Below are 48,770 nucleotides of genomic sequence, written 5' to 3' on the forward strand. Positions count from 1 at the left end.
GCAGAAAGACGCGAAGCATCGCGTCAACTTGAACGAAAAATGGGCTTGAACGGCTCATCGGTCGCCCATTTGGCGCGCCAACCTCGCCAGAAAACCGAATTGATCAGCGCTTCCCTAACGCCGCCGATGCTCTTTAGACGCATAGTAGAGTTCCATTCAGGAGGTCTATCATGGAATATCAAGCACAATTTTTGGGTCAACCTACACCATGGAACAAAGGCAAATTAGTCGGGCAAAAAGCGCCGCTGCGCGTAAGCGAAATCTGGGCAATTCGCGTCCGCCTAGAAATCTACCGGAGAGTGCGTGACTTGGCGCTCTTCAACTTAGCCATCGATAGCAAATTGCGTGGCTGCGACTTGGTCCAGTTGCGTGTCAACGATGTATGTCAGGGAGGGCATATAGCAGCGAGGGCCATTGTGATGCAGCAGAAAACGAAGCGACCTGTCCAATTCGAACTTACCGCAGGAACCAGGAAGAGCCTTGGGGAGTGGATTTCGGCCGCAGGTTTACGGCACGGCGACTTTCTATTCCCCAGTCGGATTTCCGAATCGCCGCATATTTCAACCAGGCAGTACGCGCGCATAGTTCACCAATGGTTCGACGAAATCGGATTGGACCCGACGGCATACAGTACACACACGATGCGTCGGACGAAGCCAACCCTCATCTACCGTCGCACAAAAAATTTGCGGGCGGTGCAGCTATTGCTGGGCCACACGCGCTTGGAAAGTACGGTGCGCTATCTTGGCATTGAGGTTGACGATGCGCTAGAAATGGCCGAGCAAACCGATGCTTGAGAACAAGGGCGACGCCAGCAGTCGCCCCGAAGCAGACGTAACCGACATGTCCAAGATTAACTTAAGTCAGTCGTATTTGACGCGTTTTTAACTGATCGATTTGGCGAGCTTTCGACTCTTCGGAGTAAGGCTCTGAGGATGAATCGAAGGGCTTGTAAACTCCAAAATCGTACATTTCATAATACTTTGTCATTGCTTCTGTCCAGGAAGATGCTTCAAACGTTGCAATAAATCGAGCATCAGCCGTCATAAATTCCGGCCGACTCCCGTTAGCAATACAAACCGTTATTCCATCTTCCTCCTCCCAAACCTCATGTAGTAAAGATGCCATTTCTACCTCTAGATGATTGAGTAGCCAGGTCAAAAAATGAATGTTGCTATACGACCGCTTCTGGCCGATAGCGGCGGCAGAGTATAGCGGATTGCCACGCAGAAATTCTCACACATTGTCACTTTGCTCTAAATGGCTGCTTCTGGCCGGACTCGGCCATACGCAACTAGCCCTTTCTTTTGGATTTTTCGTGTTGCAAAATCGACCTGCACTCGTCTGCGGTTGGCACGTTTTTCGCAGTCAGTATGGTATGCCAGCCACCGCAATCAGGGTCAGGGCAACCACACACCGTTGTTCGCACCGGGTGCTGGGTTAATCCATCGCGTTTCTGAATAGCATTAGTTCGTTCCTGACTCTTGATAAGGTGGACTACTGCGCCTCGACTCAAAAATTTCCCTGCCATGATTTTCCACTAGGTACCCTGAACCGCTCAAGACGTTAACGTTTTTAATGTCTGCTGTTGGCCAGTTGTAGCCACCTCAAATTCCATAATTGTTTTGAACAGCGGCCTTCAGTTCAGCCTGCGACAAGCCTCCTTGCTGCCAAAAATAAAAAAAATACTCCAATGTTTCGGCAGGAGCGCCAATATCCATAGGATGCAAGACGCATATGGCAGTTCTTATTTTCAAAACGTCTGGCTCGTCCGATTGGTCTCGCCCTTCAATTGCTCGCCAGAGGCGTACACGCTCCCTGATGACTTCCTCAGCCGTCGCCGCACCGGCGATGTATCGATGCGCCACAGCTGCTGCTGACTTGGCAACCTCAGGGTAAGCGTCTGTCCACCACCGTCTTACCTTAAACACCGCCCATCGTCATGATTGAATCTGGGGCACAAATTGATTGTGCCCACAAATTTAATTATGGACACAATAATTCAACCAGTCACAACCAGGGCGAAACGAGGCCCGTATCGCCGCCACAGCGATGAGTTCAAGCGCGCCGCCGTGGCGCGGACCGAAGTCGACGGCACATCCGTATCACTGATCGCCCGCGAGCTAAACATCAACACCAATCAGCTGTTCAGTTGGCGCAAACGTTTCGGTGGCGAGGCGCTGGCCGATGGTAACGCACCGAGTCAGTTGGTGGCAGTCACTGTGCTCGACACGCCGCCCGTAACCGCGCCGGTCGCAGGCAGCGCGCCCGGTGTCATTGTACTGAGTGTGGGCCAGGCGCAGCTGCGCCTGGAAGGCACGGTCGATACGGCCATGCTGACGCTGCTGCTGGCTAGGCTGCTGCCATGATCGGCTTGCCTACTGGGACCAAGATCTGGCTGGCTGCCGGCGTAACCGACATGCGCTCTGGCATGAACGGTTTGGCGGCGAAGGCGCAGACGGCGCTGGCTGAAGATCCGTTCAGCGGTCACGTGTTCCTGTTTCGTGGCCGGCGCGGTGACATGATCAAGGTGCTGTGGTGGAGCGGCGATGGTTTGTGCCTGCTGGCTAAGCGCCTTGAACGTGGCCGCTTCGTCTGGCCGCAGGCCGCCAGCGGCAGCGTGGCGTTGACGCAGGCGCAGCTCTCGATGCTGCTTGAGGGCATCGATTGGCGCCGGCCGGAACGCACATGGCGGCCCACATCGGCCTTGTAAACGTCACGCAGCTCGCGTAAACTCGGCGCATGCTTAGCTCAATCGACCTGCCCAACGACATCGACGCCTTGAAGGCGCTGTTGCTGGCCAGCGAGCGCCTGGTGCGCGAACGCGACGCGACCATCGCCACCCAGGGCGACGCGCTGCTGAACATGCAAGCGCAGTTGACGACACGTGCCGCCGAGATCGAGCACCTGAAGCTACAGATCGCCAAGCTGCGGCGCATGCAATTCGGCCGCAAGTCCGAGAAGCTGGACCACCAGATCGAACAGCTTGAACTCCAACTGGAAGACCTGCAGGCCGATGACGCAGAGGCTGAGCGGGAAATGCCTGCGGCGGATCCGGCACCGCGTCGGCGCGCGCCACGCAAGCCCTTGCCCGATCATCTGCCGCGCGACGAGAAAGTGTACTTGCCACCGGTCGACGCCTGTCCGGCATGCGGTGGCACTTTGAGCCCACTTGGCGAGGATGTGGCCGAACAGCTCGAGTTCACGCCGGCCAGCTTCCGCGTGATCCGCCATGTGCGACCAAAACTGGCCTGTGGCTGCTGCGACGCCATCGTGCAAGCACCGGCACCGAGCCGGCCGATAGAGCGCGGCATCGCAGGTCCGGGCCTGCTGGCCCATGTGCTGGTGGCCAAGTTCGCCGACCACTTGCCGCTGTATCGCCAGTCCGTGATCTATGCACGCGAGGGTGTTGACCTGGACCGCGCACTGCTGGCGAGCTGGGTGGGGGCCGCTAGCGCGCTGTTGCGCCCGTTGGTCGACGCGATCCGGCAACATGTGCTCGCGGCCACCAAACTGCACGCCGATGACACGCCAGTGCCGGTGCTCGCACCAGGCAATGGCAAAACCAAAACCGGCCGGCTATGGACCTATGTTCGCGATGACCGGCCCGCTGGCGACACAGCACCGCCGGCGGTCTGGTTCGCCTACTCGGCGGACCGCAAAGGCATTCATCCGCAGACACACTTGGCCTCGTTTACCGGCGTGCTGCAGGCCGATGCCTATGCCGGGTTTAACCTTCTCTACGACAGTGATGCGATCAAGGAAGCAGCCTGCTGGGCGCATGCCCGCCGTAAATTCCACGACCTGCACGTGCTCCGGCCGTCGCCACTGACAACCGAGGCGCTACGGCGCATTGCCGAGCTCTATGTGATCGAAGCTGGGATCCGTGGCAAGCCGCCCGACGAACGCAAAGCCGTTCGGCAGGAACGCTCACGGCCACTGCTCGACGACCTCGGACGGTGGTTGCGCACCGCGCTCGACAAACTCTCGCGAAAATCGGACACGGCTGGGGCGATTCAGTACGCTCTGAATCAGTGGCCGGCGCTGCTGCGTTACTGCGACGACGGCGCCATCGAGATCGACAACTCGGCTGCCGAACGGGCGCTGCGCGGCATCGCCATCGGGCGCCGCAATTACCTGTTTGCCGGCGCCGACAGCGGGGGCGAGCGCGCAGCCGCCATTTACTCGCTGATCGGCACGGCCAAGCTGAACGGAGTCGACCCCGAAGCCTGGTTGCGCCATGTGCTGACGCATATCGCCGATCACCCCGTCAACCGCGTTGACGACTTCCTGCCTTGGAACTGCAACGTTCCTGCTGCCACGGTCTGAAAAACACGCCGCTTCCCAGCGGTGTGATGCCATCATCGGTCAAAAAGACGCTGCGCTCAAGACGGCTCTGAACAGACGCTTACACCTCAGGCAATTGGGAAGTCACTCGTTCAATAGCCTCAAGCATGAATCGCTGAGCTAAAAGTTGTTCTGCAGGGTCATCCAGGTCCACCGCAGATGCAATGGCATCAAAAAGTCTACTATTCAACATTTGCATTAAGTTTCGGTGATTGCTCGATGCCTCCAGCGTGGGCGCTTCTGGCAAATAGCGGAACACCGCAATGCCTGATCGTACGATGTGATGCAATCAGCATTAGACGGCGCTTGTGTATGTCGCCTACCTATGCGGCGGCGTCAGCACGCTGGCGATGGCTTTCGGTAAGGTTTCCGGATAATCGCGGCTGAAGTGCAAGCCACGGCTTTCCCGGCGCGACAGGGCGCTGTTGACGATCATCGAGGCCACGTCGACCAGATTGCGCAATTCCAGTAAGTCGTGCGTGATGCGGAAGTTGCGGTAGTACTCGTCGATTTCCTCTTTCAGCAGGGCGATGCGGTGCTGGGCCCGCTCCAGGCGCTTGGTCGTGCGCACGATGCCCACGTAATTCCACATGAAACGGCGCAGCTCGTCCCAGTTGTGGGAAATCACCACTTCTTCATCCGCATCTGTGACGCGGCTTTCATCCCAGTCGGGCAAATACGGCGTGCCCAGCTTTTCCTTGCTTTCGATGTCCTGTGCGCAGGCGCGGCCGATGACGATGCATTCGAGCAAGGAGTTCGACGCCAGGCGGTTTGCGCCATGCAAGCCCGTACAGGCCGTCTCGCCCACGGCATACAGGCCCGGCAAGTCGGCGCGACCGGACAGGTCCGTGACGACGCCGCCGCAGGTGTAGTGGGCGGCGGGCACGATAGGGATAGGCTGCTTGGTGATGTCGATGCCCAGTTCCAAACAGCGCGCGTAGATGGTGGGGAAGTGTTCGATGAGGAATGCGGCCGGCTTGTGGCTGATGTCTAGGTGCACGTAGTCGAGGCCCCGTTTCTTGATCTCGAAGTCGATGGCGCGCGCCACCACGTCGCGCGGCGCCAGTTCGGCCCGCTCATCGTGGGCCAGCATGAAGCGCTGGCCGGCTGCTGCGCCCGCTTCAGGCGGCAGTTTCAGCAAGCCGCCTTCGCCACGGATGGCTTCGGTGATAAGGAAGGATTTCGCGTAAGGGTGGTACAGGCATGTCGGGTGGAACTGGATGAATTCCATGTTCGACACGCGGCAGCCGGCGCGCCAGGCCATGGCGATGCCGTCGCCGCTGGCCGTGTCCGGGTTGGTGGTATATAAATACACCTTGCCGGCGCCGCCCGTGGCCAGCACGGTGTGCTCGGCGGCAAAGGTGTGCACCTTGCCCGTTTGTTCATCTTGCACGTACAGGCCGTGGCAATGCGGCTGGGCGTTGCGTTGCGTGGGCTTCATGCCCAGCTTGTCGGAGGTGATCAGGTCGATGGCGCAATGGTGTTCGAACAGGCTGATGTTCGGGTGGGCGCGCACTTTTTCTTCCAAGGTCACTTGCACGGCGTGCCCGGTGGCGTCGGCAGCATGGATGATGCGGCGCTGGCTGTGTCCGCCTTCACGGGTCAGGTGGAAACCCAGCTCGGCCGTGGCGTCGCGTGTAAACGGCACGCCTTGCTCGATCAGCCATTCGATGGCTTCGCGGCCGTGCTCGACGATGTAGCGCGTGGCGCTCTCGTCGCACAGGCCGCCGCCCGCGATCAGGGTGTCTTCGATGTGCTGCTGGTGGCTGTCGCCCGAGTCCAGCACGGCCGCGATGCCGCCTTGCGCCCAGTTGCTGGCGCCATCGAGCAGCGCGCGTTTGGAAATGATCGCGACGGTGCGCGTCTCAGCTAAATGCAGTGCAACCGATAAACCCGCCAGGCCACTGCCGACAATCGCTACATCAAATTTCATGACATTTATCTCTTTTAGGGGAAGCATACTATATGCCATTTCCCCTCATTCGGTAATGTGTTGAGATAAATTCTGCCAGTGAAAGATAGCTGGGGCCGTAGCTTGTGGCGCATCAATGTCCCGCTGGAACAGTTGGTCATGATGGCAAGACGGGTAACAGGCCGCCTTATGCGCGGCGTGCTGCCTTTGCCGCAGGAGGCCCCATGATCCGCATCTTCAGCCATTACGTCTCGAAAACAGCGTTTATCTTGCTGTTGCTGGAAATTATGATCCTGCTGCTGTCGGCCACCCTGACCTCGATGCTGTGGCTGACCGATGGCAGCCGCCTGGTGCGAGCGGGCGAGGTGTATTTGTCGTCCTCGATCTTTGCCCTGGTCATCGTTTTCAGCATGAGCGCGCTGGGCATGTACCAGCACCGTTCGCGCGAAGACATCCGCAATACGCTATTGCGCATCCTGCCGTCGTTCGCGCTGGGTTTTGCCGTGCTCAGCGTATTGATCCGTTTTATCCCTTCCTTGCATTTCGGGCGCGGCAGCGTGCTGATCTTCGGCCTGGGCGCCATCGGCGTGCTGCTGGCGCGCCTGGTGGTGTTCAAGTCCTCGCAATCGGCGCTGATGGAAGGCCGGTTGATCCTGGTGGGCGGCGGGGCGCTGGCGCGCGAATGCATGGAGCTGGCGGCCAGCAAGATCGGTTTCCACCAGTTTACGGTCGTGGGCTGCATCGATGTTGCGGGTGAGCAGCGCTGCGTGCCGGCCTCGGCCTTGCTGCCGGCCGAACCGTCGCTGCTGGCCATGGCCCAGCGTCATGCGGCGCATGAAATCGTTGTCTCCGTCAGCGACCGCCGCAATGGCGCATTTCCCGTCAAGCAATTGCTGGAATGCGCGCTGGGCGGCGTGAAAGTGATCGATGCGGCCACGTTTTTCGAGCGCGAAGCATGCCAGATCCGCATCGATTCCTTGCAACCGAGCTATCTGATCTATGGCGGCGGTTTTGACCAGAGTTTTTTCCGCGCCGCCTCGAAGCGTTTGTTCGACCTGGCCGCAAGCAGCGTCATCTGCCTGGCGGCGCTGCCCGTGATGCTGGTGACGGCCCTGTGCATCCGCCTGGAAGACGGCGGCCCCGTGTTCTACCAGCAAGAGCGGGTGGGGCGCGATGGCTTGCCCTTCAAAGTGTTGAAATTTCGCAGCATGCGCTGCGACGCCGAGCGCGATGGCAAGCCCATCTGGGCGCTGGACAACGATGCGCGCATCACGCGCGTGGGCAAGCTGATCCGCAAGCTGCGCATCGACGAGTTGCCGCAGATGCTCAATGTGTTTCGCGGCGAGATGAGTTTCGTGGGCCCCCGTCCCGAGCGCGCGTATTTTGTCGAGCAATTGAAGCAGCAGGTGCCGTACTACAACATTCGTCATAGCATCAAGCCAGGCATCACGGGCCTGGCGCAGGTGCGCTATCAATATGGCGCCTCCGTCGACGATGCCGTGAAAAAACTGCAATACGATTTGTATTACGTGAAAAACAATAGCCTCTTCCTCGACTTGCTGATCTTGCTCGACACGGTGCAAGTGGTGCTGTTTGGCAAGGGCAGCCGATGATGCGGGCGCAGTCGGACTGGCTGGCGGCGGCGGACGCGGCGGCCCTCAGTCATGGCATGGCGTCGCTGGCCTTTTTCGTGCTGGCGCTGCTACTCATCAGCAACTGGCGCGCGCGGCAAAACGTGCGCGCCTTGCTAGTGGCTTGCCTGGCGACGGGCGGCTGGGCCACGGGCACGGTGGTGCTGGTGCTGCTGGGACAGCGCATGGCGCTGGCCGGCGATGCGCTGGAACTGCTGCGCACCCTGGCCTGGCTGGTGTTTTTGCTGCTGCTGATCGAACCGTCGCGGCCCCGTTTGCGCCTCGTGCTGGCCGGCATCGTCCTCACGGCGCTGGCGCCCTGCTTGTGCTCCATGGCCTCATCCTGGCTGGCGTTGCCTTTGCCGGCGCGCATCATTGCCAGTGTCTGCCGTTTGCTGCTGGCCGTGCTGGGCATGTTGCTGGTGGAGCAGTGGTACCGCAACACGCCACCGTTGAAACGCTGGGGCATCAAGTTTGCCTGTCTGGGCGTGGGTGGCCTGTTCGCCTACGATTTCTATCTGTACAGCGACGCCTTGCTGTTTCGCGCTATCAACGACGACATCTGGGCCGCGCGCGGCATCGTCGACGCCCTGTGCGCGCCGCTGCTGGCCGTCTCGGCCGCGCGCAACCCGGGCTGGGCACTGGGCCTGTCCGTCTCGCGCCAGATGCTGTACCGCTCGGCCGCCTTGCTGGGATCGGCCATCTACCTGCTGGCCATGGCGGCCAGTGCATACTATTTGCGCTATGTCGGCGGCACCTGGGGTTCATTGATGCAGATGGCTTACCTGGGCGGTGCGGCCCTGCTGCTGGCGGGTGTGCTGTTTTCCGGCAGCCTGCGCGCCAAGCTCAAGGTGTATATCAATAAGCATTTTTACAATGCCATCTTCGATTACCGCGAGGAATGGCTCAGGTTTACACGCGCGCTGTCCGAAGACGGGCCGGCGCTGGGCGAACGCACGATACAGGCCATGGCGCAGCTGGTAGAAAGCCGCGCCGGCGCGCTGTGGATACTGCGCGAGCCTGGCCTGTTTGCGCCTGCCGCCAGCTGGAACTGGCCGCCCTGCACGTGGAGCGAGCCGGCGTCCGGTGCCCTGTGCCAGTTCCTGGAAGCACGACTCTGGGTGATCGACGTGCCCGACTGTCAGCACAAGCCGCGCCAGTACGGCGGCTTGCGCTTGCCCCCCGCGCTGCTGGCGCTGCCTGACGTGTGGCTGCTGGTGCCCTTGATGCTGCATGGCCAGCTATTCGCCTTTGTCGCGCTGGCGCGACCCCGCACGCGTATCGGCCTGAACTGGGAAATCCTCGACGTGCTGAAAATTGCCGGCAGCCAGGCCGCCAGTTACCTGGCGCACCGTGAATCGCTCGATACCCTGACGGTGGCGCGTCAGTTCGACTCGTTCAACCGCATGTCCACCTTCATCGTGCACGACTTGAAAAACCTCGTGTTCCAGCTGTCCCTGCTATTGAGCAATGCGGAAAAGCACCGCGCCAATCCCGCTTTCCAGGAAGACATGCTGGGCACGCTCGACCATTCCGTGCAGAAAATGAAGACCTTGCTGCAAAAGCTGGCGCGCGGTGAGGCGCCGGAAGCGCCCGCGCCGTTGCAGCTCGACGGCTTGCTGCGCCAGGCCGTGGCGGCCAAGGCCAGCCTGGCGCCGGCGCCCCGGCTGGAAATCGTCGATGGCGAACTGACGGTGCTGGCCAACCGCGCGCGCCTGGAGCGGGTGCTGGGGCATTTGATCCAGAACGCCATCGAGGCGACGGCCAGCGATGGCAAGGTGGCCGTGCGGCTGCGGCGCGAGCAGCACACGGCCGTCGTCGAGCTCGACGATACGGGGCAGGGCATGAGCGAACAGTTCATCCGCGAGCGCCTATTCAAGCCGTTCGACACGACCAAGACGGCGGGCATGGGCATCGGCGTGTTCGAAAGCCGCGAATACCTGCGCGAAGTGGGCGGCAGCCTGGAAGTGCGCAGCGAGCCGCAAGTGGGTACGACGTTCCGCGTGATCCTGCCGCTGCATGCGGCCATGGGGTCTGACCCGCCGGGTCATACCCCAGATTTCCGCTGTTCTACCCGCTGACTGGAGTGCATACGTATGGCGAAACAAAAACTGCTGGTCATCGAAGACGATCCCGGCCTGCAAAAGCAGCTGCACTGGAGTTTTGACGGTTACGAGGTCTTGCTGGCGGCAGAGCGCGAGGCGGCGCTGGCGCTGGTGCGGCGCCACCAGCCGGCCGTGGTGACGATGGACCTGGGCTTGCCGCCTGACCCGGACGGCGCCACGGAAGGCCTGGCCACCTTGCAGCACATCCTCGCGCTGGCGCCGGACACGAAAGTCATCATCCTCTCGGGCAACCAGGAACGGGCACATGCCTTAAAAGCCATCGCGCTGGGCGCCTACGATTTCCACCAGAAGCCGTTCGAGGCCGACATGCTGGGCCTGGTCATCGCGCGCGCTTTCTATTTACATGCGATGCAGCAGGAAAACCGCCGCATGCTGCAGACGCAGGCGGACTCGCCCCTGGCTGGCATCGTCAGCCGCGATCCGGGCATGCTGAAACTGTGCCGCAGCGTGGAAAAAGTGGCGCCCTCGTCGGCCAGCGTGATGTTGCTGGGCGATTCGGGCAGCGGCAAGGAACTGATCGCGCGGGGCTTGCATGCGCTGTCCAGCCGCCATGCCCAGCGTTTTGTTGCCATCAATTGCGCGGCCATCCCCGAAAACTTGCTGGAAAGCGAGTTGTTCGGCTATGAGCGGGGAGCGTTTACGGGCGCGGCGCGGCAAACCCTGGGCAAGATCGAACTGGCCCACGGCGGCACCTTCTTTCTCGATGAAATCGGCGACATGCCGATGGCGCTGCAGGCGAAATTGCTGCGTTTCCTGCAGGAAAGAGTCATTGAAAGGGTGGGCGGGCGCGCCGAGATCGCCGTCAACGTGCGCATCGTCTGCGCCACGCACCAGGATTTGAAAGTGCTGGCGGAACAGGGACGTTTCCGCGAAGACCTGTTTTACCGGCTCAGCGAAATCGTTTTGCGCATTCCTCCCCTGCGCGAGCGGGCCGGCGATGCTGCCTTGCTGGCGCACCATTTCAAGAACAAGTTCTGCGCCAGCGAAGGCCGCAGCCACCTGCATTTCAGCGCCGGCGCGCTGCAACTGATCGAAAGCTATGGCTGGCCCGGCAATGTGCGGGAAGTGGAAAACTGCATCAGGCGCGCCGTCATCATGTGCGACGGGCCGCAGATCGCCGCCGATGACCTGGGCTTACCCGCCAGCGCCCAGGCAGCGCCCCAGGATGAACCGCTGAACCTGCGCCAGGCCCGCGAAGGGGCCGAATACAAGGTGATGGTGCGCGCGCTGGCGCGGGCCGACGGCAATATCGCCCGCGCGGCCGAGCTGTTGGGCGTGAGCCGGCCTACCCTGTACGACCTGATGGGGCATCACGGCATCAAGTAGGCGCCCAAGCAAGCAAGTGTATTAAAAATCAAGATTGTGTAAGGCGTCGCACATACGCTGGTGCCGCCATGGCGCATCCTTATCTTATCCACAACAAGGAGGCGCCATGAATGCGATCAGTTTATTAGTGCAGGACCACAAGGCCGTGAAAGCCTTGTTTGCCCAATATGAAGGCTTGAGCGACCGCTCATTTGCCACCAAGAAAAAGCTGGCCGACCAGATTTGTCAGGAATTGACGGTGCACACGCAGTTGGAAGAAGAAATCTTCTATCCGGCCGTGCGCCGTCCCATCCACGATGGCGACCTGATGGATGAAGCCGTCGTCGAGCACGCCAGCGCCAAGGAACTCATCGCGCAAATTACCGCGATGGATCCCGCCGACGACCTGTACGACGCCAAGGTCAAGGTGCTTTCCGAGCAGATCGAACACCACGTCAAGGAAGAAGAGGGCGACATGTTTCCCAAAGTGCGCCATACGGCCGTTGACCTCGATGCGCTGGGCCGGGAAATGGCCGCGCGCAAGCAACAGCTGACGGGCGTGGCCGCCTGAACGGTTTAAAAATCCAACAAGCAAGGGAGTATTTTATGCAAGCTACACAATTGTCCGTATCGGACTTGAACAATCCAGGCGTCTCCTGGGGCGCCGTGCTGGCCGGCGCTGCCGCTGCGGCCGCCTTGTCTTTCATTTTGCTGATCCTCGGCGTGGGCCTGGGTTTGTCGTCCGTGTCGCCGTGGTCGTTCAACGCCACGGCCATCGGTGTATCGACCATCGCCTGGCTGGCCTTCATGCAACTGGCCGCGTCCGGCATCGGCGGCTACATGGCGGGCCGCCTGCGCGTGAAATGGAGTTCCATCCACACGGATGAGGTGCATTTCCGCGATACGGCGCACGGCTTGCTGGCCTGGGCCGTGGCCACCCTGATTACCGTGGCCGTGCTGGCTGGCGGCACGCGCGCCGTGCTGAGCGGTGCCATCGATGCGGGTAGCGGCGTGGCGGCAGCGCTTGCACCCGCAGCGGCGGCAGGCGCCAAACAAGGCGAGGGTAGCGGTGCCAATGCGCTCGACTATTTCTCGGACATGCTGCTGCGCGCCGCGCCAGCGGCCGAGGCGGGTGGCACGCTCGCCGACCAGCGCATGGAAATCGGCAAGATCTTCGCAACAAGCCTGTCCACGGGCAGCCTGGCCGCCGACGACCGCGCCTACCTTGGCCAGGTCGTGGCCAGCCGCACGGGCTTGACGCAGGCTGAAGCGGAAGCGCGCGTCGACGCCGTCTACGCCCGCGCCGCCAAGGCCGCCGCCGATGCCAAGGCGGCCGCCCAGCAAGCGGCCGACACTGCCCGCAAGGCTGGTGCGCACACGGCGCTGTGGATGTTTGTCGCCTTGCTGCTTGGCGCTTTCGTCGCCAGCCTGGCGGCAACGTTTGGCGGCCGCCAGCGCGACCATGAGCGCGTGCTGCGCCACGTGACCATTTAATCCACCATTCAATCTAGGAGATTGCCATGCGTTCCATCCTCTTGCTGCTGCTGGGCATTCCATTGCCCATCGTCATATTGATCGCCCTGTTCGTGCATTAATAAGACGTTGACGTAAACAACGGCGCCCGCCGCAAGCCGGGCGCCGTTTGTCTTGAAGCGGGTGCATGTGTAAGATGGCGCCATCTTTCCACCGAGACTATCCATGAATGTGACCGCCATCCGCCCCTTGCTGAAAACCGCCGCCATCGCTGCCTTTGCCTGCACGGTGCTGGCTTCGTGTTCCACCCTGATCGGCCCGCGCGACGTGAATGTGTCGCTGAGCAAGATGCAGCAAGGCCTGGAGCGCCGCTTTCCCATCGATAAACGGGTGCTGTCCGTGCTGGACGTCAAGCTGACCCACCCGCAACTGTCGCTGCAGCCCGAGCGCGAAAGAGTCGCCCTCAGCGTGGACGCCAGTGTCTTGCCGCCCTTCATCCGCCAGAGCTGGCGCGGCAGCCTGGCCATGTCGGGCCGTCTGGTGCTCGACGCCCAGCGCAATGCCGTCTACCTGAGCGAAGCGAGCGTGGACAAGGTGAGCATCGACGGCATGGATGAAGCCCAGCAGCGCCAGTTCGCCAAGGTGGCCAGCCTGGTGGCCGACCAGCTCATGCATGAAACGCCGATCTATACGTTCAAGCCCGACGAATTGCGCTACGCGGGCGTGCAATTCGTGCCGACGCAGATCAGGACCACCGGCAATGGGCTGACGGTGACGTTCGAGCCGGTGAAGTAGCGGTGAAGTAGCTTAGGCCTCGCACGCGGGCGTGGTGATTTGCGTGGCCGTGTTATTGCGCTGCGTCGCCTCTTCATGAAACAGGTCAGCCAGGTATTCGCACAGCGCATCGGCTTGAATATCGTCCGGAATAATGAAATCGGCAGGTCGGCGCTTGCCTTCCGTGCCGAGATAGAAGGCGCGCCAGGCGCCCTGACTCCCACGGACGGCAATCAGCGTGCCGAAAATATTGAATCTGCATTCCTGCATCAAACTTCTCCAGTCAAAGCGCCAGGCAAAAAGATGTGGCGAGCGTCGGGTATGGTTGTTGCTCGATGGTAACATTTTCTGCTCATCGGCGCGGGCTTGAGGCATGCTTCAGCGCCCATCGGATCACTGGACTTGTTCAACGGACATTGTTTCTCCGCAGACAGGCCGACTATAATCCTGCCTCCCATGCCTGGACACAGCATGTTCCCCAACATGAAGTTAAAACAATTAAAGGAATCTTCGTGAAACGTTCACTCATCAGCGCCGCCTGCTGCGCCTTGCTCGCCTTATCTTCGCCATCGCTGTACGCCCAAGCTACCAATGCTACCGCGCCCGTATCGGGCATCGACCTGAAAACCCTGGACCCGGCAGTGAGCCCCAGGGATGATTTCTACGGCTACGTCAACGGCGTATGGACCCGCAATACGGACATCCCTGCCGACAAATCCGTCTGGGGCACGTATATCGAATTGCGTGAAATCGCCCAAGGCCAGTTGCGCGGCCTGATCGATGCCAGCGTCAAGAATCCTGGCAAGCCCGGCAGCGAAGCGCACAAGATCGCCGACCTGTACACGAGCTTCATGAACGACAAGGCGCGCAATGCAGCCGGCTTCAAGCCACTGCGCGCCGAACTGGCCCGCGTCGCCGCCGTCAAAGACAAGAAAGACTTGCCGGCGCTGCTGGCCTACCTGCAAGGCAATGGCATCGCCACGCCGTTTTCCGCCTATGTGGCGCCCGATGCGCAAGACCCCGAGCGCTACACGGTCAACATCAGCCAGTCCGGCCTGGGCTTGCCTGACCGCGATTACTACCTGAAGCAGGACGACGCCAAGCTGCAAGCCGTGCGCGCCAAATACCTCAAGCATATCGAAACCATGCTGGCCATGAGCGGCGACCAGGCCGCTGCCGCACACGCGGCGCAAATTCTCGACCTCGAAACGCGTTTGGCGGCCGTGCAGTGGACGCGCGTGCAGATGCGCGACCCCGTCAAGTCGTACAACCGCGTCGATTTCGACCAATTCGCGGCACTGGCGCCGGCCTTCGACTGGAACGCCTACTTTGCCGCCGCCGGCCTGGCGCCGAAAGCCTCCTCGGCCGTGGTACGCCAGCCCAGCTTCATGACAGGCTTTTCCGAGACCATGGCCGCCGTGCCGCTGGAATCGTGGAAGAGCTATCTGAACTGGCGCATCATCGAAAGCTATGCTTCCTACCTGGACAGCGCCAGCGTCAAGGAACGTTTCGCCTTCGACGGCACGGTGCTGCGCGGCGTGCCGCAAAGCGAACCGCAGTGGCAGCTGGCGCTGCGCTTTACGGATGGCGCCATCAGTGATGCCATCGGCAAGCGCTACGTGGAAATGTATTTGCCGCCGGAAACCCGGCCCCGCGTGATGGCCATGTTCGACAACTTCGTCGCCTCGTTCAAGGATGGCATCGAGCAGCTCGACTGGATGGGCCCGGAAACCAAGAAGGAAGCCCAACTCAAGCTGGCCGCCCTGAAGCCGAAGGTCGCGTATCCCGATACCTGGCGCGACTACAGCAGCATGCAGACGCGGCCGAACGACCTGATCGCCAACGTGCGCGCCTCGCGCGTGTGGAGCCGCCAGCAAAACCTGGCCAAGCTGGGCAAACCGGTCGACCGCGACGAATGGTCGATGACGCCGCAAACCGTCAACGCCAGCTACAGCCCGGCGCTGAACGCCATCACGATCCCGGCCGCCATTTTGCAACCGCCATTCTTTAACGTGAAAGCGGAAGATGCCGTCAATTACGGCTTGCTGGGCATCACCTTTGGCCATGAAATCAGCCATGCCTTCGACGATTCCGGCAGCCAGTACGACGCCAAGGGCCGCTTGCGCAACTGGTGGACGGCAGAGGACCGCGCGGCCTTCAAGGCGCTGGCCGCCGGGCTCGTCAAGCAGTATGGCGCCTACAGCCCCGTGCCTGGCTACCACATCAATGGCGAGCTGACCCTGGGTGAAAACATCGGCGACAATTCCGGCCTGTCGATCACCTACAAGGCGTATCAGCGTTCCTTGCACGGCAAGCCGTCGCCCGTGCTCGATGGCTTGACGGGCGAACAGCGCCTGTATATTGGCTTTGCGCAGAAGTGGCGCGCGAAATTGCGTCCCGAAGCGGCCATCGCGCAGATCAAGAGCGACCCGCATTCGCCGGGCGAATTCCGCGCCAAGGGCACGGTGAAGAACCAGCCCGGCTTTTACGAGGCATTCGGCATCAAGCCGGGCGACCCGATGTATTTGGCGCCCGAGCAGCGCGTGATCATGTGGTAAATCATGTGGTAAGCCCGTAGGGCAGTCGCGCACCGCGCCGGGGACTATTCCTTGGCGTGGTTGAGCGTGTACCTGGGCAGCTCGACGGTCAGGTCTTCGAGGCTCACTCTTGCCTGGCACGACAGGCGCGAGTGGGGCTGCAAGCCCCAGGCCTGGTCGAGCATGTCTTCTTCATTGTCGCCCAGTGCATTGAGCGTATCGAAACCTTGCACCACGACCACGTGGCAGGTGGAACAGGCGCCGACCTGGCCGCAAGCGTGTTCCATGTCTATCTGATTGAGCAGCAAGGCGTCGCAAATGCTCATGTTTTGCGGTGCGTCAAACACGGCGCCTTCGGGCGCCAGTTCGGGATGGGGTAACACGGTGATGGTTGGCATACGATAATCTCCTTGAATACCGCTACCTTGAACCTTCCCGCCTGGATAAGGTCAAGCGCAATGTTGCGCCTGACGGGGATTTCCTGCCTTTACAGCTGCGATGCCGGATGTTCCGCCAGCGGAACAAATTGGCCGGTGGATTCGTCCAGCGCGTCGAGCGAACCGTTTTCGATGTCATACACCCAGCCATGCAGGGTCAGGCGTTTTTGCGTGATGCCCAGCGCCACCGAAGGGTGAGTGCGGATGTTGTTGAGTTGCGCCACGACATTGGCGCGCACCATGCCATCAATGCGCTCCTGCTCCGTAGCGTGCTCGACCGATTCATTGATCATGCGCGCCGCATCCGCGTGGCGCAGCCAGTTCTTGACTGCCGGCATGTGATCGAGGCAAGTGCAGGTGGCGATGGCTTTCATGGCGCCGCAATCGGAATGGCCGCAAATGACGATGTCCGTCACATTCAGGGCCGCCACGGCAAATTCGACGGACGCGCTCACGCCCCCGGGTTCCGGGCCAAACGAGGGCACGATGTTGCCCGCGTTGCGGATCACGAACAATTCGCCAGGTTCGCGCTGCGTCACCAGTTCCGGCACCATGCGGCTGTCGGAGCAGGAAATGAACAAGGCCTTGGGCGTCTGTCCCGTGGCCAGTGTCTTGAATAACTCTCGGCGTTCAGGAAAGACTTCCTTTTGGAAACGTAGAAATCCGGCAATGATGTCGCGCATAAATAAAAGAAGAGAGTGGTGTGAGCCGGTATTATCGCCGATGTCAGCGCGGCTGGCTTGCCGGCTGGTCCTTTTGAGGGCCGGCAAGGCAGCGCTCGAGATGCTGCAGCAATTGCAGGAACACGCGTTTATCGGCCACATGATTCATCGTCTCGCTCGTGAAGACGTCGCTGGCGGCCGCTGTCACGGCACTGCGGGCTTGCGCGCAGGCGGCATGCAGTTGCGCGCGGTCAAGCTCAAGCAGGGCCGTATCGATGGCTGCAGGCGTGAAATCGAAGGCATCCATGCCGCAGCAGCCGGCGACGCAATGGGTTTCCAGGCGGCAGATCAACGGCCATAGCCCGTCCAGCAGGGCATCGATGTCGATCGCCTGCTCATAGCGGCCATCGAGGCTGATGAACTCTATCCATGTCTCAGCGCCGATCTGGATATCATGCTGGCGGTCGCGTTCGGTCATTTTTCAGGTTTTCCTGCTGAGTGGCATCGCATGATGAAAAAACCGCCCGAAGGCGGTTTTTGTCAAACAGGCAACGTCAGTCTCTAGATAAAGTAGATCAGCGCGATCACACCAACGACGAGGGCCACGCGGGTGACCTGGTAGGCCGTCTTGTTCCACGCCTTGAAGCGGCGGCGGTACTGGCCCATGGTCCAGGAAATCTGAAACAGCTTGCTGACGCCACCCACCTGGTCGCCCAGTTCGTTGGGCGAGGCGGCGGCCGTCATCAAGGTGCGGCCCAGCCAGCGGTTCAAGCCTTGCGCCCAGCGGTAGCGCATCGGGCGCTCGATGTCGCAGAACAGGATGATGCGGTCGCTGTCGGCATCGTTGCGGGCCCAGTGGATATACGTTTCATCGAACATCACGGCCTGGCCATCGCGCCAGCTGTGGCGTTCGCCATCGACGTCGATGAAGCAGCGGTCGTCGTTTGGCGTCTGCAAGCCCAGGTGGTAGCGCAGGGAGCCGGCGAACGGGTCGCGGTGCGGGTTGAGCTTGCCACCTTGCGGCAGTTCCGCGAACATGGCCGCCTTGATCGAGGGAATCGATTGCAGCAGCGCATAGGTTTGCGGGCACATCTGCTGTGCCGACGGGTGGTTGGCGTCATACCATTTCAGGTAGAAACGCTTCCAGCCATACTTGAAGAAGGAATTGAAGCCCACGTCATTGTTCTTTTCAGCGGCCTTGATCTTTTTCATTTCCTGCATGCGCAGCGCTTCATCGCGGATGATTTGCCAGTTCTGCTGCAGCGGCGCCAGTTCCGGAAATTGATCGACGGACAGATAGGGTGTGGCCGGCACCTTGGAAAAGGTGTGCATGAACAGGTTCAGCGGCGCCATGAACGAGGAATGATCGAAGATCTGGCGGCGGAACGGCAGGCGCACCTTGCCCCGAAAATGAATATGTAAAACAGAAAACACAAAAATGCCCAGCAAGGCCCACTTCATACACAACCTCGTTTTTTAAGAATGGGCAATTATAACCAGTTAATGCCCTCGCCACCCCGGGCCACGGTGAAGGAAAGACGAAGCGGCGCGCGCAGGCGCTCTGGCCTACAATGGCTCTACTCCACACTTATCCGAGGTAACAATGGAAATCTGGCACGCACCGCTCGACCTGGCCTCGCTCAACGCCGCCAGTGCAGGCACGGCCATGCGCCACCTGGGCATCGCATTCACGGCCTTCGGCCCCGACTGGATCGAAGCGACCATGCCCGTCGACCACCGCACCATGCAGCCGTTCAAGCTGCTGCATGGCGGCGCTTCCGTGCTGCTGGCCGAAACCCTGGGCAGCATGGCCGCGAATGCCTGTCTCGATTCCCGCCGGCATGTGAGCGTGGGCCAGGAAATCAATGCCAACCACCTGCGCGGCGTGCGTGGCGGCCAGGTGACGGGGCGCGCCACGCCGATCCACCGGGGCCGCAGCAGCCAGGTCTGGGAAATCCGCATTGTCGACGACGCTGGCAAGCTGTGCTGCATTTCGCGCATCACCATGGCCGTCATTGACGCCCCGGGCGCAGGCTGATACGGCACCTCTTGAGTTGCATCAAGGCATTAGAAGTGTGAGCGTGGAAACATTAATAACGCTGTTCGCTTATAATGCAATGTGCTGTTGTATGGCGCAGGGCATGTCCCGTGCGCTTGCATTGCCCGCAATTAGAAGCTGACTGCCCAAAAAACGCCAGTTAGAGACCCATCCTGCGCCATGCAGGAAGGGCAACATGACGGCGAGCAGATCGCTGGTTTTTAGATAGCCAGCAATAATCAACTTTATTACAGGGCAATAACAACAATGATGTCATTCAATCGTTTGACGATAGGCGCGCGCCTGAGCGCAGGCTTCGGGCTACTGGTTTTACTCATGCTGGTGCTGGCGGCTTTCGCGCTGCTGCGCATCGCCGCCATCTCCGGCGCCATGGACGCGCAGGACAAGGTACAGCAGGAAAAACTCGACCCACTGTACGTGGCGCGCGAAGCGCTGGACCAGACGGGCCTGGCCGCCCGCAACGCGTATATCTTCCATGACCAGGCCGCCGCCGAAAAAGAGCTGGCCATCCTCGACAGCCAGAAGGCGCTGTACCTGGAAGCGCTGGCCCGGCTGGCGCCGAAATTCGCCGGTGACGCGCAATTCGAGAAAGTCAGCACGGGCTTGAAAGCCATGGCGCAGGAATTGCAGCGTCCGCGCCAGTTCCGCGCCTCGGGGCAGATGGAACAGTACAGCACCTTCCTCGTCGAGGAGTGCAGCCCCCTGCGGCGCCAGATCGTCGCCGACATCGATACGGTGCTGAAAAACGTGCAGCGCGAATCGGAGCAAGCCAGCGTGGCCGCGCGCGCCATCTACGGCCAGTCGCTGCGCTGGATCGGCGTGCTGGCCGCGCTCAGCGTGCTCATTTGCATTGCGGTCGCCACCGTCATCACGCGGGGATTGCTGCGCCAGCTGGGCGGCGAACCGGCGTATGCGGCCACGATTGCCGGGCGCATCGCGATGGGCGAACTGGCCATCGATGTGCACACGCGCCTCGGCGACGACAGCAGCTTGCTGTTTGCGATCAAGACCATGCGCGACAACCTGGCCGCCATCGTCGGCAAGGTGCGCCACGGTACGGAAAGCATCGCCGTGGCCTCGACCGAGATCGCCTCGGGCAACCGCGATTTGTCGCAGCGCACGGAGCAGCAAGCCGGCTCACTTGAAGAAGTGGCGTCGTCGATGGAAGAACTGATTTCCACCGTGCGCCAGAATGCGGACAACGCCCAGCAGGCGAACCGTTTGGCGCGCGAAGCGTCGAAGGTGTCGGAGCAGGGCGGCAAGGCGGTGGCCGAAGTGGTGCACACCATGGGCCTGATCAATGCCTCGTCGAACAAGATCGTCGATATCATCGGCGTGATCGACAGCATCGCCTTCCAGACGAATATTTTGGCCTTGAACGCGGCCGTCGAAGCGGCCCGCGCCGGCGAGCAGGGACGCGGTTTTGCCGTCGTCGCCACCGAGGTGCGCAGCCTGGCGCAACGGTCCAGCGCCGCCGCGCGCGAAATCAAGGTGCTGATCGACGATTCCGTCAGCAAGGTGGGCACGGGTACCTTGCTCGTCGAGCAGGCCGGCGCCACCATGCATGACGTGGTGGCCGGCATCGGCAGGGTGACGGGCATCATGGCCGAGATCAGCCACGCCACGCAGGAGCAGGGCGCCGGCATCGAGCAAGTCAACCGCGCCATCGTCGACATGGACCACGTGACACAGCAAAACGCGGCCCTGGTCGAGCAGGCGGCGGCCGCCGCGCACGAACTGCAGCAGCAGGCGGCGCAGCTGGAACAGGAAGTGGGCATCTTCAAACTGGCCGCGCCGGGCAACGGACCGCTGCGCCTGGTGGCCTGACGCGGTACGCGCTGCACACGGCGCGCCACCAGGCATGCGCCAATAGTCATATTCCGCGCTACAATGCAAGCTGAATCACCGCCAGGATTACTCATGCAAGTGCGCAGCAGCCATGATCTATCCAGCCCGGATGGCGACAAACCGGCGCCGCCCGGGCTGCAGCTGGCCCTAGCCGGCCTGGGCTGGGGTTTACTCACTTGCATGCTGTGCTTTGCCATCCTGCTCCTCACCAAATGGCTGCTGCCGCCCGAATACTGGGGCGCGCACACGGGCCTGTCCAAGTTCAAGCGCGAAATGTCGCTGCCCCTGCTGGTGTTCTGGGTCGTCATCTATTCACCCATTCTGGAAACTTTCCTGGGACAGCTGCTGCCGCTGGAAATCCTCAGGCGCCTGGGCGCCAGCCGCCACGTGAGCATATTTATCGGCGCCATCCTGTGGGCCATCGTGCATTTCATCAGCGGTGGCTTGCTGCACGCTATCGTCGCGTTGGGGTCGGGCGCCATGTTCAGCTTTGTCTACCTGCGCTACCGCGCCCCCAGTGTGGCCGTTGCCTACGCGACAACGGCGTTTGCGCGCGCCTGCAACAATATCGCCATCCTGGTAGCCGTGTTCTACGGCCTCGACGCCTGAGCCCCATCGTTCCTGAGCAAATACGGCACCAGCGCCGCCAGCGCCATGGCCAACACCGCCAGGCCCAGCAGTAGCTGCCGGAAGGCGGCGTCATAGCTGGCGCGCAGCAGCGCTTCCTGGCCGCCCAGCAGCTGTGTCGCTTGTTGGATATCACCGAGCGCGGCGCGGCTGGCGGCGGCCAGCACGGGCAGCTCGGCGGGCAGTTGCCGCGCCAGGCCTGTGCCGATCAGGCCGGCCAGCACGGCGCCCGCCAGGGCCAGCGCCACCCCATCAGCGCTGACGCGCACGGTATTGAAAATGCCCGTCGCCATGCCAGCCCGCTGCGTTTCCACCACGCTCAGGGCCATGCCATCCATCAAGCCCCACGGCAAACCGATGCCGGCGCCGATCAGCAGCAGGGGGCCGGCCAAGGTGGCAGCGTCACCGCCGCCCAGCACCTGTGCCAGCCAGGCCAGGCCGGCCGCGGCCAGCAGCAGCCCCGTCGCGCACAGGGCGCCGGTATTGACCCAGCGCGACAGCAGCGCCGCCAGCATGGGTACGAGCAGCAGCGGCGCGGCCAGGGCGATCATCAGGCGGCCCGCCGCCAGCGCTGACATGTTGTCGATGCCGATGAAGCGCCCCGGCAGCATGACGATGAGCACGATGAACAGGAATGCGGGCGAGGCGGCCAGCACTTGCACGGCGACAAAGCTGCGCTGGCGGAACAGCGATAAATCCAGCATGGGCTGCGCCGTCCTGCGCTCGATCACGCCAAAGGCGAGGAACAGCAGCACGGATGAGGCGACGGGCAGCAGCACGGCGTTGCTGCGCCAGCCGTGCTCGGGCGCCAGCAGCATGCCCAGCGTCAACAGACCCAGCGCGGCGCTGAAGCTGATGGCGCCAGGCCAGTCCAGCCGGGCCTTGCCGCGCGCCGGATCGGCCGGCACGCTGCCCCAGACCAGCAGCATGCCGATGGCGCCCAGCGCGGCCGTGGCATAAAAGATGGCGGGCCAGCGGGCCAGTGCCAGCATGGCGCCAGCCGCCAGCGGACCGAAGGCCAGGCCCAGGCCGAAGGTCGTGCCCAGCACGCTCATCACCCGGTTGCGGGCAGCGCCGTGGAACAGGGGCGCCAGCGACGACATGGCGGCGGCGAACGCGGCCGCGCCGCCGAGGCCCTGCACGAAGCGCAGCGCGGCAATCCATGCCACCGAGGGCGCGTGGGCAATGGCCAGGGTCGCTGCGCAAAACAGCGCCAGCCCCGCCAGCCAGACGCGGCGCCGTCCCAGCAGGTCCGTCAGGCTGCCGGCCACCATCATGGCGCTGCCATAGCTGAGGATATATGCATTGATGACCCAGTTCAGGGCGGCGGCGCTGCCGTGCAGTTCGGCGCCGAGGGCGGGCAGCGCCACGGCCGGGCCCGTGAAACACAGGGGGATCAGCAAGCCCGTCAGGCAAGCGGCCAGCACTTGCAGGGGGAGTGAAAGACGTGAGGGTGAGGGCATGGGTGTCGGATATGAAAGAAAGAGGGGCGAGTATGGCGCGCCCATCATTGAAGAAAAAGGGGCTAAACTGATCAACATATCGGACAAAAATGTCGTGAATGGAGCACGGATGGATAGTTTGGGTGGTATCGCCATGTTCGTGCAGGTGGCCGACAGCGGCAGTTTTTCGGCCACGGGCCGGCTGCTGGGCCTGTCATCGTCGGCCGTCGGCAAGAGCGTGGCGCGCATGGAAGCACGGCTGGGCGCGCGCCTGTTCCAGCGCAGCACGCGGCATCTGGCGCTGACGGCGGAGGGGGAAAAATTCCTGCAGCGCTGCAAGCGCATCCTGGCCGAGGTGGAAGCGGCCGAGCGGGAGCTGGGCGAATCGGGCGGCGCGCCGAGCGGCCGGCTGCGCATCAGCCTGCCACGCTACAGCGGCCTGTTCGAGCCGGCCATCGGCGCCTTCATGCAAGCGTATCCCGCCATCGACCTCGATTTTTCCGACGCCATGGTCAATATCGTCAGCGACGGCTTTGACGCGGCCGTGCGCACTGGCGAATTGGCCGACTCGGGCTTGATGCGGCGCAAACTATGCACATTCCGCCGCCTACTGGTGGCGTCGCCCGCCTACCTGGCGCGCCATGGCCGGCCGGTCGATGGCGCCGCTCTGCTGCGGCACGCGCGCCTGGATTACCGTTTTCCCGCCACGGGCCGGCTGGAACAGTGGCCGCTGATGGACGATTCTGTCCAGCCGGCGCCCGGCATGGTCTGCAACAGCCTGGAAATGCGCGTCTTCCTGGCCGTGCAGGGGCAGGGCATCGCCTACCTGCCCGCATTTGCCGTGCAGCGCGAGCTGGCGGCAGGGCAACTGGTCTCGCTGCTGGACGAGCATACGCAGGCGCGCACGGCATTCTGGCTGCTGTGGCCCGCCAGCCGCCACCTGCCGCCGCGCCTGCGCGTGTTCATTGATTTCCTGCTGGAACAATTGCATGATCAAACGTTTGGAGCGCAGCCCTGACGGCCCGTTCTGGTCTGGCTGCATTGATAGACATGAAAAAGATCGACATCGACGAGATCAGGCGGGCGTATGCGGGCTAGTGCGGCCCGCCGGGCGGGGAAAAGCGGCCGCACGCCAGCGGTGCGCCCTGTCCAAGAGGGCCGGCATTTGCTATAGTCCCAGCCATCTTTCCAACGCCACCTGACCCTGCCATGACCTCAAGCACCATCACGCCCCGCACCTTCGGCACGCCCCTGTCTTCCACCGCCATCAAAGTCATGCTGCTGGGTTCCGGCGAACTGGGCAAGGAAGTGATTATTTCGCTGCAGCGCCTGGGCGTGGAAGTGATTGCCGTTGACCGCTATCCGAACGCGCCAGGCCATCCGGTGGCGCACCGCTCGCACGTGATCGACATGAGCGACGGCGTGGCGCTGGCCGCCCTGATAGCCCTGGAAAAGCCGGATTTGATCGTGCCGGAAATCGAAGCCATCGCCACCGACACCCTGGCGGCGCTGGAAGCGGCCGGGCAAATCACGTGTATTCCGAACGCGCGCGCGGCCGTGCTGACGATGAACCGCGAAGGCATCCGCACCCTGGCGGCCGAAACGCTCGGCGTGGCGACGTCGCCATACCGCTTCGCCAGCAGCTTGCAGGAGTTGCAGGCCGCTTGCCAGGAAATCGGCTTTCCATGCGTGGTGAAACCCGTGATGTCGTCGTCGGGCAAGGGCCAGTCCAAACTGGATGGCGCCGCTGATGTGGACACGGCGTGGGCATATGCAGCCAGCGGCAGCCGGGTCGACACGGGCCGGGTCATCGTCGAGGGGTTCATCGACTTCGATTATGAAATCACGCTGCTGACGGTGCGTGCCGTTGGCGCGTCGGGACAGATCGAGACGCAGTTTTGCGAGCCAATCGGCCACTTGCAGGTGCAGGGTGACTACGTGGAATCGTGGCAGCCGGCCCGCATGGCGCCGCTGGCCCTGGAACGTTCGCGCGAGATCGCCCGCAAGGTGACGGACAACCTGGGCGGCCTGGGCCTGTTCGGCGTGGAGCTGTTCGTCAAGGACGACATGGTGTGGTTCTCGGAAGTGAGCCCCCGTCCGCACGACACGGGCATGGTCACCATGGCCAGCCAGGTGCAGAGCGAATTCGAGCTGCACGCGAAAGCCATCCTCGGCCTGCCCGTCAACGTGGCGTTGCGCTCGCCCGGCGCCTCGGCCGTCATCTATGGCCAGTTGGAAGCGAAAGGCATCGCCTTCGAAGGCGTGGCCGACGCCCTGAGCGTGCCGGGCGCGGACTTGCGCCTGTTCGGCAAGCCGGAATCGTTCGCCCGCCGCCGCATGGGCGTGGCGATGGCCACGGCCGACGATATCGACACGGCCCGCGCGCGCGCCGTGCTGGCCGCGTCGAAAGTCAAGCCGGTGGCGAGGTAATGGCTGGCCTGCCGCAGGCCGACGCCGGCGGCGACGACATCAAGCGCAAGCTGCGCGGCCACATCGCGCGGCGCAACCTGGCCGGCGCCGCCAACGACTGCAAGTGGAACGAACTGCTGGCCTTCATGCGCGGGCAGACTGAATGGCGGCCGTCGTACCGCTACGGCTCCGTCAGCGGCTATGTCTCGCGCTGGGATACGGAATGGGATTACCACTTGCCGTTCCCGTTCATCGGCGTGGAATGGTTCGACATCGGCCTGACCTCGGAAGAACACGTGGCCATGCTGCTGCCGAAAAAAATCATCGACCACGGCGTGTGGATCGTGCCGCAGCTGGAACGCATCGGCTTCGATTTCGAGGTGCGCGACCGGGTGGCGCGCATCTGGGGCTATTTGCCCCGTTCCTACGACGACTTTCCTCCCGCCGACTAATTCACAGAGTATTCTCATGCCTGAAAACGCTATCCCCCAAGTACCGCAACCGGACGACGCCGTCGTCGGCAAGGAAGCGGGCGCGCTGATGCTGGCCACGGCCTGCGCCGCGCGCGACGCTTTTTATGCCACCCTGGGCACCATGGACGCCGACGTGCTGGCGCCGCTGGTCAATCCCGCCTTCATGGGTGGCCCGCGCTGGCCATCGTTGCGCCAGGCCTGGAGGGTGATCCGCCGCAATGATGCCATTCTCATCGCCAGCGATGGTTTGAGCGATCCGTTCGAGGATGACGACGACGTGTTTGTCCCGCGCGGCCACTTGCTGGAAGTGTGCATCGAGGCGCCGCTGTCCGCCTTCGACGGCCAGGAAGTGGCGCATTCCTGGCTCTTCGACCTGATCTACCAGGTCGGCCAGAACGTGGCAGACCACGGCTCCATCGATTTGCTGGTGCAGCGCCACGGCAGCGTGTCGATGGTGCTGGATGTGCAGCATGCGCCGGAGGGGCTGGAAGACGAAAACGAACAGGTGGGCGTGCTGTTGGTCCAGGGGGCAAGCACCATCCCGCCATCCTTCGCCACGCCGTATGGCGAGGTGCTGCTGCTGACCCTCACCGTGCTGCAGCCAGCCGAACTGGCGCACATCAGCGTAGCCGAAGACAAAGTGCAATCGCGCCGCGACCTGGCCGCCGCGCTGGCCGCATCGCCGACGGGGCATTTGAGCGTGGCCAGGCGGCCGGCTGTCATTCCCCGCTAGGCGGTTCGACTGGCGGCACGGCCGGTTCTTGCGGTGCTTCCTTTGCTTCCATGATGGCCGGCGGCGGTTCTCTCCACTTGCCCGCCGCCTTCAGCTTGTTCTTCAGCCCCGGCAAAGGAAAACCCAGCGCATAGGCTTTTTGCGCATGCGCGCTGGCTTTGTCGTATTCCTTCTTTTTCACATACATCAGGCCCAGGTTGTACTGAATGGTGGCCTGCTCGGGCGCCAGGCGGCTGGCAGAGTCCAGCTGCTCCAGCGCCATCGCGTCCTGGCCCGTCGCCAGCAGGTAGTTGCCATACACCATGCGCGCCGTCACGTCGTGCGGTGCGAAGGCGATCGCCCGTTCGAAGTAGCAGCTGACCGTGTAGCGGGCGCCATGCGGCTGGGCGCTTTTCAGGCGCAAGCCGAGTTTCGCCATCGACGCGAGCGCCCGGTGGTGGTTCGGGAAGTGCTCCAATGTGTAGCTGATGTCGCCCCCCAGGCTGCCCGTCATGCCTTGCGTGAGCGTTTCCACCGCGCGCGAGAAATGGAATTTCTCGACCACGGACAGGCCGGATCGGTCTTCCGCGCTGGTGTAGTCGCCGCCCGTGGTGCCCTTGATGTAGGGCGGGCATACGGCGCTGGCGCTGGCGCAGCAGGCGGCGAGGGCGCAGGCAAACAAGGCATGCTTCATGGTGGGCTCCTGTGGCTGACCTGGTGCAGCAAATCGGCCAGGGCCTTGCTGCGGGCTTGCCGCGATTGCAGGGCGATGGCGGCGGGGCTGGCCAGCGGCGCGCGGCCCTGGCGCGCCAGTTCCAGAAAGCGCAGCAGGGCGCGCGCGCAATCGCTGCTGGACGCCAGCTGGCCGATGGTGTCGATGCCGCAGTGGCACAGCTTGGCCGCGCTGTCGCCCGCCAGGTCGGTCAGCGCGAGGATGGGCCGGCGGCAGCGCAGGTATTCATACAGCTTGGCGGGAATCTGCGCGTTGCAGTTGGCCGCCTGCAGCAGCAGCAAGCCGTCGGCGGCCAGCATTTCCTGCAGCGCCGCGCCATGCGGCTGGAACGGTTCCAGGCTGACCAGATCCTGGACGCCGTATTTCGCCAGCAATCCCGCCAGCCACGCATCGTGGCCCGTGGCGCGCAGCACCAGCTGAAAATTGCGCGCATGCAGCACGCCGTCGTGGCGCAGCCGCGCCAGGGCCTCGAACAGCGCTTGCGGATCGCGCTCCGACGGGTAGATCACGCCGCTGTGCAGCAGCAGGAAGCGGCTGCGCTGGCCGCCCGGCCCGTCCGGCGGCGCGGCGCCCCCGTCATCGATATCGTCATGGCCATTTTCGATCAGGCAGAAGCGTTCGCGCCCCACCTGCGCCAGGCGCCGCTGGTGCGCCGCGATGGCGCCCGGCGTAGTGCAGACGATGGCCGCGCTGCGCGCCGCGATGCGCTGCTCGATCCACGCATGCATGCGGTGCAGGCGCGGCTCGGGCGGATACGGCGCCAGTGGGTCACTGTCGTCGAGCATGGGGTCGCGCTGGTCGGCGATCCACGGCAGGCCGCTGCATTTTTGCAAGGTCAGTGCGATCAGGTGCGCCGTGGCGATCGGATACGTCGACCAGATGGCGTCGGGGCGATACTCGCGGATCATGCGCAGGCCGGCTGGCACGGCGCTCAGCCACCAGGAACTCCAGCGGTCAGGCAGCGCCAGGCAGCGCGGATAGCGCCCGGCGATGGCAAGGTGGCGCGCCGCGTCCAGCGCCAGGGTGCGCCGCACGGTGGTTTGGGCGTCGATCCGCGCCAGCTGCGTATCGCCCCGCTGCGCATACGCGATGGGCGCGGGACTGAGCACCAGCGGCTGCCAGCCGCAGTCGGGCAAATGACGGGCAAAGCCCAGGGTGCGCAGGATGCCGCTGCCGCCAGCCAGCGGCGGAAAATGGTAGGCCACCATCAGCACCCGTTTTGGTCGGGCCGCGTTCGGTCGGGCCGCGTTCGGCGAGGTCTTTACCATGACCGCAGCCAGCGCGCGCACAGCTGTTCCACTTCGGCGCGCCAGGCGGCGCTGGCGAAGGTGTGGTTGGCGCCATCGACCTGGGCCTGCGTCCATTGCGCGCGCGCGGCCACGGCGCGCCAGGCTGCATCGCCGTCAAACAGCGCTTGCCATTCGCGTGCACCGAGGTCGTCGCCGCTGAGGATCAGCAGCACCTTGCCCTGGAATTGCGCCAGCGCCCGCAGCAGGGCCGGCGCGGGCGTGTCGTCTTCCTGCGTTGCCCCTTTCTGCGTGGCGGTCACCACCTGCCGCAGTGAGGCCAGGCTGGTGCCCAGCTGCAGTCCGCCGCTGGTCAGCTTGCGCCAGAAAGCGCCTTGCAGCAGGCGTGGCAGATAATAATGGCGCAAGGTGGCGCGCGCCAGGCCGGCGCTGCTGCGCACCCACGGGTTGAGCAAGATCAGCGCATTGACGCGCGCGTCGCTTGGCGCATGGCAGGCGGCGGCCGTGGCACCGTCGCACAAACCCCACAGCGCCACTTCGCGCAAGGATGGCACGGCGTCGAAGAATTGCGCCAGCGCGCCGGCGATGTCGGGACCGGCGGCGCGGTAGTCGCGCGCGCTGCCCTCGCTGTCGCCCATGCCGCGCAAGTCGAAACGCAGCACGGGCCAGCCTTGCGCGGCCAGGGCGCGCGCCAGCAAGACGAACTGGCGGTGGCTGCCCACCCGATACTGCGGCCCGCCCGTGACGATCAAGACGCCGCGCGGGCTTGGCACGTCGGGCAGGCTGAGGATGCCTGCCAGGCGCGCCTGCGCCTCGTCGTCTTCCGCTGCGCTGCGAAAGCGCAGGGCCAGCTCGCGCACGCTGCGCCCTGCGAGGTGCTGCTGACTGCTGTCGCGCTTCATGGCGGCGCCCTTTCCTCGGCTAGCCAGTCGCGGCACAGCGCGCGCGTGGCGTCCAGCAATTGCGGACACGCCAGCAGCTCGCCGCTATGCCAGAACGGGCCATCGCCGAAGCTGGCCACGTGCACGGCGGCGCCCTGGTCGCGCCATTGCCGCGCCAGCGGCGGCAACGGTGTGCAGGCGTGCTCCGGCGCCTGGTAATCGAGCCAATACACAGGCACCGCCGGCGGCAGCGTGGAGGCGCTGACGCCATCGATGGCGTGCGCCAGCTCGGGCGCCAGCAGGTAGCCGGCCACTTCCACAGGTTCACCCTGCACCAGTGCGGCGCGCGCATGGCCGGGGACTTCCCGCGTGCCGCCGGCCAGCATGCCGCTTGCCAGGCGCAGGCGCAGGAAGCGGTCGATCACGCGCCGGCCATCGAGTTCCGGTTGCCATAGCAGCAAACGCGCCAGCGGCAGCGGCGCGCGGCTGGCGAAATCGAGGGCCAGCAGGGCGCCCAGGCGCAAGCCCCACACGGTCAAGGGGCCGTCGACGCGCTGCGCCAGCCAGGCACAAGCCAGGTGCAGGTCGTTGTGCCAGATGTCCCAACGCGCCTCGGCAAAGTCCCCGCTGCTGTCGCCGCAGCCAAACAGGTCGATCTGCAGCACGCTGTAGCCCAAGGCAGCAAAGGCGCGCGCCTGCGCGGCGGCCACGTGGCGGCTCTTGTTCAGTTCCTCGGCAAAGGGATGCACGTAGAGGATGCCGCCGCGCGCAGCCTGGCCCGGCGGCGGCAGGTGCAGCAGGCAATAGCGCTGGCCGCCGCTGGCGGGCAGGAAGAAGGGCAGCAGCGGCAGCGCGTCGATGGCGGCGCGGCTCATGGTCGCAGCTTTGCAAACACGAAATCGTGCAGGGTGCCCACGGTGGCGAAGTGGCGTGCGTGGATGTCGTCGTCGGCGACCATGATGCCGAAATGGTCTTCCAGCGCGGCGATCACGCCGATCACGGCCATCGAGTCGAGTTCCGGCACGCTGCCCAGCAGCGGCGTGTGGGCTTCCAGCACGCGCCCGTTCAAGCCCAGGGTGGTGTCGAGGATGTGCTTTACTGCTTCAAGATGCGGCATGTCAGCTCCAGGGAAGGGTAGTGCGGCAGGCGGCTGGTGTCGAAGTCCAGGCAGGGAATATCGTCGGGGCGGCGCGACAGGTGCAGATATGGCGGCAGGCTGGCGGCCATCCATTGCCAGCGGCCGCAGCGAAGAAAGGTGGCCGTGCCCAGCGCGTGCGTGCCCAGGCGCGCATGGGCGCCCAGCGAGGCGCGGTTGAAACGCGAAATGCGGCTGCACGACCAGCGCACGCCCTGCGCGTACAGCACGGCGTTGGCTTCTTCCCACAGACGGGCGAAGACCAGGCCGCCGCGCTGGTCGGGATGCACCCACACGTCCAGGTCCCACGACGATTGCTTCGACGCCAGCGCATAGCGGGCGCGCACCTCGTCTTCCTGGCAGCCATGGCGCAGCAGCCAGATCCAGCCAAGCATGCCTGACTTGTTCCGCGCCACCAGGCATTGCGCGCCTTGCCGGTAGCGTTCGCGCAGCGCACCGGGCCGGCGCTCGGGACCGGGCGGCAAGTCCGCTTCCGCCAGGCAGGGCGTGACGGCAATCGACTGGCCGCGCCCGCGGCACAGCGAACCGGGCGCCACGGCTTGCGCGACGAATTGATAACGATATAGCGCGCAGCGCCCGCCCGGCATCATCGCCAGCAGGCGCGCCAGGGCCAGCCAGGCGCTGTCGCACCAGCCCAGCTGGCGAAGGCTGGCGGCAAGCCGTTGCAGCAGGGGAAATTGCGGGGACAGGGCCATGGCGGTAACGGATGGGGCGGCTATGCAGCCAACGCTGTCCATTAGAGCGCAGCGGCCAGCGGCGGTCTTGCGCCGGCTCAAGCTGTGTTGCTGAAACCGTTAATTGATCAAAATCAAGACCGCTGTGGCCGTTTGTCTGAATCATAGGGGAATGCATGGCAATCATGGCAACCCGGGGGCGAAACGATGGCGACACTGATACACGATCTGATCTTCGACACGGCGCAGCGCGCGCCCCATGCGCCGGCCCTGTCGTGGCAGGGCGAGGAAGTCAGCTATGCCGCACTGGCGCAATCCGTGCGCGAGGCAGCCGCCACCTTGCTGACGCTCGGCTTGCAGCGTGGCGCGCGCGTGGCCGTGTACCTGGAAAAACGCCCGGAAAACGTCAGCGCCATGTTCGGTGCGGCGGCGGCCGGCGGCGTGTTCGTGCCCGTCAATCCGCTGCTCAAGCCGGACCAGGTGGCGTATATCCTGGCCGATTGCAACGTGGACATCCTCGTCACGTCGCGCGAACGCCTGGCGCAGCTGGGTCCGGCGCTGGCCGCCTGCCCGGACTTGCGGACGGTGCTACTGACGGGTGTAGGGGAGACGGAATCGCACTTGGGCAAGGTACGGCTGCTGGCGTGGAACGCTGTGCTTGACGCCGGCGCGCCCGCGCCCGTACCGCTGGGGCACGCGGCGATCGACGCCGACATGGCCGCCATTTTATATACCTCGGGCAGCACGGGGCGGCCGAAAGGTGTTGTCTTGTCGCACCGCAACATGCTGGCCGGCGCGCTCAGCGTGTCGGGCTATTTGCGCAACACGCCGCAAGACCGCATTTTGTGCGTCTTGCCGCTCAGCTTTGATTACGGCTTGAGCCAGCTGACGACGGCGTTTGCCAGCGGCGCCTGCGCCGTGCTGATGAATTATCTGCTGCTGCGCGATATCGTCGAAGCCGTGGAACAGGAAGCCATCACGGGCCTGGCTGCCGTGCCGCCCCTGTGGGTGCAGTTGTCGCAGCTGAGCTGGCCCCTGTCCACGCCTTTGCGCTACATCACCAATTCGGGCGGCGTGATGCAGCGCTCCACGCTGGACAAGCTGCGCCAGGCGCTGCCGCACACGCAGGTCTACCTGATGTATGGCTTGACGGAAGCGTTCCGCTCCACCTATTTGGCGCCGGAACAGCTGGAACAGCGTCCTGATTCCATCGGGCAAGCGATCCCCAACGCGGAAGTGCTGGTGCTGCGTCCCGACGGCAGCGTGTGCGAGGCCGACGAGCCGGGCGAGCTGGTGCACCGTGGCGCGCTGGTGGCGCTCGGTTACTGGAACGATGCGGCGCGCACGGCCGAGCGCTTCAAGCCGCTGCCGCCGCAGGCCAGCGGCCTGGTGCTGCCGGAACTGGCCGTCTGGTCGGGCGACACGGTGCGCCGCGATGCGGATGGCTATCTGTATTTCGTGGGGCGCGGCGACGACATGATCAAGACGTCCGGCTACCGGGTCAGCCCGGCCGAGATCGAGGAAGTCGCGTATGCGAGCGGGCTGGTGGGCGATGCCGCCGCGCTGGGCTTGCCCCATGCCGTGCTGGGCCAGGCCATCGCCTTGCTCGTCACGCCCGCGCCGGGCGTCGAATTGCTGCGCGACAGTGTGCTGGCCGCCTGCCGCGCCCGCTTGCCCAGCTATATGGTGCCGCAGTGGGTGGAAATCCGCGACGGCGTGCTGCCGCGCAATCCGAACGGCAAGATCGACCGGCCCTTGCTGGCCAGGGAACTGGCGCGCGCGTATGCGGTCCAATCAGGAGATGCCGCATGAAGGACTTGATTCGCTCGAACAGTACGGATTTACCGTCGCACGCACCTCTGCGCCAGTTTGGCGTAGACGGCGACATGCTGCAGATCGGCGGCCTGCCCTTGCGCCGGCTGGCCCAGAGGGTGGGCAGCACGCCGTTTTACGCGTATGAACGGGCGCACATCACGCGCCGCATGGCCGAACTGCGCGCCGCCTTGCCCTCTGGCGTGCACGTGCATTACGCCATGAAGGCCAACCCCATGCCGGCCGTGGTGCAGTGGCTGGCGGGGTGGGTCGATGGCATCGACGTGGCCTCGGGCGGTGAACTGGCCACGGCGCTCGATACGCCCATGCCGGCCGAGCACATCAGTTTTGCGGGTCCGGGCAAGAGCGATGCGGAACTGGCGCGGGCCGTGGCCGCTGGCGTGCTGATCAATGTGGAATCGGGCGCCCAGCTGGAACGGCTGGCGCTGGCCAGCGAGCGGCTGGGCATGACGGCCCGGGTGGCCGTGCGCGTGAATCCCGATTTCGCCTTGCGCCGCACGGGCATGCGCATGGGCGGCGGGGCGCAGCCGTTTGGCGTCGATGCGGCCCTGGTGCCGGCGCTGCTGGGCCGCATCGGCCAGCTGGGGCAAGATTTTCACGGCTTTCACCTGTATGCGGGCTCGCAAAGCCTGTCGGCGACGGCCCTGGCCGAAGCGCAGGCCCTGAGCGTGCAGCTGGCCCTGCAACTGGCCGACAGCGCACCATCGCCCTTGCGCACCTTGAACATCGGCGGCGGCTTTGGCGTGCCGTATTTTCCCGGCGACCAGGCACTCGAGCTGGCGCCCGTGGCGGACGGCTTGCAGCACCAGCTCGATATTCTGGCCCAGGCAGCGCCCGGCACGCGCCTGAACCTGGAACTGGGCCGTTATCTGGTGGCCGAGGCGGGTATCTATGTGTGCAAGGTGCTCGAGCGCAAAGTGTCGCATGGACAGGTATTTTTAGTGACGGATGGCGGCTTGCACCATCATTTGGCGGCATCCGGCAATTTCGGCCAGCTGATCCGCAAGAATTACCCGGTCGCCATCGGCAACCGGCTGCAGGGCGGGGCGCGCGAAGTGGCGTCCGTCGTGGGGCCGCTTTGCACGCCGCTGGACTTGCTGGCCGACCAGATGGAAATGGCGCGCGCCGAAGAGGGCGATCTGGTGGTGGTGTTCCAGTCGGGCGCATATGGCTTGACGGCCAGCCCGACGGCCTTTCTCGGCCATCCGCTGCCGGCCGAGGTACTCGTATGAGCGGCCTGTGCGGTTGGCTGGCGGCGGCGAGCGCGGCTGATACTGGCGGCGCGGCATCCGATGGCGCAGTCCAGGCCGCGCTGGCAAGCATGGCCGCGCCCCTGTCGCGTTTCGATGGCGCGCCCATGGCCGCCAGTTTGAGCGACGCGGGCGGCGTGGCCGTGGCCGCCATCGACGGCAGCCGCCATGTGTATCAGCAAGATGGCTTGCAAGTGGCCATCTGGGGGCGGCCCGAGCTCGACGGCTCGACGGACGATGTGGCGTGCCGCCTCGCTGCCCTGTGGCTGAGCCGGGGCGTGGCCGCCTGCGCCAGCCTGTCGGGGCCATTTGCTCTGGCCATCCTCGACGCTTTTTCCGGTTCGGCCCTGCTGGCCGTGGACCGCGCCGGCATGCATCCCCTCAGCTATGCGGGCAATGCGCAAGGTCTGTTCTTTGCCTCCTCGCACGACGCCTTGCTGGCCCATCCGTCCGTGCGGGGCGCGCTCGATCCGCAAGCGTTATATCACTACCTGTTCTTCCACATGGTGCCCGGCCCGGCCACGGCCTATTTGGGCCAGCAGCGCTTGCTGCCCGGCGAATACCTGCATGTGCGGGGTGGCAAGCAATGCAAGGGCAGCTACTGGCAACTGGTCTTCCAGGAGCCGGTAGCGGCGCACACACGGGCGACCTTTGCCAGCAACAAGCAGGAATTCTTGCGCCTGCTGCGCCAGGCCGTGGAAAGCAGCCTGGGGGCGGATGGGACGGACACGGGCGCGTTTCTCAGCGGCGGCACGGACAGTTCCACCCTGGCCGCCATCATGGGACAAGTGACAGGCCGGCCCGCGCGCACGTACTCCATCGGCTTTGACTCTCCCGGCTACGATGAAATGGCGTATGCGCGCCTGGCCGCCAGCCATGCGGGCAGTATCCACCACGCACGCTACGTGACGCCAGACGACGTGCTGGCCGCGATTCCCGCCATGGCGGCCATTTTCGACCAGCCTTTCGGCAATGCCTCGGCCATTCCCGCATACTATTGCGCCCAGATGGCGCGCGAGGATGGTGTGAAGCGCCTGCTGGGCGGTGACGGCGGCGATGAATTGTTTGGCGGCAATGAGCGCTATGCGCACCAGGCCCTGCTGTCGCAGTACGCGCGCTTGCCCGTCATCTTGCGTCAGGCCATCATCGAGCCGCTGCTGTTCCGTGAACGGACGGGCAAGCCTTGGCGGCTGGGCGACAAGGCGCGCCGCTACATCGAGCAGGCGAGCCTGCCGCTGCCGGCCCGCCTCGACAGCTACAACCTGCTGCTGCGCCATGGCCACCGCACGGTGCTGGAAGCGGGTTTCATCGATACCATAACCCCGGGCATGGCGCCTGGCTGCGTGACTGGCGCGTATTGGGAACGCCAAGGCCTGGGCTTGAGCCAGATCAATGAGTTGCTGGCGCTGGACATGCGCTTTACCCTGGCCGACAACGACCTGTTCAAGGTGCGCAAGGCCTGCGAGCTGGCGGGCGTGGAAGCGGCGTTTCCCTTCCTGCACGATGCGATGGTGGCGTTTGCGTCGCGCCTGTCGCCGTGCGACAAGCTCGACGGCAGGCAGCTGCGGCCTTTTTTCAAGCGGGCGCTGGCGGACATCCTGCCACCGGCCATCGTGCGCAAGAAAAAGCACGGCTTCGGCTTGCCCTTCGGCCTGTGGCTGCACAGCCACAGGCCGCTGCGCGACTTCGCCTTCGACAACCTGGCGCAGCTGCGCGGGCGCGGCATCGTGCGGCCCGCCTTCATCGACGATCTGCAAGGGCGCTTGCTGGCGCAGCATCCGGCCTATCACGGCACCATGGTGTGGCTGCTGCTGATGCTGGAACAGTGGCTCAGCCAGCATCCGGGCGCGCTGGGTGCGCTTGCCGGCGGTTTTGCCGCAAGCGCCACAGAAACGCCAGGCGTCCTCTATCCCACGGCGTAAAGCGGGGCAGCTGCAGCAGGTCGAGTCCCGCGCCGGGGCGCGCCACGCCCCAGTCCGTCGCCACGGCCGCCTTGAAACCCAGGCTGTTGACCATCGCCACGTGCGGCGCGCCATAGTCGCGCCCGGCCTTGCCGTTTGGATACGCAAACAGGGTGACGGGCGCCTGGATCAAACTTTCCAGCTGGCGCTTGCCGTTGGCGATGTCCAGCCGCGCGACATGGTCCGGCAAGGTGGATAAAATCGGATGGCTGGCCGTGTGCGCGCCCAGCCCCATGCCGGCTGCATGTAACTGGCGTAATTGCGCCGTGCTCAGCATGGCTGGCGGGCCCGCCGTGGCACCCGCCTGGCGGCGGATGTGCATGGCCAGCTGCTGGCGCCGGTCGAACGGCAGGTATTTGAGCTGGCCCAGCAAGGTGGCGATGGCCGCCTGCCGCTGCGCCAGGCTGGCGACGGGGAACGTCCCCAGGCCGTGTACACGCAAGTCCAGCACGGCACCGGACGCCTGGCGTACGGCCTCGATCAGCGTGTCGTTCCACATCTGGCCGCCGTCCAGGTAGCCCGTGGCGATAAAAAACGTCGCATGCAAGCCGTGGCGCAGCAGCAGCGGCAGGGCGACTTGCGCATTGTCCGCATAGCCGTCGTCGAAGGTGATGCAGGCAGCGCGCGGCGCCAAGTTGCCATCTTGCAGCCGCTGCACGGCATCGCTGAGCGGCAGCGGCGTATAGAAGCGCTGTAAAAGACGCAGCTGGCGCTCGAACAGCACGGCATCGACTTCGCCGGGAAACAGCGGATCGGGCCGCGCCAGCACGCGGTGGTAAATCAGAATCGACAAGGTGGCCGTCATGACTGCTCCGCGATGGCGGCCCCGGGCCTGGCCTGGCGGGCGGTGGGGGACGTGGCTTGTTGCTCGACGACAATGCGCGTGGCGATCAGGGCGGCCATCAGGTAATACGGCATGTCGAAATACAGCAGGCTGAGGAAGGCACCACCCACGGCAAAGCCGATCAGGCTGGCCTGGCTCATGGTGGCCAGGCCGTGCGCCCAGCGCAGTTCCGGCTTGCCCCGCGTGCGGAGGATGATGGCGGCCGCCGTGTGCCAGGTAGCGATGCCCAGCGCCAGGTAAAGCAGCAAGCCGACAAAGCCGTGTTCGCCCAGCGCCTGGAAATAGACGCTGTGCGCCGCGTGCACGTCCATGGGATTGGGGGCATAGCGGGCAAAGATGGCGACGTCGGAAACGTCGAAGCCGCCGCCGGGAAAACGGTCGCGCGCCAGATTCCACGCCATGCGCCAGGCATTCAGGCGGCCCATGGCGGAGACATCTTCCTGATACGTATTGATGGTGTCCATGCGTTCGGCCCAGCGCTCGGGCATGAAGGCCAGCAACAGCGGCGCGACCGCACCGAGCAGCGCGCCCAGCACCAGCTTGCGGTCGCTTTTCAGCCACATGAACAGGCCCATGGCGGCGATGGCCAGCAGGCCGCCGCGCGAATACGAGCCCAGCGCAGCGAGGGCCGACAGCAGCATGGCTGCCGTCAAGCCATGGCGCAACCAGCGCTTGGCCGTGTTTTGCTGCAGATAATACATGAGGGGAATGGTGATGATCAGGGCCAGGGCCAGCGCATTGTTATCCCCGATAAAGGTTTCTTCCGGCCCCCAGACCCGCTCCGTGCCGCCGCTGCGGAGGGTGAAGATGCCGCCTTTCACGCCGTAATAGCCAATCGAGCCCACCAGCACCCACACGAGGCGCACGATGTCGCGCCGCGTGCGTATCACCATCATGATGACAAAACTCATCAGCATGATCTTCATGACCTTGTTCCACTGCACCCAGGACGCTTCCGGCAGCAGGGCGAACGGGGCCGTGACATTCATCCACCCGACAAACAGCAGCAGCAGCACGCTGACTGGCGTGAGCGGCAAGCTTTTCGGCTCGCGCGTCATGAGCAGGCTGAGCATGGTGGCGATGGCGATGATGAAGGCGAACGGCAAGTGGGTGGCAAAGCCCCAGGCTTGCGTGTGCGGGTTCATCACGCTGACCCAAACCCACATCAGGCCGCCGATGGCCGGCGACTTCAGGATGAAGGGCAGCGAACCGAGGATGACGATGGTAATCAGTATGTCGCGCATGAAGGGGGATGCTCCTGGTTTTGCCCGCATGCTCTTGATGCCGGTCAACGGGCTGGCGGGCAGGCTCAGTACACTGGCTGAATAGCGTTTCAAGTGCATAGTTTTGTCATGGTAAGACCAAGGAGGCATGTCCTTGTTGACCGTTCTCATGGCGACCTACAATGGCGCCGGCACCTTGCCCCAGGTATTGCGCGCCTATATGGGCTTGCTGCCACCCGTGGGCGGCTGGCGCCTGGTCATCGCCGACAATGGCAGCACCGACGCCACGGCCCAGGTGATCGCCGCCTTCCGTGGCCGCTTGCCCTTGAGCTCGGTGTACGTGGCGCGGCGCGGCCGCAGTCCCGCCCTGAACGGGGCCGTCGAGCACGCCTTGCGCCAGGGTGGCGATGGCAGCGAGCTGTTCGTATTTGGCGATGACGACGCCATGCCCGCGCCCGACTGGCTGTGCCGCTTGCAGGACAGCGCGCGCGCCCACCCCGGCTACGCCCTGTTCGGCGGCGCCATCGTGCCCGCCTGGCGCGAGCCACCGGCAGATTGGCTGCTGCGCCTGACGCCCGTTGGCTTGACGTGGGGCATCACCAGCCCGGATTTGCGCGACGCCCCCATCTATCCGGGCCTGGTGTGGGGCGCCAACATGGCGATACGCCGCCGCATCTTCGAGGCGGGCGCCCGCTATGACGAAAGCATCGGCCCGCAAGGGGCCAGTTACGCCATGGGCAGCGAAACCCGGCTCAATCTGGAGATGCATGCGGCCGGTAACCCTTCCTGGTTCTGTCCGCAGGCCAGAGTGGCGCACATCATCCGCGCCCCACAAGTGCAGCGCGCCTGGATACTGCGGCGCGCCATGCTGTTTGGCCGGGGCCAATGCCGGCTGGCGACCTTTGCGCCCAGCGTGGAGTTGTTGGGCGTGCCGCGCTGGATGCTGGGCAGATACGTGCGCGAGTCCCTCGGCGCCGTGCGCGCCTGGCTGCGGCGCGACCATGCCGACCTGTTCCTGCGCCAGTGGGAACGGGCCTGGCTGCGCGGTTTCTTTCATGAAGCGTGGCGTGGACGCCGAAAGCGGCTGCCGCGCATCGTCATCAGCAGTTATTCGGGCGAGCTGGGCGGCATGGAGCTGCGCATGGCGCAAGAGGCGAAAATGCTGGGCGCGGGCGGCTATGACAGCGTGCTGGCCCTGCGGCGCTTTCCCGGTTTTACTGCCTGGGCGCAAGACTTGCGCGCAAGGCAGATGCAAGTGCATGTGTATGAACCGCCGCTGTTTCTCGAACACTGGGCCTGGCGCCGCTGGAACTGGCTGCGCGCCAGAGTCACCGGCGCGTGGCGGTTGCGGCGGCTGCGGCCAGATCTCGTCCACGTGGCCTTTTGCTGGACCAGTTATGGCGCGTCCATCCTGTGGCTGGCGCGGCAATGCCGTTTGCCGGCCGTGATCAGCGTGCACAATGCCTTTCCTCTGGAGCCGTTCAGCGACTGGCAGCGGCCCCGGCTGCAGGAAGCGTTTCGCGCCGTCAAAGGCGTGTATGCCGTGTCGGCCTCGTCCATGCGGCATTTCCTCGAGCTGTACCGCGACATGCTGCCGCCCGCCACGCGGCTGGCCGTCATTCCCAATGGCGTCGATACGGACACGTTTATCGTCTCGCCAGACCGCCGGGCGCAGGCGCGCAAGCAATTGGGGCTGCCACCGGACTCTCTGGTGCTCGGTTGCGTGGCGCGGCTCTCCGCGCAAAAGCGCCCGCAAGCGCTGCTGGCCCTGTTTGCCTGTCTGGCCGCGCAGTTTCCCAGCCTATATTTAGTGCTGGTGGGCACGGGACCGCTGGAAGCCATGCTGCGGCTGCAGGCGCAACAATCGGGGCTGGAGCAACGCGTGGTGTTTGCGGGGTTCCAGCAGCGCGTCGAACTGCTGATGCCGGCCTTCGACCTGCATGTGCTGCTGAGTAAAAACGAAGGTTTCGGCATTGCCACCATCGAAGCCATGGCTTGCGGCGTGCCGGCCGTGGGGACGGATGTGCCGGGCACCCACGATATCTTGCGCGATAGCGCAGGCGGTCTGCTGCTGCCGCTGGACGATGAACCCGCCGCCTGCGCGGCCGTGGCGCAGCTGCTGATGGACGCGCCCCGGCGCGCGCGCATGGGGCGGCTGGCCCGCGAAGAAACCGTGCAGCGCTATTCGATGCCGCGCCTGGAACGCCAGCTGCGCGCCTTTTACGCCGGCCTGGTGTAGGTGCGGGTGGCCCGCATGAATGCCACGCGCCATTCGTTTTTCTTTTCGTTTGCCGAAAAATACACGGTGCTGCTGCTGGGCATCATCGCCACCATGGTGCTGTCGCGCCTGCTGACGCCGGCCGAAGTGGGCGTGTATTCGCTGGGCGCCGTGCTGGTGGCGCTGGCGCAAGTGGTGCGCGATTTTGGCGTGGGGCAATACCTGATCCAGGAAAAGCAGCTCGATACGGTGAAATTGCGCGCCGCGCTGGCCACCAGCGTGCTCGTCGCCTGGCTGCTGGCGGGCCTGGTGCTGCTGGCCAGTGGGCCGCTGGCGAATTTCTATGGAGAACCCCGGCTGACCCTGGTGCTGCGCCTGCTGGCCATCAATTTCCTATTGATTCCGTTCAGCGCGCTCACCTTGCCGATGCTGCGCCGGCAACTGCGCTTTCGCGCCATCTACGCCATCAACGCAGCCAATAGCGTCGTCAACCTGCTGGTGGCCGTGCTGCTGGCGCTGCAGGGCTACAGTTATATGAGCATGGTGTGGGCGGCGCTGGCCGGTTCCTGCGCCTCGCTGGCAGTCAGCCTGCTGCTGCGGCCCCGCGAGCTGCCGTGGCTGCCGGGATGGCGCGGCATGGGCGATATCGCCCGCTTTGGCGCGTATGCGACGGGGGGCGGCCTGGTCGACGAGGCGGGCGTGGCGGCGCCGGACCTCATCATCGGCAAGTTGATCGGCATTGAGAGCCTGGCCCTGTTCGGCAAGGTGCAAAGCGTGCTCAATATCTTCAATCAAGCTATCACCAGCGCGATTTCTCCCGTGGTGTTTCCCCTGTTCGCGGCCCGTGCGCGCGAAGGTGGGGGGCAGGGTGGCCAGGGCGCGGAAGGCGTGTATTTGCGCACGATCAGCGACATGACGGCGCTGGCGTGGCCGTTTTTTCTCTTCCTCGCCTGCATGGCTTTGCCCCTGGTCAAGGTGTTGTATGGCACGCAATGGCTAGCCTGTGTGCCCTTGATCCGCATCATGTGCCTGTCCTCGGCCGTGTATAGCATGTTCAGCATGGCCCGCTATCTGTTCGTGGCGACGGGGCAGTTGCGGGCGCAGGTGCGGCTCGATGCCTGCGCTGGTGGTATCAAAGTGGCGCTGCTGCTGGCGGCGGCGCCGTTCGGCCTGGTGGCCGTGGCCTGGGCCGTGGTGCTCAGCAATGTGCTGCGCAGCTGGCTGGTGTATGGCTGCCTGCGGCGCTTGAGCGCGCTGGACTGGCGCACCCTGGCGCGGGCATTGCGCAAGAGTCTGCTGCTGTGCGGCGTCAGCGGCGTCGCGCCCATCGCTTCGCTGCTGTGGTTGCCAACGGAAACTCCGGCGCTGCTGGCGCTGACGGGCACGGCGCTGGCCACCTTGCTGTGCTGGCTGGCCGGCCTCTTCCTGTTGAAGCATGCGCTGGCCGCCGAGTTTCTGTTGTTGCAACGCAAGCTGGCTGGCCGTTGGCAGGCAGTCAAATGCACGAAAGGATGAGCATGCGTGTCGGTATCTTGTCTTACCCGATGCTGTTCCAGCGCGACGGCGGCTTGCAGATCCAGGTACGCGAAACCATTGCCGCGCTGAAGCGGCTGCCCCAGCTACCGGCGCGCGCCCTGGAAGTGCAGCTGGTCGACGCCAACCATGAGCGGCTGGCCGATTTCGACGTGCTGCACGTGTTTTCGGCGAGCAATGGCACTCACCGCATCATGGAAATGGCCAGCGAGCAAGGCGTACCCGTGGTGCTGTCGCCGCTGCTGTCGCCGGGCTGGGGCCGGTCCAGCGCCTGGCGCGCGCGGCTGGCCGACCGGCTGGCGGGACGCCTGACGCAGTGGATGGTGCAAACGAGCTATGCACAATCCCGGCGCGCCTTGCAGCTGGCCGACGTGGTGATCGCGCTGGGCGAGGCCGAACGCGATGCCATCGTGCAAGGTTTCGGCATGCGGGCCGACGCCATCCGCGTCTTGCCAAATGGGATCAACCCGCATTTCTTCACGGCCAATGGCGATTTGTTCCTGCGCGAAACGGGCATCGCCGGGCCTTTCGTGCTGATGGTGGGCAGCATTTCGCCCTACAAAAACCAGCTGGGACTGGCGCAGGCGCTGACGGGCACCGGCTTGCTCCTGGTGCTGATCGGCGCCGCGCCGCGCGAGCAGCAAGCGTATCTGCAGCAATTGCTGGACTTGCCGCACGTCAGCTGGCTCGGTGCGCTCGACCACGCCGACCCGCTGCTGGCCAGCGCCTACCATGCGGCTGCTGTGGCGGCCTTGCCCAGCCAGGGCGAAGTGTTTCCGCTTTCCGTGCTGGAAGCGCTGGCGGCCGGCACGCCCGTCGTCATGACGGCGCAAAGCGCGCTGGACTTGCCCGATTCTGCGTTCGCGCTGCGCAAGGTGCGCTGGGACGATGGCGCCACGCAGCGCCAGGCCATCCTCGAATGGCTGGCGCTGCCGCCCGAACGCTGCCGCGTGCAAGCCTTGGTGGAACGTTTTACGTGGGAGCGGGTGGCGGCCCAGATTGCCGAGTGTTACTACCAGGCCCAGTCCCAGTCATTGACTGCCAGGAGAGAACATGCTGTTTAACTCCTTCGCCTTCCTGTTTGCCTATCTGCCCGTCGTGCTGGCCGGCTATTTTCTGCTGGACCGCTGGGCGTCCTGCGCCAGTTGGCGCCTGGCGCCGGCCATGTGGCTGGCGCTTGCCTCGCTGTTTTTCTATGCCTGGTGGGACGCGCGCTACCTGCCGCTGCTGCTGGCCTCGATCTGCGTCAATTACGGCGCCGGCCGACTGATCGGCGCGCGCGCCGGTGCGGCCCGCAAGCGCGTGCTGGTCGCGGCGCTGGCGCTGAACCTGGGGCTGCTCGCCTACTACAAATATGCGAATTTCTTCATCGACAGCGTCAATGCCGTCGCCGCCGGTGCTGGCGCTGCAAGCCTGCCTTTGTCCGGCCTCGACATCATCCTGCCGATCGGCATCTCGTTCTTTACCTTCACGCAGCTCGCCTTCCTCGTCGATTGCTACCGGGGCGAGGTACGCGACTACCGCTTCATCCATTACGTGCTGTTCGTCAGCTATTTCCCGCACCTGATCGCCGGCCCCGTGCTGCACCACCGCGACATGATGCCGCAGTTCGCCGACCCGGCCAACGCCCACCCGCGCGCGGCCAATTTCGCCATCGGCCTGTCGATATTCACCATCGGCCTGGCAAAGAAGGTGCTGATCGCCGACAAGCTGTCGCCGCTGGCCATGCCCGTCTTCGCGGCCGGCGCCGAGCCGACCCTGATCGAAGCGTGGATCGGCGTGCTGGCCTACACCTTCCAGCTGTATTTCGACTTTTCCGGCTATTCCGACATGGCCATCGGCCTGTCGCGCCTGTTCGGCGTGAAATTGCCGCTGAACTTCAATTCGCCGTACAAGGCGGCCAATATCGCCGAGTTCTGGCGCCGCTGGCACATGACTTTGTCGCGCTTCCTGCGCGACTATTTATATATTCCCCTGGGCGGCAGCCGGCGCGGCGAGGCCATGCGCTACCGCAACCTGATGCTGACCATGCTGCTGGGCGGCCTGTGGCATGGCGCCGGCTGGACCTTCGTCATCTGGGGCGGCTTGCACGGCCTGTATCTGGTGCTGCAGCAGGCCTGGCAGCGCGTGTTCGGCGTGGCCCGGTCGCGCTGCTGGCCTGCCGGCCTGACTTTTCTTGCCGTCATGCTGGCCTGGATCTTTTTCCGCGCGCCCGACGTGGCCACGGCCTGGGACATCGCGGGCGCGCTGGTGGGCGCGAACGGCGTAAGCTTGCCGCGCGGCCTGGCCAGCCACGCGCCCAGCCTGGCGCAATGGGGCTGGCAGCCCGTGTTTGACGGCATCCGCTGGATCGAACTGGCCGGTCCCGGCTTGCCCGTGCTGCTGGGCGCCATGCTGCTGGCTTTCAAGGCGCCGAATACGCAAGAAATATTCTTTCTTTACGAGCCCGCCATTGAAAGAATATTTCATCCAGCAGGACGCTGTACCTTCAACTGGCGGCCCACGCGCCGCTGGAGCGTGGGTTTTGCCGCGTTGTTCATCGCCTGCATCTTTGGCATGAACCGGGTCACCGAATTTCTTTACTTCCAGTTCTGAGCATGGATACCAGCGCCCGCCGCTATCTCGCCGTCTTCCTTGCCTGCGCGCTGGGCGCGCTGGCCCTCGTTTCCGCCGTGAATTACCGCGTCGACCCGTACCTGCTGCACCAGTGGGACAGTCCGTTGGTACAGCGATTGCGGCCAACGAGCGAAAAGCTCAGCGTGTGGGGCAAGACGTATGCCGTGGCGCGCTACCGGCCCGCCATCGTCTACATCGGCAATTCGCGCACGGAAATGGGCTTGCCGGCGAGCAGCATGCGTACTTTGTTCGATGGCAAGAGCGTCTTCAACAGCGCCGTCTCGGGCGCCTCGATCGGCGACGCCATCCGCTTGGCCGAACACGCGGTCCGGGTCAGCCAAGTCGACACCATGGTGTGGGGCATCGATGCGCCCTCGTTCTCGCCGGAACTGGGTTCGGCCGGCGTGGAGCCGGGCCTGACGGACGGCGGCCCCGCTTTTTTCGCGCGGCGCGCCTTGCTCAACATCAAGCGCGGCCTGACAGTGGACATGACCCACGACAGCTGGCGCATCCTCAGCGGCAGCTATGACAGCGTGTGCCTGTCCAGCCTGGCCCTGCACGGCCAGCGCGACCAGGCGTGCATCACCAGCCGCAAGCATGGCTGGGCCGGCACGGCGCGCGCCTTCACGCCGCGCCTGCAGGAATTCGGTGATGGCGCCGGCCCCACCGAAGCGGCGCTGCAGGCTTTCGATACCAGCGTCGGGAAACTCTGCCGTGGCGGCACGCGCTTGCGCCTGTACATCAATCCCACGCATGCGCTCACCCTCGACTCCCTGTACTGGCGCGGCAAGTGGGACGCCATGGAAGCATGGCAGCGCGACCTGGCGCAACTGGCCGGCCGCTACCGGCGCCTGGGCTGCGACGTGCGCGTCTACGATTTTTCCGGCTTCAACAGCATCACCAGCGAGGCCATCCCGCAAGTGACGGGCGCGCCCGCGATGCGCTATTACTGGGAAGCGTCGCACTACCGCGACAATGTGGGCCGCTTCATCCTGGCGCGCCTGTTCGGCGGCCCGCTGCCGCCGCCGGCGGACTTCGGCGCCGAACTGACGGAAACGGGCATCGCGGCCCACCACGCGGCCACGCGCGCCGCGCGCGAGCGCTACCACGCGCAGCACGCGGAGGAAACGGCGTATCTGCGCCACGTGCTGACCTTGCCCCGCGAGCCCAAGTAGGTAGATACGGGGCCAGGCGTACGCCGTGGGGCGGGGCGCTTGCGCTATGATGCTGTTTTGCCATCCAGCAAGTTCCAGGACCCTCCATGAAAATCGCCTTCTTTGCCAGCCAGCCGTATGACCGCCGTTTCTTCGATGAAGCCTTGCCGTCCCAGCCCGACGCCGCCGGCATCGAACTGGTCTACCACAGCGCCTTGCTGAGCCAGGAAACCGTGGTCCTGGCGCAAGGCGCCGATGCCGTCTGCGTCTTCGTCAACGACGTGCTTGACGCGCCCGTGCTGGAATCCTTGCACGGCTACGGCGTGCGCGCCATCCTGCTGCGCTGCGCCGGCTACAACAACCTCGACCTGGAAGCGGCCAAGCGCCTGGGCCTGTTCGTTGCCCGCGTGCCTGCCTACTCGCCGGAAGCCGTGGCCGAATACACCTTGGCCCTCGTGCAAACCTTGAACCGCCACACGCACCGCGCCTACGCCCGCGTGCGTGAGGGCAATTTCTCGCTGGACGGCTTGCTGGGCGCCACCCTGCACGGCAAGACGGTGGGCATCGTCGGCACGGGCAAGATCGGCCTGGCCACGGCGCGCATTTTCAAAGGGTTCGGTTGCACGGTGCTGGGCCACGACCCGTATCCGGCGCCCGCGTTTGCTGAACTGGGCACGATGGTGGAGTTGCCGCAACTGCTGGCCGAGTCCGACATCGTCTCCCTGCATTGCCCCTTGATGGAGAGCACGCGCCATATGATCAGCGAAGCAACCTTGCCGCTGATGAAAAAGGGCGCCATGCTGGTGAACACCTCGCGCGGCGGCCTGATCGACACGGGCGCCGTCATCGAAGCGCTCAAATCGCGCCAGCTGGGTTCGCTGGCCATCGATGTGTACGAGCAGGAAAGCAATCTGTTCTTCCAGGACCGCTCGTCCGACATCATCGACGACGACATCTTCCAGCGATTGATGACGTTCCCGAACGTGCTGGTGACGGGCCACCAGGGTTTCTTTACCATCGAAGCGCTGCGCGAAATCGCCGCCATCACGTATCACAACCTGGCGTGCTTCCGTCAGGGCCAGGCGTGCGAAAACAGCGTACTAGCTGGCTGACGCCTGTTTCTTTGGCTTGGGCGGCGGCTTGGGTTTCGGCAGCGGCAAGGCGTCCGCCGTGCGCCGCGCCAGCTGGCCCAGCCAGTCGCGTTCGTCCCACAGCCCGCCATCGATGAGGAAATACGGCTTGGCTTGCGGGTAGGGCGGCGCTTCCTGCAGCGTGCCTTGCGCGCCGATCCAGGCGCGGCCCGCATCCGTCGGCTTGATGAACAGCTGCTCGTCGGCGACGATAGCGAACATCTTGCCGTCGCAATACAAGCCGTACTCGCCAAACATCTTTTTCGCGCTGATGCTACCCGCGCCTGCCATCTGGTCGAGCAAAAAATCCACCGTGCCTTGCTGTGATGCCATATCGTCCTCCGTTTGAAAGAACAGTGTTGCGCACTGGTCAGGATACGCCGGCGCGGCTACACTACTCCCATTGATTTTTTTGCATGACCTAATTCCCATGACACCCCAGCATATTACTCATCGCGGCATCAGCATCTTCACCCTGGCGGCCAGCGACGCCATCGAGACCCATTGCGCACCGGGCCAGACGGCCATCCGCGAACAGGCCGACGGCTGGTGGTTGTATTTTGTCGACGAGGATGGCAAGATCGATGGCTACGACGCCCCGTTCGCCAGCCACGCCGAAGCGCTGTGGGCGGCCAAGGCCGCAGCCGAGTTCAGCGCGCAATGAAGGCCAGTCCGTGGGCTTTCCTGGGCTTGCCGCAAGCGCCCGTGCCGGAAGCGTAAAGCGCGGAATACGGCGCCTGCCGCGCCGAACTGCACGGCAAGCGGCTGGTCTTGCGCGTGGCAAAAACCACGCCGACGAAAACCGGCCAGTTCGTCACCGTCTGGAAGCGCCCCCATCCCGACGCCGACATCGCCCCGCTGGACGACACCGACCCCTTTGACGTCGTCATCATCGCCGTGGGCGATGGCGCACAACACGGCTTTTTCATTTTCCCGCGCAGCGTATTGCTGGAACGGGGCGTGATGTCGCGCGCCGGCCAGGGCGGCAAGCGCGCGCTGCGCGTGTATCCGCCGTGGTGCGCGCCAGAGTCGATCCAGGCATTGCGCACGCAGCGCTGGCAGGGGGAGTGGTTTGTGGCGGCGGGGGATCCGTTGCGGCTGGGGCGGTTGACGGACAAAGCTGCCTGACGTTAGCGGCCCAAGGGCAGGCAGCACATGCTGAATAGCATGGACAAGTGGAAATGATGTCATATTTTTGATGGAGAAATTCATCTGACGTTATTTTTTATCTTGGCGATATTCATTCTGCATTCTGTCCAGGCTTGGTCACAATGACACACTTAGTCGTACACCTAAATCATGCGGTTAATCTCCAGCGCTCTTAGGGAAGCGCTGATCAATTCGGTTTTCTGACGAGGCTGGCGCGCCAAATGCCCGACCGGCGAGCCGTTCAAGCCCGTTTTTCGTTCAATTTAACGTGATGCTGCGCGTCTTTCTGCAATCAAGACGGATTACGGGATTCGGTGATCGTAAAACGTCTTCCGGCCAGTACCAGGTTGGCAAAGGCGAACAAGGTAAAGAGCTGTGCAGTGTTCTTGGTCAA

At 64.2% G+C, this 48,770-nt stretch carries 46 protein-coding genes and 2 pseudogenes; 29 read left to right on the top strand and 19 right to left on the bottom strand.

Annotated features, from left to right (window positions below):
* Positions 1–170: 170 nt before the first annotated feature.
* Positions 171–797, top strand: a complete 627-nt coding sequence (locus tag ACQ4WS_RS21940) for a tyrosine-type recombinase/integrase (protein ID WP_436479132.1) — start codon at positions 171–173, stop codon at positions 795–797.
* A 61-nt stretch (positions 798–858) separates the two neighbouring features.
* Here ACQ4WS_RS21940 and ACQ4WS_RS21945 read toward each other — a convergent pair whose 3' ends face one another.
* Positions 859–1,128, bottom strand: coding sequence for a hypothetical protein (locus ACQ4WS_RS21945; protein ID WP_436479133.1), 270 nt, complete (start codon positions 1,126–1,128; stop codon positions 859–861).
* 860 nt (positions 1,129–1,988) lie between these two features.
* Between ACQ4WS_RS21945 and ACQ4WS_RS21950 the strand changes: the two genes are divergently transcribed.
* The 3 genes from ACQ4WS_RS21950 to tnpC are packed head-to-tail and all read left to right on the top strand — an operon-like array spanning position 1,989 to position 4,329.
* A complete protein-coding gene (locus tag ACQ4WS_RS21950) occupies positions 1,989–2,369 on the top strand; it encodes a transposase (RefSeq protein ID WP_436479134.1) in 381 nt (126 codons plus the stop codon).
* Positions 2,366–2,713, top strand: coding sequence for an IS66 family insertion sequence element accessory protein TnpB (gene tnpB, locus ACQ4WS_RS21955; protein WP_436479135.1), 348 nt, complete (start codon positions 2,366–2,368; stop codon positions 2,711–2,713). Before ACQ4WS_RS21950 ends, tnpB begins: the two co-directional genes overlap by 4 nt.
* A 29-nt stretch (positions 2,714–2,742) precedes the next feature.
* Entirely contained in the window at positions 2,743–4,329 is a 1,587-nt protein-coding gene (gene tnpC / locus ACQ4WS_RS21960; protein ID WP_436479136.1) for an IS66 family transposase, read from the top strand.
* Between the two features lie 337 nt (positions 4,330–4,666).
* On the opposite strand, the gene nadB is transcribed toward tnpC, so the two are convergent.
* Entirely contained in the window at positions 4,667–6,280 is a 1,614-nt protein-coding gene (gene nadB / locus ACQ4WS_RS21965; RefSeq protein WP_436479137.1) for an L-aspartate oxidase, read from the bottom strand.
* A gap of 203 nt (positions 6,281–6,483) precedes the next feature.
* Here nadB and ACQ4WS_RS21970 point away from each other — a divergent pair, with 203 nt between their 5' ends.
* From ACQ4WS_RS21970 to ACQ4WS_RS21990, 5 genes are all read left to right on the top strand, one after another.
* Positions 6,484–7,872: a TIGR03013 family XrtA/PEP-CTERM system glycosyltransferase gene (locus ACQ4WS_RS21970; protein WP_436479138.1), complete on the top strand. Its 1,389-nt coding sequence runs from the start codon at positions 6,484–6,486 to the stop codon at positions 7,870–7,872.
* Positions 7,869–9,971, top strand: a complete 2,103-nt coding sequence (gene prsK / locus ACQ4WS_RS21975; protein ID WP_436479139.1) for an XrtA/PEP-CTERM system histidine kinase PrsK — start codon at positions 7,869–7,871, stop codon at positions 9,969–9,971. The genes ACQ4WS_RS21970 and prsK overlap by 4 nt, the downstream gene beginning before the upstream one ends.
* Positions 9,972–9,986: 15 nt before the next feature.
* Entirely contained in the window at positions 9,987–11,342 is a 1,356-nt protein-coding gene (gene prsR, locus ACQ4WS_RS21980) for a PEP-CTERM-box response regulator transcription factor (RefSeq protein ID WP_436479140.1), read from the top strand.
* Between the two features lie 106 nt (positions 11,343–11,448).
* Positions 11,449–11,892 (top strand): hemerythrin domain-containing protein, encoded by a 444-nt coding sequence (locus ACQ4WS_RS21985; RefSeq protein WP_436479141.1) that lies wholly within the window; start codon positions 11,449–11,451, stop codon positions 11,890–11,892.
* Positions 11,893–11,927: 35 nt separating this feature from the next.
* Positions 11,928–12,815: a hypothetical protein gene (locus tag ACQ4WS_RS21990; protein WP_436479142.1), complete on the top strand. Its 888-nt coding sequence runs from the start codon at positions 11,928–11,930 to the stop codon at positions 12,813–12,815.
* A gap of 8 nt (positions 12,816–12,823) precedes the next feature.
* On the opposite strand, the gene ACQ4WS_RS21995 is transcribed toward ACQ4WS_RS21990, so the two are convergent.
* Complete coding sequence (locus ACQ4WS_RS21995; protein ID WP_436479143.1) at positions 12,824–13,021, bottom strand: hypothetical protein; 198 nt, start codon at positions 13,019–13,021, stop codon at positions 12,824–12,826.
* Between ACQ4WS_RS21995 and ACQ4WS_RS22000 the strand changes: the two genes are divergently transcribed.
* Complete coding sequence (locus tag ACQ4WS_RS22000) at positions 13,020–13,589, top strand: DUF1439 domain-containing protein (protein ID WP_436479144.1); 570 nt, start codon at positions 13,020–13,022, stop codon at positions 13,587–13,589. The two genes, ACQ4WS_RS21995 and ACQ4WS_RS22000, sit on opposite strands and share 2 nt — an antisense overlap.
* A gap of 12 nt (positions 13,590–13,601) precedes the next feature.
* On the opposite strand, the gene ACQ4WS_RS22005 is transcribed toward ACQ4WS_RS22000, so the two are convergent.
* Complete coding sequence (locus ACQ4WS_RS22005) at positions 13,602–13,943, bottom strand: DUF7661 family protein (protein WP_436479145.1); 342 nt, start codon at positions 13,941–13,943, stop codon at positions 13,602–13,604.
* Between the two features lie 137 nt (positions 13,944–14,080).
* Between ACQ4WS_RS22005 and ACQ4WS_RS22010 the strand changes: the two genes are divergently transcribed.
* Complete coding sequence (locus tag ACQ4WS_RS22010) at positions 14,081–16,126, top strand: M13 family metallopeptidase (protein WP_436479146.1); 2,046 nt, start codon at positions 14,081–14,083, stop codon at positions 16,124–16,126.
* 44 nt (positions 16,127–16,170) lie between these two features.
* Here ACQ4WS_RS22010 and fdx read toward each other — a convergent pair whose 3' ends face one another.
* The 4 genes from fdx to lpxO all read right to left on the bottom strand — a co-directional run bounded on the left by fdx (position 16,171) and on the right by lpxO (position 18,665).
* Complete coding sequence (fdx, locus tag ACQ4WS_RS22015) at positions 16,171–16,503, bottom strand: ISC system 2Fe-2S type ferredoxin (RefSeq protein ID WP_436479147.1); 333 nt, start codon at positions 16,501–16,503, stop codon at positions 16,171–16,173.
* An 89-nt stretch (positions 16,504–16,592) separates the two neighbouring features.
* A complete protein-coding gene (locus tag ACQ4WS_RS22020) occupies positions 16,593–17,225 on the bottom strand; it encodes a carbonic anhydrase (RefSeq protein WP_436479148.1) in 633 nt (210 codons plus the stop codon).
* Positions 17,226–17,268: 43 nt separating this feature from the next.
* Positions 17,269–17,682 (bottom strand): DUF6331 family protein, encoded by a 414-nt coding sequence (locus ACQ4WS_RS22025; protein WP_436479149.1) that lies wholly within the window; start codon positions 17,680–17,682, stop codon positions 17,269–17,271.
* Between the two features lie 83 nt (positions 17,683–17,765).
* Positions 17,766–18,665, bottom strand: a complete 900-nt coding sequence (lpxO, locus tag ACQ4WS_RS22030) for a lipid A hydroxylase LpxO (RefSeq protein WP_070259823.1) — start codon at positions 18,663–18,665, stop codon at positions 17,766–17,768.
* 142 nt (positions 18,666–18,807) lie between these two features.
* Here lpxO and ACQ4WS_RS22035 point away from each other — a divergent pair, with 142 nt between their 5' ends.
* The 3 genes from ACQ4WS_RS22035 to ACQ4WS_RS22045 all read left to right on the top strand — a co-directional run bounded on the left by ACQ4WS_RS22035 (position 18,808) and on the right by ACQ4WS_RS22045 (position 21,720).
* Positions 18,808–19,242: a hotdog fold thioesterase gene (locus tag ACQ4WS_RS22035; RefSeq protein ID WP_436479150.1), complete on the top strand. Its 435-nt coding sequence runs from the start codon at positions 18,808–18,810 to the stop codon at positions 19,240–19,242.
* Between the two features lie 267 nt (positions 19,243–19,509).
* Positions 19,510–21,090: a methyl-accepting chemotaxis protein gene (locus tag ACQ4WS_RS22040; RefSeq protein WP_436479151.1), complete on the top strand. Its 1,581-nt coding sequence runs from the start codon at positions 19,510–19,512 to the stop codon at positions 21,088–21,090.
* Between the two features lie 93 nt (positions 21,091–21,183).
* Entirely contained in the window at positions 21,184–21,720 is a 537-nt protein-coding gene (locus ACQ4WS_RS22045) for a hypothetical protein (protein WP_436479152.1), read from the top strand.
* Here the strand turns inward: ACQ4WS_RS22045 and ACQ4WS_RS22050 are convergent.
* Positions 21,702–23,201 carry an MFS transporter gene (locus ACQ4WS_RS22050; RefSeq protein WP_436479153.1) on the bottom strand — a complete coding sequence of 500 codons (1,500 nt, stop codon included), beginning with the start codon at positions 23,199–23,201 and terminating at the stop codon, positions 21,702–21,704. The genes ACQ4WS_RS22045 and ACQ4WS_RS22050 overlap by 19 nt on opposite strands.
* A 109-nt stretch (positions 23,202–23,310) precedes the next feature.
* On the opposite strand from ACQ4WS_RS22050, the gene ACQ4WS_RS22055 reads away from it, so the two are divergent.
* The 4 genes from ACQ4WS_RS22055 (at position 23,311) to ACQ4WS_RS22070 (ending at position 26,795) form a co-directional block, all read left to right on the top strand.
* A complete protein-coding gene (locus tag ACQ4WS_RS22055; RefSeq protein ID WP_436479154.1) occupies positions 23,311–24,198 on the top strand; it encodes a LysR family transcriptional regulator in 888 nt (295 codons plus the stop codon).
* Positions 24,199–24,389: 191 nt separating this feature from the next.
* Positions 24,390–25,610, top strand: coding sequence for a formate-dependent phosphoribosylglycinamide formyltransferase (gene purT, locus ACQ4WS_RS22060; protein WP_436479155.1), 1,221 nt, complete (start codon positions 24,390–24,392; stop codon positions 25,608–25,610).
* Positions 25,610–26,041: a DUF6678 family protein gene (locus tag ACQ4WS_RS22065; protein ID WP_436479156.1), complete on the top strand. Its 432-nt coding sequence runs from the start codon at positions 25,610–25,612 to the stop codon at positions 26,039–26,041. Before purT ends, ACQ4WS_RS22065 begins: the two co-directional genes overlap by 1 nt.
* A 16-nt stretch (positions 26,042–26,057) precedes the next feature.
* The gene (locus ACQ4WS_RS22070) at positions 26,058–26,795 is read left to right on the top strand and encodes a hypothetical protein (RefSeq protein WP_436479157.1); all 738 of its coding nucleotides are present in this window, start codon (positions 26,058–26,060) and stop codon (positions 26,793–26,795) included.
* On the opposite strand, the gene ACQ4WS_RS22075 is transcribed toward ACQ4WS_RS22070, so the two are convergent.
* From ACQ4WS_RS22075 to ACQ4WS_RS22100, 6 genes are read right to left on the bottom strand one after another with little or no spacing between them, the layout of a single operon-like run.
* A complete protein-coding gene (locus ACQ4WS_RS22075) occupies positions 26,782–27,468 on the bottom strand; it encodes an ABC transporter permease (RefSeq protein ID WP_436479158.1) in 687 nt (228 codons plus the stop codon). The genes ACQ4WS_RS22070 and ACQ4WS_RS22075 overlap by 14 nt on opposite strands.
* Positions 27,465–28,775 (bottom strand): glycosyltransferase, encoded by a 1,311-nt coding sequence (locus ACQ4WS_RS22080; protein ID WP_436479159.1) that lies wholly within the window; start codon positions 28,773–28,775, stop codon positions 27,465–27,467. Before ACQ4WS_RS22080 ends, ACQ4WS_RS22075 begins: the two co-directional genes overlap by 4 nt.
* Entirely contained in the window at positions 28,769–29,656 is an 888-nt protein-coding gene (locus tag ACQ4WS_RS22085; RefSeq protein WP_436479160.1) for a hydrolase 1, exosortase A system-associated, read from the bottom strand. The genes ACQ4WS_RS22080 and ACQ4WS_RS22085 overlap by 7 nt, the downstream gene beginning before the upstream one ends.
* Positions 29,653–30,510 carry a hydrolase 2, exosortase A system-associated gene (locus ACQ4WS_RS22090; protein ID WP_436479161.1) on the bottom strand — a complete coding sequence of 286 codons (858 nt, stop codon included), beginning with the start codon at positions 30,508–30,510 and terminating at the stop codon, positions 29,653–29,655. The genes ACQ4WS_RS22085 and ACQ4WS_RS22090 overlap by 4 nt, the downstream gene beginning before the upstream one ends.
* Positions 30,507–30,752: an acyl carrier protein gene (locus ACQ4WS_RS22095; RefSeq protein WP_070301769.1), complete on the bottom strand. Its 246-nt coding sequence runs from the start codon at positions 30,750–30,752 to the stop codon at positions 30,507–30,509. Before ACQ4WS_RS22095 ends, ACQ4WS_RS22090 begins: the two co-directional genes overlap by 4 nt.
* Positions 30,731–31,486 carry a GNAT family N-acetyltransferase gene (locus tag ACQ4WS_RS22100; protein WP_436479162.1) on the bottom strand — a complete coding sequence of 252 codons (756 nt, stop codon included), beginning with the start codon at positions 31,484–31,486 and terminating at the stop codon, positions 30,731–30,733. Before ACQ4WS_RS22100 ends, ACQ4WS_RS22095 begins: the two co-directional genes overlap by 22 nt.
* 186 nt (positions 31,487–31,672) lie before the next feature.
* Here ACQ4WS_RS22100 and ACQ4WS_RS22105 point away from each other — a divergent pair, with 186 nt between their 5' ends.
* Genes ACQ4WS_RS22105 through ACQ4WS_RS22115 form a run of 3 tightly spaced genes read left to right on the top strand, consistent with a single transcriptional unit; the run spans position 31,673 to position 36,470 of the window.
* Complete coding sequence (locus tag ACQ4WS_RS22105) at positions 31,673–33,277, top strand: acyl-CoA ligase (AMP-forming), exosortase A system-associated (RefSeq protein WP_436479163.1); 1,605 nt, start codon at positions 31,673–31,675, stop codon at positions 33,275–33,277.
* Positions 33,274–34,530 carry a pyridoxal-dependent decarboxylase, exosortase A system-associated gene (locus ACQ4WS_RS22110; RefSeq protein ID WP_436479164.1) on the top strand — a complete coding sequence of 419 codons (1,257 nt, stop codon included), beginning with the start codon at positions 33,274–33,276 and terminating at the stop codon, positions 34,528–34,530. Before ACQ4WS_RS22105 ends, ACQ4WS_RS22110 begins: the two co-directional genes overlap by 4 nt.
* Positions 34,527–36,470: an asparagine synthetase B family protein gene (locus ACQ4WS_RS22115; protein ID WP_436479165.1), complete on the top strand. Its 1,944-nt coding sequence runs from the start codon at positions 34,527–34,529 to the stop codon at positions 36,468–36,470. The genes ACQ4WS_RS22110 and ACQ4WS_RS22115 overlap by 4 nt, the downstream gene beginning before the upstream one ends.
* Here ACQ4WS_RS22115 and ACQ4WS_RS22120 read toward each other — a convergent pair.
* Together ACQ4WS_RS22120 and ACQ4WS_RS22125 are read right to left on the bottom strand one after the other, a co-directional pair.
* The gene (locus ACQ4WS_RS22120; protein WP_436479166.1) at positions 36,379–37,314 is read right to left on the bottom strand and encodes a polysaccharide deacetylase family protein; all 936 of its coding nucleotides are present in this window, start codon (positions 37,312–37,314) and stop codon (positions 36,379–36,381) included. The two genes, ACQ4WS_RS22115 and ACQ4WS_RS22120, sit on opposite strands and share 92 nt — an antisense overlap.
* Complete coding sequence (locus ACQ4WS_RS22125; RefSeq protein WP_436479167.1) at positions 37,311–38,597, bottom strand: putative O-glycosylation ligase, exosortase A system-associated; 1,287 nt, start codon at positions 38,595–38,597, stop codon at positions 37,311–37,313. The genes ACQ4WS_RS22120 and ACQ4WS_RS22125 overlap by 4 nt, the downstream gene beginning before the upstream one ends.
* Positions 38,598–38,730: 133 nt before the next feature.
* Between ACQ4WS_RS22125 and ACQ4WS_RS22130 the strand changes: the two genes are divergently transcribed.
* The 6 genes from ACQ4WS_RS22130 to ACQ4WS_RS22155 all read left to right on the top strand — a co-directional run bounded on the left by ACQ4WS_RS22130 (position 38,731) and on the right by ACQ4WS_RS22155 (position 47,209).
* The gene (locus ACQ4WS_RS22130) at positions 38,731–40,815 is read left to right on the top strand and encodes a glycosyltransferase (protein ID WP_436479168.1); all 2,085 of its coding nucleotides are present in this window, start codon (positions 38,731–38,733) and stop codon (positions 40,813–40,815) included.
* Between the two features lie 15 nt (positions 40,816–40,830).
* Positions 40,831–42,309: a lipopolysaccharide biosynthesis protein gene (locus tag ACQ4WS_RS22135; RefSeq protein ID WP_436479169.1), complete on the top strand. Its 1,479-nt coding sequence runs from the start codon at positions 40,831–40,833 to the stop codon at positions 42,307–42,309.
* 2 nt (positions 42,310–42,311) lie between these two features.
* Positions 42,312–43,391 (top strand): glycosyltransferase family 4 protein, encoded by a 1,080-nt coding sequence (locus ACQ4WS_RS22140; protein WP_436479170.1) that lies wholly within the window; start codon positions 42,312–42,314, stop codon positions 43,389–43,391.
* Positions 43,381–44,922, top strand: a complete 1,542-nt coding sequence (locus tag ACQ4WS_RS22145; protein WP_436479171.1) for an MBOAT family O-acyltransferase — start codon at positions 43,381–43,383, stop codon at positions 44,920–44,922. Before ACQ4WS_RS22140 ends, ACQ4WS_RS22145 begins: the two co-directional genes overlap by 11 nt.
* Positions 44,923–44,924: 2 nt before the next feature.
* Entirely contained in the window at positions 44,925–46,118 is a 1,194-nt protein-coding gene (locus ACQ4WS_RS22150) for a hypothetical protein (RefSeq protein WP_436479172.1), read from the top strand.
* An 86-nt stretch (positions 46,119–46,204) separates the two neighbouring features.
* A complete protein-coding gene (locus ACQ4WS_RS22155) occupies positions 46,205–47,209 on the top strand; it encodes a 2-hydroxyacid dehydrogenase (protein ID WP_436479173.1) in 1,005 nt (334 codons plus the stop codon).
* On the opposite strand, the gene ACQ4WS_RS22160 is transcribed toward ACQ4WS_RS22155, so the two are convergent.
* The gene (locus ACQ4WS_RS22160; protein ID WP_436479174.1) at positions 47,198–47,560 is read right to left on the bottom strand and encodes a TfoX/Sxy family protein; all 363 of its coding nucleotides are present in this window, start codon (positions 47,558–47,560) and stop codon (positions 47,198–47,200) included. The two genes, ACQ4WS_RS22155 and ACQ4WS_RS22160, sit on opposite strands and share 12 nt — an antisense overlap.
* Positions 47,561–47,657: 97 nt before the next feature.
* On the opposite strand from ACQ4WS_RS22160, the gene ACQ4WS_RS22165 reads away from it, so the two are divergent.
* Together ACQ4WS_RS22165 and ACQ4WS_RS22170 are read left to right on the top strand one after the other, a co-directional pair.
* The gene (locus ACQ4WS_RS22165) at positions 47,658–47,891 is read left to right on the top strand and encodes a hypothetical protein (protein WP_436479175.1); all 234 of its coding nucleotides are present in this window, start codon (positions 47,658–47,660) and stop codon (positions 47,889–47,891) included.
* 68 nt (positions 47,892–47,959) lie between these two features.
* A pseudogene (locus ACQ4WS_RS22170) lies at positions 47,960–48,355 on the top strand (MepB family protein); the annotation flags it as partial.
* 313 nt (positions 48,356–48,668) lie between these two features.
* Here ACQ4WS_RS22170 and ACQ4WS_RS22175 read toward each other — a convergent pair.
* Positions 48,669–48,770, bottom strand: a pseudogene (locus tag ACQ4WS_RS22175) (IS5/IS1182 family transposase); the annotation flags it as partial.

The organism is Janthinobacterium leeuwenhoeki (genome assembly GCF_051380795.1).
Taxonomy (GTDB): Bacteria; Pseudomonadota; Gammaproteobacteria; order Burkholderiales; family Burkholderiaceae_D; genus Janthinobacterium.

What these genes read in the sequence shown, in the direction of transcription:
- ACQ4WS_RS21940 (WP_436479132.1), top strand. Translation starts at nt 171, where the DNA reads ATGGAATATCAAGCACAATTTTTGGGTCAACCTACACCATGGAACAAA.
- ACQ4WS_RS21945 (WP_436479133.1), bottom strand. Translation starts at nt 1,128, where the DNA reads ATGGCATCTTTACTACATGAGGTTTGGGAGGAGGAAGATGGAATAACG.
- ACQ4WS_RS21950 (WP_436479134.1), top strand. Translation starts at nt 1,989, where the DNA reads ATGGACACAATAATTCAACCAGTCACAACCAGGGCGAAACGAGGCCCG.
- tnpB (WP_436479135.1), top strand. Translation starts at nt 2,366, where the DNA reads ATGATCGGCTTGCCTACTGGGACCAAGATCTGGCTGGCTGCCGGCGTA.
- tnpC (WP_436479136.1), top strand. Translation starts at nt 2,743, where the DNA reads ATGCTTAGCTCAATCGACCTGCCCAACGACATCGACGCCTTGAAGGCG.
- nadB (WP_436479137.1), bottom strand. Translation starts at nt 6,280, where the DNA reads ATGAAATTTGATGTAGCGATTGTCGGCAGTGGCCTGGCGGGTTTATCG.
- ACQ4WS_RS21970 (WP_436479138.1), top strand. Translation starts at nt 6,484, where the DNA reads ATGATCCGCATCTTCAGCCATTACGTCTCGAAAACAGCGTTTATCTTG.
- prsK (WP_436479139.1), top strand. Translation starts at nt 7,869, where the DNA reads ATGATGCGGGCGCAGTCGGACTGGCTGGCGGCGGCGGACGCGGCGGCC.
- prsR (WP_436479140.1), top strand. Translation starts at nt 9,987, where the DNA reads ATGGCGAAACAAAAACTGCTGGTCATCGAAGACGATCCCGGCCTGCAA.
- ACQ4WS_RS21985 (WP_436479141.1), top strand. Translation starts at nt 11,449, where the DNA reads ATGAATGCGATCAGTTTATTAGTGCAGGACCACAAGGCCGTGAAAGCC.
- ACQ4WS_RS21990 (WP_436479142.1), top strand. Translation starts at nt 11,928, where the DNA reads ATGCAAGCTACACAATTGTCCGTATCGGACTTGAACAATCCAGGCGTC.
- ACQ4WS_RS22000 (WP_436479144.1), top strand. Translation starts at nt 13,020, where the DNA reads ATGAATGTGACCGCCATCCGCCCCTTGCTGAAAACCGCCGCCATCGCT.
- ACQ4WS_RS21995 (WP_436479143.1), bottom strand. Translation starts at nt 13,021, where the DNA reads ATGGATAGTCTCGGTGGAAAGATGGCGCCATCTTACACATGCACCCGC.
- ACQ4WS_RS22005 (WP_436479145.1), bottom strand. Translation starts at nt 13,943, where the DNA reads ATGCCTCAAGCCCGCGCCGATGAGCAGAAAATGTTACCATCGAGCAAC.
- fdx (WP_436479147.1), bottom strand. Translation starts at nt 16,503, where the DNA reads ATGCCAACCATCACCGTGTTACCCCATCCCGAACTGGCGCCCGAAGGC.
- ACQ4WS_RS22020 (WP_436479148.1), bottom strand. Translation starts at nt 17,225, where the DNA reads ATGCGCGACATCATTGCCGGATTTCTACGTTTCCAAAAGGAAGTCTTT.
- ACQ4WS_RS22025 (WP_436479149.1), bottom strand. Translation starts at nt 17,682, where the DNA reads ATGACCGAACGCGACCGCCAGCATGATATCCAGATCGGCGCTGAGACA.
- lpxO (WP_070259823.1), bottom strand. Translation starts at nt 18,665, where the DNA reads ATGAAGTGGGCCTTGCTGGGCATTTTTGTGTTTTCTGTTTTACATATT.
- ACQ4WS_RS22035 (WP_436479150.1), top strand. Translation starts at nt 18,808, where the DNA reads ATGGAAATCTGGCACGCACCGCTCGACCTGGCCTCGCTCAACGCCGCC.
- ACQ4WS_RS22040 (WP_436479151.1), top strand. Translation starts at nt 19,510, where the DNA reads ATGATGTCATTCAATCGTTTGACGATAGGCGCGCGCCTGAGCGCAGGC.
- ACQ4WS_RS22045 (WP_436479152.1), top strand. Translation starts at nt 21,184, where the DNA reads ATGCAAGTGCGCAGCAGCCATGATCTATCCAGCCCGGATGGCGACAAA.
- ACQ4WS_RS22050 (WP_436479153.1), bottom strand. Translation starts at nt 23,201, where the DNA reads ATGCCCTCACCCTCACGTCTTTCACTCCCCCTGCAAGTGCTGGCCGCT.
- ACQ4WS_RS22055 (WP_436479154.1), top strand. Translation starts at nt 23,311, where the DNA reads ATGGATAGTTTGGGTGGTATCGCCATGTTCGTGCAGGTGGCCGACAGC.
- purT (WP_436479155.1), top strand. Translation starts at nt 24,390, where the DNA reads ATGACCTCAAGCACCATCACGCCCCGCACCTTCGGCACGCCCCTGTCT.
- ACQ4WS_RS22065 (WP_436479156.1), top strand. Translation starts at nt 25,610, where the DNA reads ATGGCTGGCCTGCCGCAGGCCGACGCCGGCGGCGACGACATCAAGCGC.
- ACQ4WS_RS22070 (WP_436479157.1), top strand. Translation starts at nt 26,058, where the DNA reads ATGCCTGAAAACGCTATCCCCCAAGTACCGCAACCGGACGACGCCGTC.
- ACQ4WS_RS22075 (WP_436479158.1), bottom strand. Translation starts at nt 27,468, where the DNA reads ATGAAGCATGCCTTGTTTGCCTGCGCCCTCGCCGCCTGCTGCGCCAGC.
- ACQ4WS_RS22080 (WP_436479159.1), bottom strand. Translation starts at nt 28,775, where the DNA reads ATGGTAAAGACCTCGCCGAACGCGGCCCGACCGAACGCGGCCCGACCA.
- ACQ4WS_RS22085 (WP_436479160.1), bottom strand. Translation starts at nt 29,656, where the DNA reads ATGAAGCGCGACAGCAGTCAGCAGCACCTCGCAGGGCGCAGCGTGCGC.
- ACQ4WS_RS22090 (WP_436479161.1), bottom strand. Translation starts at nt 30,510, where the DNA reads ATGAGCCGCGCCGCCATCGACGCGCTGCCGCTGCTGCCCTTCTTCCTG.
- ACQ4WS_RS22095 (WP_070301769.1), bottom strand. Translation starts at nt 30,752, where the DNA reads ATGCCGCATCTTGAAGCAGTAAAGCACATCCTCGACACCACCCTGGGC.
- ACQ4WS_RS22100 (WP_436479162.1), bottom strand. Translation starts at nt 31,486, where the DNA reads ATGGCCCTGTCCCCGCAATTTCCCCTGCTGCAACGGCTTGCCGCCAGC.
- ACQ4WS_RS22105 (WP_436479163.1), top strand. Translation starts at nt 31,673, where the DNA reads ATGGCGACACTGATACACGATCTGATCTTCGACACGGCGCAGCGCGCG.
- ACQ4WS_RS22110 (WP_436479164.1), top strand. Translation starts at nt 33,274, where the DNA reads ATGAAGGACTTGATTCGCTCGAACAGTACGGATTTACCGTCGCACGCA.
- ACQ4WS_RS22115 (WP_436479165.1), top strand. Translation starts at nt 34,527, where the DNA reads ATGAGCGGCCTGTGCGGTTGGCTGGCGGCGGCGAGCGCGGCTGATACT.
- ACQ4WS_RS22120 (WP_436479166.1), bottom strand. Translation starts at nt 37,314, where the DNA reads ATGACGGCCACCTTGTCGATTCTGATTTACCACCGCGTGCTGGCGCGG.
- ACQ4WS_RS22125 (WP_436479167.1), bottom strand. Translation starts at nt 38,597, where the DNA reads ATGCGCGACATACTGATTACCATCGTCATCCTCGGTTCGCTGCCCTTC.
- ACQ4WS_RS22135 (WP_436479169.1), top strand. Translation starts at nt 40,831, where the DNA reads ATGAATGCCACGCGCCATTCGTTTTTCTTTTCGTTTGCCGAAAAATAC.
- ACQ4WS_RS22140 (WP_436479170.1), top strand. Translation starts at nt 42,312, where the DNA reads ATGCGTGTCGGTATCTTGTCTTACCCGATGCTGTTCCAGCGCGACGGC.
- ACQ4WS_RS22145 (WP_436479171.1), top strand. Translation starts at nt 43,381, where the DNA reads ATGCTGTTTAACTCCTTCGCCTTCCTGTTTGCCTATCTGCCCGTCGTG.
- ACQ4WS_RS22150 (WP_436479172.1), top strand. Translation starts at nt 44,925, where the DNA reads ATGGATACCAGCGCCCGCCGCTATCTCGCCGTCTTCCTTGCCTGCGCG.
- ACQ4WS_RS22155 (WP_436479173.1), top strand. Translation starts at nt 46,205, where the DNA reads ATGAAAATCGCCTTCTTTGCCAGCCAGCCGTATGACCGCCGTTTCTTC.
- ACQ4WS_RS22160 (WP_436479174.1), bottom strand. Translation starts at nt 47,560, where the DNA reads ATGGCATCACAGCAAGGCACGGTGGATTTTTTGCTCGACCAGATGGCA.
- ACQ4WS_RS22165 (WP_436479175.1), top strand. Translation starts at nt 47,658, where the DNA reads ATGACACCCCAGCATATTACTCATCGCGGCATCAGCATCTTCACCCTG.